This window comes from Hydrotalea sp. AMD, assembly GCF_004100315.1.
Lineage (GTDB): Bacteria > Bacteroidota > Bacteroidia > Chitinophagales > Chitinophagaceae > Hydrotalea > Hydrotalea flava.
Genome location: NZ_SCKY01000005.1, coordinates 173,015 through 230,685, shown reverse-complemented (window position 1 = coordinate 230,685; position 57,671 = coordinate 173,015). Strand labels below are relative to the sequence as shown.

Annotated in this window: 52 protein-coding genes and 1 tRNA gene (2 of these 53 running past the window's edge); 17 read left to right on the top strand and 36 right to left on the bottom strand. The window is 36.0% G+C overall.

What is annotated here, in order from left to right; translation table 11 throughout:
- The 18 genes from EO766_RS05190 to EO766_RS05105 form a co-directional block, all read right to left on the bottom strand.
- Positions 1–697, bottom strand: the 5' portion of a protein-coding gene (locus EO766_RS05190; protein WP_074420513.1) for a cbb3-type cytochrome c oxidase subunit II. It extends 332 nt beyond the left edge of the window; the window shows 697 of its 1,029 coding nt (coding positions 1–697); the start codon lies at positions 695–697; its stop codon lies beyond the left edge, outside the window.
- A 20-nt stretch (positions 698–717) separates the two neighbouring features.
- Positions 718–2,898 carry a cbb3-type cytochrome c oxidase subunit I gene (locus EO766_RS05185; protein ID WP_074420973.1) on the bottom strand — a complete coding sequence of 727 codons (2,181 nt, stop codon included), beginning with the start codon at positions 2,896–2,898 and terminating at the stop codon, positions 718–720.
- Between the two features lie 44 nt (positions 2,899–2,942).
- Entirely contained in the window at positions 2,943–3,374 is a 432-nt protein-coding gene (locus EO766_RS05180; RefSeq protein ID WP_074420116.1) for an RrF2 family transcriptional regulator, read from the bottom strand.
- Between the two features lie 109 nt (positions 3,375–3,483).
- Positions 3,484–5,046, bottom strand: a complete 1,563-nt coding sequence (locus tag EO766_RS05175) for a TSUP family transporter (protein ID WP_074420115.1) — start codon at positions 5,044–5,046, stop codon at positions 3,484–3,486.
- Positions 5,043–5,687 (bottom strand): DUF2490 domain-containing protein, encoded by a 645-nt coding sequence (locus EO766_RS05170; protein ID WP_074420114.1) that lies wholly within the window; start codon positions 5,685–5,687, stop codon positions 5,043–5,045. The genes EO766_RS05175 and EO766_RS05170 overlap by 4 nt, the downstream gene beginning before the upstream one ends.
- A gap of 77 nt (positions 5,688–5,764) precedes the next feature.
- Positions 5,765–7,435: an NADPH-dependent assimilatory sulfite reductase hemoprotein subunit gene (locus EO766_RS05165; protein WP_074420113.1), complete on the bottom strand. Its 1,671-nt coding sequence runs from the start codon at positions 7,433–7,435 to the stop codon at positions 5,765–5,767.
- Positions 7,436–7,459: 24 nt separating this feature from the next.
- Positions 7,460–9,154 carry a diflavin oxidoreductase gene (locus EO766_RS05160; protein ID WP_074420112.1) on the bottom strand — a complete coding sequence of 565 codons (1,695 nt, stop codon included), beginning with the start codon at positions 9,152–9,154 and terminating at the stop codon, positions 7,460–7,462.
- Positions 9,138–9,992, bottom strand: a complete 855-nt coding sequence (cobA, locus tag EO766_RS05155) for a uroporphyrinogen-III C-methyltransferase (RefSeq protein ID WP_074420111.1) — start codon at positions 9,990–9,992, stop codon at positions 9,138–9,140. The genes EO766_RS05160 and cobA overlap by 17 nt, the downstream gene beginning before the upstream one ends.
- A 69-nt stretch (positions 9,993–10,061) precedes the next feature.
- Entirely contained in the window at positions 10,062–10,973 is a 912-nt protein-coding gene (cysK, locus tag EO766_RS05150; RefSeq protein WP_074420110.1) for a cysteine synthase A, read from the bottom strand.
- Between the two features lie 16 nt (positions 10,974–10,989).
- Entirely contained in the window at positions 10,990–11,838 is an 849-nt protein-coding gene (locus tag EO766_RS05145; protein WP_228733122.1) for a serine O-acetyltransferase, read from the bottom strand.
- A 60-nt stretch (positions 11,839–11,898) separates the two neighbouring features.
- Complete coding sequence (locus EO766_RS05140; protein WP_074420108.1) at positions 11,899–13,140, bottom strand: sulfate adenylyltransferase subunit 1; 1,242 nt, start codon at positions 13,138–13,140, stop codon at positions 11,899–11,901.
- A gap of 20 nt (positions 13,141–13,160) precedes the next feature.
- A complete protein-coding gene (gene cysD / locus EO766_RS05135) occupies positions 13,161–14,069 on the bottom strand; it encodes a sulfate adenylyltransferase subunit CysD (RefSeq protein ID WP_074420107.1) in 909 nt (302 codons plus the stop codon).
- Positions 14,070–14,089: 20 nt separating this feature from the next.
- Positions 14,090–14,827, bottom strand: coding sequence for a phosphoadenylyl-sulfate reductase (locus EO766_RS05130; protein WP_074420106.1), 738 nt, complete (start codon positions 14,825–14,827; stop codon positions 14,090–14,092).
- Between the two features lie 276 nt (positions 14,828–15,103).
- The gene (locus EO766_RS05125) at positions 15,104–16,354 is read right to left on the bottom strand and encodes an NAD(P)/FAD-dependent oxidoreductase (protein ID WP_074420105.1); all 1,251 of its coding nucleotides are present in this window, start codon (positions 16,352–16,354) and stop codon (positions 15,104–15,106) included.
- An 18-nt stretch (positions 16,355–16,372) separates the two neighbouring features.
- Positions 16,373–17,374 (bottom strand): 4-hydroxyproline epimerase, encoded by a 1,002-nt coding sequence (locus EO766_RS05120; RefSeq protein WP_074420104.1) that lies wholly within the window; start codon positions 17,372–17,374, stop codon positions 16,373–16,375.
- Positions 17,375–17,483: 109 nt separating this feature from the next.
- Entirely contained in the window at positions 17,484–18,959 is a 1,476-nt protein-coding gene (locus tag EO766_RS05115; RefSeq protein ID WP_218330686.1) for an aldehyde dehydrogenase (NADP(+)), read from the bottom strand.
- A gap of 54 nt (positions 18,960–19,013) precedes the next feature.
- A complete protein-coding gene (locus EO766_RS05110; protein WP_228733123.1) occupies positions 19,014–19,925 on the bottom strand; it encodes a dihydrodipicolinate synthase family protein in 912 nt (303 codons plus the stop codon).
- Positions 19,926–20,280: 355 nt separating this feature from the next.
- Positions 20,281–21,861 carry a S41 family peptidase gene (locus EO766_RS05105; protein ID WP_074420103.1) on the bottom strand — a complete coding sequence of 527 codons (1,581 nt, stop codon included), beginning with the start codon at positions 21,859–21,861 and terminating at the stop codon, positions 20,281–20,283.
- A gap of 102 nt (positions 21,862–21,963) precedes the next feature.
- Between EO766_RS05105 and EO766_RS05100 the strand changes: the two genes are divergently transcribed.
- From EO766_RS05100 to EO766_RS05080, 5 genes are all read left to right on the top strand, one after another.
- Positions 21,964–22,806, top strand: a complete 843-nt coding sequence (locus tag EO766_RS05100; protein ID WP_081301292.1) for an N-acetylglucosamine kinase — start codon at positions 21,964–21,966, stop codon at positions 22,804–22,806.
- Between the two features lie 9 nt (positions 22,807–22,815).
- Positions 22,816–23,646 (top strand): N-acetylmuramic acid 6-phosphate etherase, encoded by an 831-nt coding sequence (gene murQ, locus EO766_RS05095; RefSeq protein ID WP_074420102.1) that lies wholly within the window; start codon positions 22,816–22,818, stop codon positions 23,644–23,646.
- A complete protein-coding gene (locus tag EO766_RS05090) occupies positions 23,639–24,202 on the top strand; it encodes a hypothetical protein (protein ID WP_074420101.1) in 564 nt (187 codons plus the stop codon). Before murQ ends, EO766_RS05090 begins: the two co-directional genes overlap by 8 nt.
- 86 nt (positions 24,203–24,288) lie before the next feature.
- Entirely contained in the window at positions 24,289–26,514 is a 2,226-nt protein-coding gene (locus EO766_RS05085) for a patatin-like phospholipase family protein (protein WP_074420100.1), read from the top strand.
- 52 nt (positions 26,515–26,566) lie between these two features.
- Complete coding sequence (locus EO766_RS05080; RefSeq protein ID WP_074420099.1) at positions 26,567–27,208, top strand: J domain-containing protein; 642 nt, start codon at positions 26,567–26,569, stop codon at positions 27,206–27,208.
- A gap of 18 nt (positions 27,209–27,226) precedes the next feature.
- Here the strand turns inward: EO766_RS05080 and EO766_RS05075 are convergent, their stop codons facing one another.
- The 4 genes from EO766_RS05075 to EO766_RS05060 all read right to left on the bottom strand — a co-directional run bounded on the left by EO766_RS05075 (position 27,227) and on the right by EO766_RS05060 (position 33,531).
- Positions 27,227–27,994, bottom strand: coding sequence for a DUF4197 domain-containing protein (locus EO766_RS05075; protein ID WP_074420098.1), 768 nt, complete (start codon positions 27,992–27,994; stop codon positions 27,227–27,229).
- Between the two features lie 132 nt (positions 27,995–28,126).
- Complete coding sequence (locus EO766_RS05070; RefSeq protein WP_074420097.1) at positions 28,127–29,407, bottom strand: RagB/SusD family nutrient uptake outer membrane protein; 1,281 nt, start codon at positions 29,405–29,407, stop codon at positions 28,127–28,129.
- Between the two features lie 17 nt (positions 29,408–29,424).
- The gene (locus EO766_RS05065; protein WP_074420887.1) at positions 29,425–32,505 is read right to left on the bottom strand and encodes a SusC/RagA family TonB-linked outer membrane protein; all 3,081 of its coding nucleotides are present in this window, start codon (positions 32,503–32,505) and stop codon (positions 29,425–29,427) included.
- A gap of 279 nt (positions 32,506–32,784) precedes the next feature.
- Positions 32,785–33,531, bottom strand: coding sequence for a DeoR/GlpR family DNA-binding transcription regulator (locus EO766_RS05060; RefSeq protein WP_074420541.1), 747 nt, complete (start codon positions 33,529–33,531; stop codon positions 32,785–32,787).
- 84 nt (positions 33,532–33,615) lie between these two features.
- On the opposite strand from EO766_RS05060, the gene dnaG reads away from it, so the two are divergent.
- Positions 33,616–35,544: a DNA primase gene (gene dnaG / locus EO766_RS05055; RefSeq protein WP_074420886.1), complete on the top strand. Its 1,929-nt coding sequence runs from the start codon at positions 33,616–33,618 to the stop codon at positions 35,542–35,544.
- A 1-nt stretch (position 35,545) separates the two neighbouring features.
- Here the strand turns inward: dnaG and EO766_RS05050 are convergent, their stop codons facing one another.
- The 7 genes from EO766_RS05050 to rpsO form a co-directional block, all read right to left on the bottom strand.
- Positions 35,546–36,073, bottom strand: a complete 528-nt coding sequence (locus EO766_RS05050) for a class IV adenylate cyclase (RefSeq protein WP_074420885.1) — start codon at positions 36,071–36,073, stop codon at positions 35,546–35,548.
- Positions 36,074–36,076: 3 nt separating this feature from the next.
- The gene (locus tag EO766_RS05045; RefSeq protein WP_074420884.1) at positions 36,077–36,766 is read right to left on the bottom strand and encodes a YdeI/OmpD-associated family protein; all 690 of its coding nucleotides are present in this window, start codon (positions 36,764–36,766) and stop codon (positions 36,077–36,079) included.
- A gap of 132 nt (positions 36,767–36,898) precedes the next feature.
- Positions 36,899–37,738, bottom strand: coding sequence for a M48 family metallopeptidase (locus EO766_RS05040; RefSeq protein WP_081301373.1), 840 nt, complete (start codon positions 37,736–37,738; stop codon positions 36,899–36,901).
- Between the two features lie 179 nt (positions 37,739–37,917).
- A complete protein-coding gene (gene plsY / locus EO766_RS05035; protein ID WP_074420883.1) occupies positions 37,918–38,565 on the bottom strand; it encodes a glycerol-3-phosphate 1-O-acyltransferase PlsY in 648 nt (215 codons plus the stop codon).
- Positions 38,566–38,728: 163 nt separating this feature from the next.
- Positions 38,729–39,544: a 50S ribosomal protein L11 methyltransferase gene (prmA, locus tag EO766_RS05030; RefSeq protein WP_074420882.1), complete on the bottom strand. Its 816-nt coding sequence runs from the start codon at positions 39,542–39,544 to the stop codon at positions 38,729–38,731.
- Positions 39,545–39,626: 82 nt separating this feature from the next.
- Positions 39,627–41,786: a polyribonucleotide nucleotidyltransferase gene (gene pnp, locus EO766_RS05025; protein WP_074420881.1), complete on the bottom strand. Its 2,160-nt coding sequence runs from the start codon at positions 41,784–41,786 to the stop codon at positions 39,627–39,629.
- Positions 41,787–41,945: 159 nt separating this feature from the next.
- On the bottom strand, positions 41,946–42,215 hold the full coding sequence (gene rpsO / locus EO766_RS05020) for a 30S ribosomal protein S15 (protein WP_068241899.1): 270 nt from the start codon (positions 42,213–42,215) through the stop codon (positions 41,946–41,948).
- Between the two features lie 202 nt (positions 42,216–42,417).
- Here rpsO and EO766_RS05015 point away from each other — a divergent pair, with 202 nt between their 5' ends.
- Positions 42,418–43,521 (top strand): glycosyltransferase, encoded by a 1,104-nt coding sequence (locus tag EO766_RS05015; RefSeq protein WP_228733124.1) that lies wholly within the window; start codon positions 42,418–42,420, stop codon positions 43,519–43,521.
- A complete protein-coding gene (locus tag EO766_RS05010; RefSeq protein WP_074420880.1) occupies positions 43,497–44,630 on the top strand; it encodes a glycosyltransferase in 1,134 nt (377 codons plus the stop codon). The genes EO766_RS05015 and EO766_RS05010 overlap by 25 nt, the downstream gene beginning before the upstream one ends.
- A 3-nt stretch (positions 44,631–44,633) precedes the next feature.
- Here EO766_RS05010 and EO766_RS05005 read toward each other — a convergent pair whose 3' ends face one another.
- The 6 genes from EO766_RS05005 to EO766_RS04980 all read right to left on the bottom strand — a co-directional run bounded on the left by EO766_RS05005 (position 44,634) and on the right by EO766_RS04980 (position 50,363).
- Positions 44,634–45,368, bottom strand: a complete 735-nt coding sequence (locus EO766_RS05005) for a tyrosine-protein phosphatase (RefSeq protein ID WP_074420879.1) — start codon at positions 45,366–45,368, stop codon at positions 44,634–44,636.
- A gap of 46 nt (positions 45,369–45,414) precedes the next feature.
- A complete protein-coding gene (locus EO766_RS05000; RefSeq protein WP_074420878.1) occupies positions 45,415–45,879 on the bottom strand; it encodes an acyltransferase in 465 nt (154 codons plus the stop codon).
- 161 nt (positions 45,880–46,040) lie between these two features.
- Positions 46,041–47,063: a Gfo/Idh/MocA family protein gene (locus tag EO766_RS04995; protein ID WP_074420877.1), complete on the bottom strand. Its 1,023-nt coding sequence runs from the start codon at positions 47,061–47,063 to the stop codon at positions 46,041–46,043.
- A 9-nt stretch (positions 47,064–47,072) separates the two neighbouring features.
- Entirely contained in the window at positions 47,073–47,564 is a 492-nt protein-coding gene (locus EO766_RS04990; RefSeq protein ID WP_074420876.1) for a 3-deoxy-D-glycero-D-galacto-nonulopyranosonate 9-phosphatase, read from the bottom strand.
- A 17-nt stretch (positions 47,565–47,581) separates the two neighbouring features.
- On the bottom strand, positions 47,582–48,103 hold the full coding sequence (locus tag EO766_RS04985) for a UpxY family transcription antiterminator (protein ID WP_074420875.1): 522 nt from the start codon (positions 48,101–48,103) through the stop codon (positions 47,582–47,584).
- A gap of 118 nt (positions 48,104–48,221) precedes the next feature.
- Positions 48,222–50,363 (bottom strand): carboxy terminal-processing peptidase, encoded by a 2,142-nt coding sequence (locus tag EO766_RS04980; RefSeq protein WP_074420891.1) that lies wholly within the window; start codon positions 50,361–50,363, stop codon positions 48,222–48,224.
- 169 nt (positions 50,364–50,532) lie between these two features.
- Between EO766_RS04980 and EO766_RS04975 the strand changes: the two genes are divergently transcribed.
- The 8 genes from EO766_RS04975 (at position 50,533) to EO766_RS04940 (ending at position 56,771) form a co-directional block, all read left to right on the top strand.
- Positions 50,533–50,606 (top strand) — tRNA-His (locus EO766_RS04975).
- A gap of 46 nt (positions 50,607–50,652) precedes the next feature.
- Positions 50,653–51,261, top strand: a complete 609-nt coding sequence (locus tag EO766_RS04970; RefSeq protein WP_074420874.1) for a DUF445 domain-containing protein — start codon at positions 50,653–50,655, stop codon at positions 51,259–51,261.
- A gap of 124 nt (positions 51,262–51,385) precedes the next feature.
- Complete coding sequence (locus tag EO766_RS04965; RefSeq protein WP_081301371.1) at positions 51,386–54,076, top strand: TonB-dependent receptor; 2,691 nt, start codon at positions 51,386–51,388, stop codon at positions 54,074–54,076.
- 230 nt (positions 54,077–54,306) lie between these two features.
- Positions 54,307–54,705: a hypothetical protein gene (locus tag EO766_RS04960; RefSeq protein WP_143439544.1), complete on the top strand. Its 399-nt coding sequence runs from the start codon at positions 54,307–54,309 to the stop codon at positions 54,703–54,705.
- A gap of 18 nt (positions 54,706–54,723) precedes the next feature.
- Positions 54,724–55,266, top strand: coding sequence for an inorganic diphosphatase (locus EO766_RS04955; protein WP_074420872.1), 543 nt, complete (start codon positions 54,724–54,726; stop codon positions 55,264–55,266).
- 51 nt (positions 55,267–55,317) lie between these two features.
- Complete coding sequence (locus EO766_RS04950; RefSeq protein ID WP_074420871.1) at positions 55,318–56,154, top strand: sulfite exporter TauE/SafE family protein; 837 nt, start codon at positions 55,318–55,320, stop codon at positions 56,152–56,154.
- A gap of 3 nt (positions 56,155–56,157) precedes the next feature.
- Entirely contained in the window at positions 56,158–56,544 is a 387-nt protein-coding gene (locus EO766_RS04945) for a DUF1634 domain-containing protein (protein WP_074420870.1), read from the top strand.
- A gap of 68 nt (positions 56,545–56,612) precedes the next feature.
- Positions 56,613–56,771: a hypothetical protein gene (locus tag EO766_RS04940; protein ID WP_179855922.1), complete on the top strand. Its 159-nt coding sequence runs from the start codon at positions 56,613–56,615 to the stop codon at positions 56,769–56,771.
- A gap of 45 nt (positions 56,772–56,816) precedes the next feature.
- Here EO766_RS04940 and EO766_RS04935 read toward each other — a convergent pair whose 3' ends face one another.
- Entirely contained in the window at positions 56,817–57,566 is a 750-nt protein-coding gene (locus tag EO766_RS04935; protein WP_074420869.1) for a C40 family peptidase, read from the bottom strand.
- Here EO766_RS04935 and EO766_RS04930 point away from each other — a divergent pair.
- Positions 57,566–57,671: the beginning of an RNA polymerase sigma factor gene (locus EO766_RS04930; RefSeq protein ID WP_287100786.1), read on the top strand. Its footprint extends 551 nt past the window's final position; the window shows 106 of its 657 coding nt (coding positions 1–106); the start codon lies at positions 57,566–57,568; the stop codon falls past the right edge of the window. The genes EO766_RS04935 and EO766_RS04930 overlap by 1 nt on opposite strands.

Genomic DNA, 57,671 nt, shown 5'->3' with positions numbered 1-57,671 from the left:
TTTCTCCATTCAATACGGTAGCGCCGGTACTGGTACCTGTTTTTGCTTCAGATGCAGCCACTTGTTGCTTGTATAAAAAATCGGGAGAAGGGCTTCCATCGGGTAATTTAGTCTGTTTTAATGATTCGAGATAAGCCACCAATTGTAAAGCTTTGGGCGTAGCTACCACCTTACCTTTTCGACCATATAAAAAAGCATCCGGAACATTAACCACTACATCATTTTTAGCGGGTTGTTCTTTTATTTCAAATAACCAGGAATAAGCAGGCATTACAGATTCTTTTACTACAATTCTTGGATTATACAAATGCACCAGATTCCATTCTTTGCTGGGCTGGCGTAAGCCAATATTGGTTAAATCGGGCCCGGTTCGTTCAGTACCCATTAAAGTAGCAGTATTTACCCAAATACTCTGGCGATGTATTCCTGCATAATCAGCAGCAATGCTGGGGCGTTCACCCCAAACTTTATCCATAGCAATGTTTCGTACCTGTTGTGTATGGCAGGCAACACATCCGTTTGAAATAAATACTTCTTTGCCTTTAATGGCATCTTCAGACATCGGCGTGGCATTAGGCAATGGGGCATTGTTGTATTGATTGCGCCAGGCCGGCAAAATAGCAACCAATATTGTAAGGCCAATAAAGAATAAAGCCGCAGCTGAAAATAATTTCTTATGATTATCAAACAGTTCCATAATTGTATAGAATAAATAAATTAAATAATTGCTTGTGCTCCACTTTCACTTGAATTGTTTACAACTAACTTTTCCAAGGCCACCTCCGTTACATTCAATTCAACATTTCCTGAAAACATTTTATATAAGTTGTACGCAAACAGCAGATGTGAAAACCACATTAAACTTCCGCCAATAGCCCTCCACAACCAATAAGGCGCCATCATGACTACCGAATCAATAAATGGTTTTCCTTCTATCCACATATTCCCTTTTAATGTAGCCCCAATCATTAATGGTATGGTATAAAATAATAACCCCACCAAAGCAAACCAGAAATGTGCACCAATGGTAAGCTGTGGCGCCTCTTTTCCTGTTAGTCGCGGTACAACTGCATAAATACCAGCCCAAAGAAAAAAAGAAATGATACCATACATGGTTAAATGTGAATGTGCAACAGTAAAATCGGTAAAATGCCAGATTAGGTTAGAAGAACGAAAAGCCTCGGCCGTTCCCTGCATAGAACCCGAAAAATAAAAGATGATGCCTACCAGAAAGAAAGGCAAAGTATAACTATCAGATACCTTATACCATGCTCTTTTAAATGTCATTAAAAAGTTGGTGGTACCTGCAATTACCGGAATGGCCATACCTGCACTACCCACTATAGCAACAGTTTGCAACCACCAGGGTATAGCACTGAAAACAAAATGGTGTGTGCCAATTAACGTATAAAATAAAATCTGAGTCCAAAAAGCCAATATACCAAGGCTATAAGAATAGATGGGTCTATTCAGTTGTTGTGGCAAAAAATAATACACAATACCTAAAGTAAACAGCATAAACCACATACCCACGCCCTGGTGCATATAATAACCTTGTATGATGGTTTCGCCTAATGCATCCTGCCAAAAAGGAAGATATGCAACCATTGCAATGACCAACCCAAACATAATAGCGGAAACAATGTACCAGTTAGAAATATAAATTTCTTTGGTGGTGCGCCTGGCAATAGTTTGTAAAAAATTAATGAGGGTTAACACCAATCCTATTCCGAACAATGCCATTACCGGCCAAATATATTCACGATACTCGCCACCGGCATTATTAATGCCAGCCATTAAACAGAGTGAACCTAAAATAACTGCAGCATTAATAAAATAGAGCGTATACCATCCTTTTTTAAAACTGGCTAATGGTGCATTACTCACTTTTGGAACAATATAGTATCCTAAACCCAACATACCTAAAGAAGCCCATCCCCAAAATACCGAATTGGTGTGAACAGGTCTTAAACGCCCGAAACTTAACCAACTGATATGATCTGCATCTGGTGCTACAAATTTTATTCCGATGTACTCCCCTATTGTTGTTCCAAAAATTAGCCAAAAAGCGGCACAACCAATATACCATAATACCAATTTAGATAAAGCAGGGTCAATATTAGGGCGTTTCAAAGCACGTTTCTTTGCTGCGGCAATTGGCAATTCAGTCTGATCAGGATCAGTTTGTATCAATCCACGTTTATCTAACGGCGGGGCATTGCCTGATAATTCATTATTATGAAGTGAAAAATCTAAAGCAGCTTTTCTTTGCATCAATGCTGCATCTAAATTCACATCATCTTTTTGCTGCAGATACTCCGCCAGTTTTTCAGCTTCTGTAATTTTTAAATTATTTCGATATCGCTTTAAAACATTCATCACTTTTACAATCATAATAATAATCCCCAATAAAATGGGTGTTAAAATTAGAATTGTGGTGATGACAATTCCGGCCTCTCCGGTTACAGTTTGAGCCGGGTCCTGCGCCAATAATTGTTGTGCAAAAAACAGAAACACTAAGAACAAAAACATCTTTCCTGCAGTACCCACCCCACTATTTCCATTTTGATGATTGTTACGCTTTCTTTTTTGCTTCCATAAAAAATATTGATCAATCTGCTCAGCTGTAAACCGACTGATATAAGTGGATATGTTTTGTTCAATATTTTCCTGATCAGACTGAAGTTGTTCTTTATTCATTTCCTTTACTTTTAACTGAAGTACAAAGGCTGCCAGTAATATCAGAATTAACAATGTAATAATGATGAGCATGATTCCTGTAATGGATTGAAAACTAAATGAACTGGGTATACCATCCTGTGCAAATACATGGTTCAAAGGAAAAGCAACCAACAGCAATATTGCACCAATTAGAAGAAGGCTAAATTTTTTAAACATAAAAATATATTAAGAGGTTTTTATCTTTTATTAAAGCAAAAAAATTATCTTTTTAAAACGGCCAGCTTTTTTTCCAACAATTCATTAAACTCACCCAGTCTGGCACGTTGCAATAACTCAAAAATTTCAGCGCGTATTTTCTTAAAATCGTTATGAATAGGACATGGCGATTTTTCAGAACATTGTTTTAAACCCAATCCGCATCCGTTAAAAATTTTATCGCCATCTATTGCTTTCACTACATCGGCTAGTGTATATTGCAAATTACTTTCATCTAAATAAAACCCGCCAGTTGGGCCTTTTAAAGATTGTATTAAACCCTTTCTGCTCAAGTCTTGCAATATTTTCCCTAAAAAATATTCCGGAGAGCCAATGCCTTTAGCAATATCTTTAATACTCACCTTTATGCCGTGTTTAGACTTTTGTGCAATATATAAAATTGCCCGGATAGCGTATTCACATGTTTTTGAAAACATATTCATGGTTTGTGGGCACAAAAATAATATAAAATTAGAAATAAAGGAGTTTTTTATCTTTTATTAATAAAAATTTCTTTTTTCAACAATCAGATGTTTTTAAAAAAAGCTAAACAAAAAAGAAATGTAATGCCTTCCATAGTGTGATAATACTGGTTATCATGACCATTATACCAACCGCTACATACATTTTTTTGACAGGCAACCTCCCGGCCAATTTTGCGGCTACAGGTGCTGCCAAAACACCACCAATAATTAAACCGGCTACATCAAACAATGGAATATGTTTTAATACAATAAAAAAAGTAAGTGCGCTGGCAAATACAACAAAAAATTCAGCCAAACAAACCGAACCAATTACATAACGCGGATTTTTACGTTTTGAAATTAATGTACTGGTTACCAAAGTTCCCCAACCACCGCCGGCAAAAGCATCGGTAAATCCGCCAATACCCGCCAGCCAACCGGCACGGTTTACTTTATTGCCATTACGTTGTGCAGCAAATGCCTTGCGTATTATATGATATCCCAGAAATAAAGTGTAAAATGATAATGGAATTTTGATATAAAAAGCATATTGCTGCATCATACTTGCCAATGTGGCTCCCAATACAGCACCAAACATGCCCGGCACCACTAAACTTTTAAACAATTTTTTATTAATGTTACCAAACCGATGGTGCTGATAACCTGATACCCCACTTGAAAAAACTCTGGCAGCATGCACCCTGCTGCTTACAATAGCAGGATTAACACCATTGGCTAATAAAATTGTAGTGGAAATGGTTCCATAGCCCATCCCCAAAGAACCATCAACCAATTGTGCAATAAAACCTGTCAACAACATTATCGTAAATACTGGCCAATCCATCAATTCTATAAAACTGTTCAACCCGGCACGCCAGCTAAATGCAGGGATTAAAGAAAGAATGGTATGACCAAAGATCATGCATACAAAAGCAAACAAACACCATTTTACAATTTGTTGCCATTTTTTTTCCCTGGGGGTCTGCAATTTTATATCGTTCAATTGCATATTTTTTGCAACCAATGTTTGTGTAAGCTGATTGAGGTGCTTTACCTTATCAGCAAAATTTCCAGTCAATTGATTTCTAATGTGTTGCATATTATACAGCAAGGCATCTACGTCATCCGGTATTATTACATACAATAGTTCTTTTAATCGTTTTGCAATGGTAGGCGATTTACCATTGGTTGAAATGGCAATTTTTAAATTACCTTTTTGCACCACTGAACTCAGATAAAAATCACATAGTGCAGGTTTATCAGCTACATTCACCAACAAATTCATTGCATGCGCATCTGCCCGAATGGTCGCAGCCAACTCAATATTATTTACTGCAACAAACACCAATTGTTGATTTTTTAAGAAAGAAGGTTCATATTTCTGTTGTACAATAGTAATATGCGTATTAACTGCAGCAATTGCATAAATTGCCGGTTTAATTTCGATAGCTACAATTGTAATAGGTGTAGCAGGGGCATTTTGTACAATACTTTGCAGTTTTTCCATGGCAATATTTCCACCACCTACTATCAATACAGCCATTGTTTCTAATTTGAAAAATACGGGAAACAAATTGTTCTGCTCAGTACTGTTTGCATTTGCAGGAACTACCTCTAAATACGGTTGTATAATATTGGCATTCATGGCTTTGAATGGAATTCGTGATAAATATTGAATCGAATAATATGTTGGTTATCTCTATAATCCAACGCACCGACAGATTTATATTGGCATTGGTACATATATTGCAATTGACAGCTCAATGTTTTATGATGCATATAATAAATACCTGAAAAAATTCTCAACACATCCACAACATTGGTTTTATTGGCAACCAACATACATTCAGTACCGATTTCTACAACATAAATTGGTGAAACAGGAAATGCAACTGCCATTTTATTTCGCAATCTGCTGGCATAAACAAAAGATTGTGTGCCATCTACAGCTTTTTTTTGTAACCATCTTTCTTCCAAACGAGTTCTGTTCGTGAGGGTGAAGTGATTGATTGGAATTTGAAAAGCATTTTCCTGCCATAATCTATATTCATCTAAATAAATATTTTCAAGATGTAACTGACCGGCAGATTTAAAATAGGCAGCCCCGGTTGTAATTGTCCATGTCGGTGTGATTGAATAGGCAATCCCAGATCGTATGAGCATTTGCGATAATTGCGAAAACCCGTATTTGGAGCGCAACTGCATATCGCCGGAAATTTTCCATTTTTCAGAAACGGGTACTGAAAAAAAATAACCGGCCCAAACAGCGGAAGTACTTGTATTCACAGATTGTGCTGCAACACTGCAAAAAAAACCTGAAAATGAGATAGTATATATGATTTGCCTGATCAAAGCAAAAAATTTTAGGTATTAAAAAAATAATTATTCGCAAAATCACCAAAACGTTCACCTGATTTTCGATTCAATTTAAATTGCCGAAAGCAGTTATCTAAAGTTACAAGAATGGTTGCTTCTTCTAAATTTTCACGATATAGTTTATTGAGTCTGTATCCTTCATAATCGCCACCAAGATATAAGTTGTATTTACCGTATGCAGTGCCTATCAAACCAATTTCAGCTGCATATGAACGGGCACAACCATTGGGGCAACCGGTCATTCTAATAATAATCGCTTCTTGCTCTAATTCGTATTTTTTTAACAGCAATTCAATTTTAGTTAACAAATTGGGTAAATAGCGTTGTGCTTCTGCCAGAGCTAAAGGGCAGGTAGGAAATGCTACACAAGCCATTGACCGTTGCCTGACAGGTGAAGTAGACTCATTTTGAGTGATAATACCATATTCAGTTAAGATAGATGCAACTTTTGACTGATGTTGGGGGGCAATATCGCTGATAATTACATTTTGATTACAGGTAAACCGAAAATTTGCAATACCTGCCTGTGCAATTTTTAATAAAGCAGTTTTTAATTGAACGTGGGGGGTATCTGTAATTCTGCCATTTTCAATAAAAACAGTATAATACCATTTACCAACGTGGTTTTGATGCCATCCTAACTGATCGGCTCTTTCTACAAATTGATAGGGTTTTTCGGTTTCAAATGTATATCCGCTTCTGGCTTCAATTTCCTTTTTAAACCAATCTATACCATATTTATCAACGGTATATTTTAAACGTGCAAATTTTCTGTCAGCCCTGTTACCATAATCGCGTTGTATGGCTGCCACAGCATAAACTGTTTTTAAAACATTTTCCTCGCCCTGCACAAATCCAATCACCGTTGCTAATCTCGGATAAGTATCTGAATTACCATGTGTAGATGCCAGACCGCCTCCAATGGCTATATTAAATCCTATAAGCACATTATTTTCAATAATCGCAATTAAACCAATATCATTTGCAAAAACATCCACATCATTATTCGGTGGAATTGCAATGGCAATTTTAAACTTACGGGGCAAGTATCTGTCTTGGTACAAATCATCCTTTTCTGCTTCCGGTTCATATATTATTTGATCATCCAGCCATATCTCTGCATATCCTTTGGTTTTAGGAAGCAACCTGGCGCAGATTTTATCTGCAATGGCAAATACTTGTTCATGCACAGGTGAATAAGCAGGATGTGCACTGCACAATACATTCCTGTTAATATCTCCACAAGTGGCAATGGTTGTTAAGTCAGCATGATGAAATGCCTGCAATGTTGGTTTAATATTGGCTTTAATAATACCGTGCAATTGTATGGTTTGCCTGCTGGTTATTTTTATAACACCGGTACTATACGTACCGGCGGCATGATGTATGGCCACCCATTGCTGTGGCAACATAAAACCACCCGTTAATCGCAAACGAACCATGAATGTATACAAACGTTCCAATTTTTTTTCGGCGCGTTCTTCTCTTCTGTCCCGATCATCCTGTTGATACATTCCATGAAATTTGATGAGGGCCTGATCATCTTCCCGAATGGCACCCGTATGTTCATCCTGCAAGCTTTCAGCAAGGGTACCACGTAATCCGCGACTTGCCATTTTAATTTTTTCGATATTGGAAAGTTTAATATTATCTGACATACAAACAATTTTGTTTTTTAAAAATTAGTATACTTCCTTTACAAACCTGCCTTCATTTTTTAGCTGTTGAAAAAAAGCAACTGCATTTGAATATTTTCCTGAAGTTGCAATCATGTCAATAATTGCCTGATCTAGTTTTGCACCTGTAAAATCTTTTTCTCCACTTACAAAAACATAGGCACCCTGTTCTATCCATTGCATAAAAGTGGCTGCATGATGCTGTAACTTTTCTACTAATGTTGCAGGTTGCATTACATTATGTTGGAAGCAAAGATGTAACTGATGTATATGCCCTGTTGCATACCAATCTTGAATTTCGGTTTGATATAAAAAGTCAGTAGTGAAATTGTCTTCTTCAAAAATTAACCAGTTTTTTCCTTCTGCACCTGCATTATCGCGTTGCAAAAGAAAAGAACGAAAAGGTGCAATACCTGTTCCATGCGCTATCATTATTATGGGCACATCATCCTGTGGCAATTTGAAGCGTTTGTTTTTTTGCACAAAAAAATGAATGGGTGATTGGAGGGGCATTTCAGATAAATAATGTGAGCACAAACCATTTTTTTCAGCCTCATTTATATAAAATCTTTCCAGATTTATGGTTAAATGAATGGCATTTTCATTTGCAATAGGGGAAGAAGCAATGGTATACAATCTGGGCGATTGCGCCTGCAATAATGCTATGAATGGTTCTAATTGAGATTGAGTTTTTAATGGATAAATTTTTAATAGATCCAATAAATCCATTCTGGTTCCAGGAATATCCTGCTCAGTTAATGCTGCATATTTTTTTATTATCTTTTCAGATAAGTTCAAAATATTTAATTTTTTGCTCAACAATGTATCGATAGCATAGGACTCATCTTTATATAAAAATTTTTTTTCCGGATGTACCTGAAGTAAGTGTAAAATTTCATCCACAACATGAGCAGGATTTTCAGGATAAACACCAATGGAATCTCCCGGCTGATAATCAACTGAATCTGCCGCAATTTCAATATGAAATGTTTGTTTACAAGAACCTTTATCGTTCAATACTATTTTTTTATCAATCAGTCCGCTATAAGTTTGTTTTGCTGTTTTGGATACAATTGCAACGTTTTTAGATGCTGCATTATTAGATGCTGGAAAATTGTTGGTTAGCAATTTTTCAATGAGCCCATTAAACCAGTTATTGGCATCCGCTTCATAATCCACATCACATTTAGCCAGTTCATGAATTCTTTTTGCGCCTAACCTATTCAATTGCATATCCACATCTTCACCCGTTTTACAAAACAAAGGATAGCTGCTATCACCCAAACCAAGCACTGCATATTGCAAATGATTTAAGTTAATTTGTATTTGATGCAAATATTCATAAAATGAAAGTGCAGCAGCAGGTGGCTCTCCATCGCCCTGAGTGCTAATAACTACTACCAATAGAGATTCTTTTTCAAGATCTTTAGGTGTATATTGATCCAATCCAATTAATTTAACCAAACATTTTTTTTGTTTAGCCAGCGAAGCAAACTGTGTGGCCAATTGTTTGGCATTACCGGTTTCGGTTCCATACACAATGGTTAATTTAGGCTTAACGTTTGTAGCAGGTAAAGTGGCCACTTCTGTTGTATCCTGTTGAATAATTCCGGCAATATATCCGTTTATCCATATAAGCTCTTCTTTACTGGAACTTTGAACCAGATCGATAATTGTTTTCAGTTTAGGTGCGGCTAACATAAGGTTGCATTAATTCATGATGTAAATAAGATTCGGCAGTGCCGGTAACGGATGGAAAATAAAGCTCATGTTGTGGATTACTACTTTTAACCCAATTGAATTGATGGCTTAATGATGCCACTTTCCCAATAATTACCAATGAAGGGGAAAGAAATTGCATGGAACCAAATTGCAATAAAAAATTACGAACAGGAGCACTATACACCTGCTGCATAGGGGTAGTTGCCTGTTCAATAACGGATATCCATTTATGTTCATCAATACCAGACTGCCGTAAATGTTCAATTAAAGGTTCTAAAGTTTCAGATGACATATACCAAACCAAAGTATCATCTGTTTTGGCCAAATCGTGCCAATAGGAATCAGGAATTAAATTTGTTTTATAGTAAGTCAAAAAGCGGACTGCAGTGGCATAATTACGAGCTGTTAATGGAATACCTGCATAAGCCGCAGCACCCGAAGCGGCTGTAATACCCGGAACAATTTCAAAAGGGATGGAATATTTTTTCAAAATTTCCAACTCATCTAATACATTCGAAAAGAAAGACACATCTCCTCCTTTTAATCGAACCACCAATGGTTGTGAAGTTGCATACTGCACTAGCAAAGCATTGATGGTTTCCTGCGAAGTGGATAAGCCATATCGGCATTGCTTACCTACCGGGATGATGGTTGCATGTGGATTTACATAACGTTCCAGTATGGCTTCACTTACCAACCTGTCTACCAATACCACATTGGCCTGTTGTAAAAATTGAACCGCTTTTATAGTAACTAAGTCTGGATCTCCCGGTCCTGCACCAATGATGATTACTTTTCCTTTGTATGTAGTTTTCATTAGTCTACTTTTTTAGTAGGATAAAATATCAAAAAATTATCTCTAATAAGATTAGAGATAAAAATGTTTTTAAAACAATCCTTCAACAGATAAATAACGTTCGCCTGTATCGTAATTAAAAGTAAGGATTACATTATTTTCCGGAATGTCAGATAGTTGTTGTGCAATGGCTGCTAATGATGCACCTGTAGAAATACCTGCCAATATACCTTCTTTCTTTGCCAATTTTTGCGTATAATGAAAAGCATCATCTTTACTTACTTTAATGGCACCATCTAATAATTTAACATTCAGAATAGATGGAATAAAACCTGCACCAAGCCCTTGTAAAGGATGTGGCCCCGGTGCACCACCACTGATGACAGGTGATAATTCAGGTTCAACAGCAAAAATTTTGATGGAGGGCCATTTTTCTTTCAAAACTTCTGCAACACCGGTAATATGTCCACCAGTACCTACACCCGTTATCAAATAATCAATTCCATCCGGAAAATCAGCCACAATTTCATGTGCAGTAGTTTGATGGTGAATTTTCGTATTCGCCTGATTATCGAATTGCTGGGGCATCCAGGCATTATGATTATCATATACCATTTCGTTCGCTTTTTCTATAGCCCCCTTCATGCCTTTTTCACGAGGCGTCAACACAAATTCGGCTCCGTATAATGCCATTAATTTCCGGCGCTCAACACTCATGCTTTCGGGCATTACTAAAATAACTTTGTATCCTTTTACAGCAGCAACCATAGCAAGACCAATACCTGTATTGCCGGAAGTAGGTTCCACGATAATACTATCTGGATGCAGTAATCCTTTTTTTTCTGCATCTTCAATCATAGCCAATGCAATCCGGTCTTTAATACTTCCACCCGGATTCATTCTTTCCAATTTCATCCATACCTGATGTCGGGTTCCAAAAATTTTTTTTAACTGAACATGTGGTGTATTTCCAATAGTTGCTAATATATTGTCTGCCTTCATGATATGATGTATTAATTTAAATTACAAAATTGAGTGGTTCGGGAAATGGATTATTGTCTCTTACTTTAATTTCACTTTTGTGATACACTACCGAATATGGCTCTACACTATAGGTTAACCAAACATTGCCACCTATAATACTATCATGGCCAATAATGGTATCACCACCTAAAATGGTTGCACCAGAATATATCACAACATTATCTTCAATAGTAGGATGCCTTTTGGTGGCAGCATCTTTTTTATCAACACTTAACGCACCAAGCGTAACCCCTTGATATAATTTAACATGATTACCCAGCACACTGGTTTCGCCAATTACCACACCGGTACCATGGTCAATGGAAAAAGCATGGCCAATTTGTGCACCGGGATGAATATCAATTCCGGTTTTACTATGGGCGTACTCTGTAAACATTCTTCCTAAAATCTTTAAATTCAAATGCCATAATACATGCGAAAAACGGTAAACTGCTGTAGCAAAAAAACCGGGATAGGCTACTAATACTTCTTCCAACGTTTGTGCAGCGGGATCCGATTGTAAAATGGCATGTGCATCTTCTAATAATGCATCATACACATTCGGCAATTGTTCAAAAAAGCGGTAAATAATTGCATCTGCTGGCAATTCTTCCTGAATAAATCCTTTAATCATACTTTGAAAGCGTACCCTTAAATCTGCATAATCGCGTTGTATCGCCAACAATCCACCCTCTCCATTATTTTTTGGAATGAACAATAATTGAAATAAATCAGATACAAAACTTTCGGTTGCTGCTTTATCGGGAAAAACCTGAAAACATTTGTCGTTGCGCAGATATAACTTTTCTAAAAATAATGTTTCATCCATAATTGTATACAACATCTGGTTTTCAATAAAGTTTCCTACAACATTTTTGTAATAGATTCGTCTGTATTTTCCTTTTTACTGTAACATACAGGCACCTACTGTAACATTGGTTGCTTCATCAATTAATATAGCACCTCCATTTGCGCTAAGTGTGTTATAACTATCAAAAGCCAGTGGTGATGCTGTTTTCAGAACAATTTTAGCAATTTCGTTCAGTCCAATGTATGATACATTGTTTTTTTGTTCCAATGTATTTACATCTAAAGCATACTGTATTTCGCAAACCATACATTTTACCATTGTACTGTTTATCTGAAGCCAATAACGGTTTCCTTTTTGCAATGGTTTTGCATCCATCCAGCAAATTAAAGTTGTAATTTCTTTAGAAACAGTTGGTAACTGATGTGAAGGAACAATCAAATTTCCTCTGCTTACATCAATATCGTCTTTCAAATGTAACACAATACTTTGTGGTGCAAAAGCTTCGTTCACTTTTGTACCATTGTGTTCAATATAATCGATGGTGGTGGTGAGTCCTTCCGGAAGCACCGTTACGGCATCACCCTGCTTGAGTACTCCACTAATTAATTTGCCTGCATAACCGCGATAGTCGTGCCATTCAGGGCTTTGTGGCCGTATAACATATTGAACAGGAAAGCGGGTTATGTTCAAATTTACATCCTGATGAATGGAGATATTTTCTAAAAGTGATAATAAAGACGGCCCATCATACCAGCTTAATAATTCTGATTTTTCAACAATATTATCGCCATTCAAGGCACTGATAGGTAAATAAGTAATATTGTTTAATCCTAATGACTCAGCTACTGCGGCATAATCTATTACAATGTTATTGAAGGTATCTTCTGAATAATCCACCATATCCATTTTATTAATGGCAATAATGACATGCGGAATTTTTAACAATGCAGCAATGATGGAATGACGTTTGGTTTGCTCTACTACCCCATTACGAGCATCAATGAGAATGATAATCAAATTCGCATTCGATGCCCCTGTAACCATGTTGCGGGTATACTGCACATGGCCGGGTGCATCTGCAATAATGAACTTTCTTGCAGGTGTTGAAAAATATTTATACGCCACATCAATGGTAATACCTTGCTCTCTTTCTGCTCTTAATCCATCTGTCAATAATGCCAAATCAATCTCACCCAATGCTTTGTGTTTGGTTTGTTGCTGAATGGCAGTTAAATGATCAATCATAATAGATTTACTATCATATAACAATCGACCAATTAATGTACTTTTACCATCATCCACACTACCTGCAGTAATAAATCTCAGAATATCCATAAATTATTTTTATTATATTATTAAAAATATCCATTTTTTTTCCGGTCTTCCATTGCAGCTTCAGAAACCTTATCATCAATTCTGGTTTCACCACGTTCACTGGTTTTGGTGGCAATAATTTCTGCAATAATATCATCAATATTGGTGGCAGTTGATTCAATTGCGGCAGTACATGACATATCTCCAACTGTTCTATAACGTACTTGCTTTGTTGTGATACAATCATCTTCTGCAATTTGAATAAAGGGTGAAACTGCAACCAATTGTCCTTCATACTCAATTACTTCACGCTGATGTGCAAAATAGATAGAAGGCAATGCTATCTGATGCCGCTTTATATAATTCCAGATATCTAACTCTGTCCAATTGCTAATGGGAAATACCCGAACATTTTCACCTTTATGAATTTTACCATTGTAGATATTCCATAACTCGGGACGTTGCAGTTTGGGATCCCACTGCCCAAATTCATCCCGCACAGAAAAAATTCTTTCTTTGGCACGTGCTTTTTCTTCATCGCGGCGTGCACCGCCAATACATGCATCAAACTTAAATTCTTCAATAGCATCTAAAAGTGTAAAGGTTTGCAATGCATTTCTGCTGGCAAATTTTCCTTTAGGTTCAGGTAAATTTTTAGAACGCATGGTATCTTCCACCTTTCTAACAATTAATTGCTCACCTATTTCATGCACCAATGCATCTCTAAATTGTAATACTTCCGGAAAATTATGTCCGGTATCAATATGTAATAAAGGAAAGGGAAAATTGCCCGGCCTGAATGCTCTTAAAGCCAGGTGAACTAAAGTAATGGAATCCTTCCCCCCACTAAATAATAATACCGGTTTCTCGAACTGACCGGCAACTTCCCTAAAAATATGAATAGCTTCCGATTCTAATTGGTCTAAATGATCTAAATGATATTTTTCCATAACAACTACTTTAAAATTTTCTAACGATGAACAGTATTGTCAGCATGTACGTGCAAACCACATTCTTTTTTTGTGGCATCCTCCCACCACCATCTTCCGGCTCTAAAATCTTCATCAGGTTGTACAGCTCTGGTACAAGGTGCACAACCAATACTTACAAAGCCCCTGTCATGCAAAGGATTATACGGAACATCGTGTTGCTGAATGAAAGTTTTGACTGTTTCAGTTGACCAATGTAAAATGGGATGAAATTTAATCATTGCATTACTGCTGTCCCATTCCAAGATGGGTAAATCTTTTCTATCGGGCGAATGTTCGGCACGCAAACCGGTAATCCATACTGCATTACCCAGCAATGCCTTTTGTAAGGGTTCCACTTTGCGGATGAAACAACATTGTTTTCGGTTTTCGACCGAAGCATAAAAAGCATTGGGACCCTTTTGGGTTACAAAGTTTTGCAATGTGTTTGCCTCAGGATAATAAGCGGTTATTTGCGCATTGTACTTTTCTTTTGTTCTTTCCCAAACGGAATAGGTTTCAGGAAATAGCCTTCCTGTATCTAAGGTAAATATTTTAATATCCAGTTGATGTTTTAGAATCCAATAAGTAATGGCCTGATCTTCTATACTAAAACTGGTTGAAAAAACAACTTTACCCGGAAATTGAGCTGCCAAAAATTGCAGTGCTTCCAATTCTGATAATCCCTGAAGTTGCGTTTGAAAATGTTGAAGGTTGGGTGATATTTTTACTGATTCCATGATTTGCAATTGTTTGATTGAATTGAAATAAAATGCGGCTGCGGCTTCTGCTTCAACAACAACAATTGCACATATTGAAAGGGTATTTATTCATGAATTGAAATTATTAGTCTACTAATTTAGTAGGCAAATATAGTCTACCATTTTTATAGATTATTAAATTGAAGATTAAAAATTTATTAACCAGGCTCTCAGTGAGTTGAAACTCAATAAAAACAAATGTTATGCAATAATAAAATATTTGAAACATTGTAGTAAAAACTTAAAAATGCAGTATTAATCGAACCGATTTACCCGGAATGCATCCAGCGCAATGGATGATTTTTGTTCATTGATGATTTCAGTTACCAATTTACCGGTTCCGGCACCCAAACTGAGCCCCAACATAGAATGACCGGTTGCAACCACCAAATTTTTCCATTGTTTGGGCCTGCCTATATAAGGCAACCCATCGGCAGAACAAGGCCTGAAACCATACCAAATCTGCTCAACGGGTGGCACAGGAATCTTAAAATAAGGATAAAAGCGTTGTACTGCCTGTAACAAACCGGCAACACGTTTTATTTTAGGTGGTGTTGAGGTTGTGGTAATTTCCATGGTACCACCAAAACGAATTTTATTGCTGTCCATTGGTGTTAATGCCGCCCTGCCTTCTAATAGAATTGCGGGATAATTAATATGGTAAGGCGAATTTTCAAGCGTTACAGAATATCCCCTACCCGGCATCAATGGAATTGAAAAACGCAATTGTGCCGCCAATTCACGGCTCCAGGAACCGGTTGCCAAAACATATGCATCGGCTTCATATGTTGCTTTTGCAGTTACAATTGATTTTATTTGTTGATGTTCCGTATGAAAACCCTTTACTGCTTCATTTATCAACAATGCTACTCCGCTATTTTTTAAATATTGCAGTAATTGCGCCATAAGTTTATTGGGATACAAATGTGCATCGCACTTAAAATAAATAGCGCCGAGTGCATTGATTTTTGTTTGTGGCTCTTTGGCCTGTAATGCACTATAATCCAACAATTCCGTATCTATTAAGCCCAATTGATGTGCTTTCTCAACGGTATGTTTTGCGTGGTCAGCTCCTTTTTCGGTTTGAAAAATTTCTAACAGACCTTTGTGTTCATAAGAGAAATGAAAATTGGGTTGTGCTGCTAAGGTTTCGTAGATATGCTGGCTGAATAAAGCAATATCACGCAATGGAACGGCAGCTTTTTCAACCTTCTCCGGTGTAGCACTTCGCATAAATTGCCAACCCCATTCAATGAGCGATTTACTGAAACGGGGTTGTACATAAAACGGACTGGTATCATTCAACATCCAACGCAGGCCTTGTTTTACCACACCAGGTGTTGCCAATGGAATAAAATGACTGGGGCAAACATAACCTGCATTGCCATAAGAGCAATTGTTCAACATATCAGTTTGGTCAATTACCGTTACTTCATGTCCCGTTTGGTGCAGAAAATAAGCACTACTTAACCCAATAATTCCACCGCCAATTACAATTACTTTCATGGTTGCTTTTATTTAAAATTACAAAACCTGAAAACCCAATGCATAAGGATCATCATCTGTATCAATTTGAATGGTATTATAGCCGTATACTTTTGCCCAGCCTTCAATACCCGGCCTGATAGCAGGTTTGCCCCCTATCATCAGCTCTTCTTCAATAGTACCCTTGAATATGGAGCCGATTATACTTTCATGCACAAAAATATCACCCTTTTTTAATAACCCTTTGGTGTACCATTGTGCCATTCTTGCAGAAGTACCGGTACCACAAGGGCTGCGGTCAATGGCCTTTTCGCCATATACAACTGCATTACGGGCTGTTGAATCATGATTCAATACTGCACCTGTAAATAACACATGGCCGCAGCCTTTAATGGTTTCATTTCCCGGATGTACAAAATGGTGTTGCGCATTCACCGCTTTTTTGATGGAACGGGCAAAATAAATTAATTGATCAGCAGTATAATTTTCTAACCCTTTGAAGTTTTGCTGCACATCAATAATTGCATAGAAATTTCCTCCGTAGGCAACATCTACCAATAAACTTCCCAACCCATCACATTCAATTGCTATATCTTCAGCGGCCAGAAATGAGGGTACGTTAGTCAATTTAACATGGGTAACTTTTGGGTTTTCTTCTGTATATTCAATTGGCACAATTCCTGCCGGCGTTTCCAAACGCAAATGCCCAGGATGTTTGGGAACAATTAATCCCTCCTGAATGGCAATGGTAACAGTGCCAATGGTACCATGGCCGCACATGGGCAAACAGCCACTGGTTTCAATAAACAGCACAGCCATATCATTTTCGGGATGATGGGGTGGATATAAAATACTGCCGCTCATCATATCATGTCCACGGGGCTCAAACATCAAACCCTTTCTAATCCAATCAAATTCCTGCAAAAAATGCTGTCGTTTTTCGCTCATATTTTTTCCCTGCAAAACAGGGCCACCTCCGGCTACTAACCGTACCGGATTGCCGCAAGTATGCGCATCAATACAAAAAAATGTTTTTTTCATATATAGAAGGAGCTGCTGTTATTAATATTAAATACCGAAAAGGAAAATTTTTGCAAATTCCATGTATCCAAATCAATAAAAAAATAACACCATGAATATAAGCACACAGTTAAGAAACTATAGCCTCTTTGGTAAGCTGATTATTGACCATGCGCCAAATTTTGTATGGATTACTGTTCTTTAATTCAGCCGGTAATAATGATTCCGGCGCATTTTGAAAAGCCACTGGCCTTACCCATCGTTTTACAGCATGAATACCAACAGCAGTGAAACGACTGTCGGTACAGGCAGGATATGGCCCCCCATGTACCATTGCCGGACATACTTCAACACCGGTTGGTACACCATTGAAAACAATTCTTCCAGCAATTTCAGTGGCAATCAGTGCAATTTCAGGAAAATCCACAAAATCATTTTCGGTACCCATGATGGAAGTAGTGAGTTGTCCGCTTACTGTTTTCCAAACACCCAATAATTCCTGTATATCTGAACATTGCACTACCAATGAATATGGCCCAAACACTTCTTCTTTTAATAATGGATTGTTTAAAAAAACGGTAGCATCAACCACTGCAACGGTAGGCAAAGCATCCATTGGGTGCAATGCAGTTTTGCTCTGCTGTAACAGCATTACCCCTTTTTGTAATAATGCATTTTTCATTTTGGTAAAATAAGCCTGATGAATACCCTCGTGCAACATGGCTGCAGGTATAGAGGCTTCAATTTGACGACTTAATTCCTGTAAAAAAATAGTAAGCTGTTCATTTTTAATACAAAGTATTAAACCTGGATTGGTACAAAACTGTCCCATTCCCAAAACAATAGAAGCTGCATATTCTTTTGCAATAGCAGCAGTTTTTTCTTTCATGGCATCAGGCAATAACAGTACCGGATTAATGCTACCCATTTCTGCAAAAACTGGAATGGGCTTTTCGCGCTCAACGGCATAATTATACAAAGCCCGGCCTCCACTTAGTGAACCGGTGAAACCAACACCTGCCGTTAGCGGATGTTGCACCAATGCCTTTCCGGCTTCAAATGAACTATCCGTTACATGTTGTACGGTATACAAGGGCATATTGTTTTTTTGTATGGCCGTTTGTATGGCCTGAAATACCATTTGTGAAGTGGCCGGGTGTGCAGGATGTGCTTTTACAATTACCGGGCAACCCGCTGCCAGTGCACTGGCCGTATCGCCACCGGCTGTGGAATAGGCAAATGGAAAATTACTGGCACCAAAAACAACAATGGGGCCAATAGAAAACAACATTCTGCGCAAATCTGGCTTTGGCGGAGTTCTGTTTGGTAGGGCTGTATCAATTACCGCTTCCACCCAACTTCCTTCCATCAACATATCTGCAAACAGATTCAATTGACCAGTGGTTCGGGCACGTTCGCCACGTAAACGCTCAATAGATAAATTGGTTTCTGTTGCGGCCTGTTGCAATAAAGCATCACCAAGTGCATCTATTTCTGTTGCAACAGATCGAAGAAAAACAGCTTTCTGCTCTGGTACGTATTGTTTCAAAGCCTGCATAGCTGCAGCAGCATTTTCTAACACTTCATGAATGGAATTGGTTAACATAGTTCTGTAATTTGAATGGATTAGAATTGGCCATTTTTTGCCAACGCCTGCATTTTAAAATTTGGGCAATCCCGGATGCGTGGCAATGGCATGATGAATTAATTGCAGCAGTTGCTCATATTCTGCACCTTCAGGTACCAAACGTGGTGCCCGAACATAGGTACTACCTAAACCAGTTACCATTTGCGCCAGTTTAATATATTGCACTAATTTAGGATGAATGTCTAATTCCAGCAAAGGTAAAAACCAGCGATGTAGTGCAACCGCTTCATCATATCGTTTTGCTTTCACTAATTGATATAATGCAACCGTTTCTTTCGGAAATGCGTTCACCAATCCGGCAACCCATCCATCGGCACCCATCATAAAACATTCTGCAGCAATGGTATCTACACCGCACAATATGGAGAACCGGTTACCGAAATGATTTTTCAGCCTTGATACGTTTGTAACGTTTCGGGTAGATTCTTTAATAGCCACAATATTGGCTATTGGTTCCAGCGCTTCCAATATTTCGATGGTAATTTCTGTACCATAGTCAACCGGATTATTGTATAGCATTATTGGCAATGAAGTAGCCTCTGCAACGGTCTTTAAAAAATAAATTGTTTCCCTTTCATCGCTTTTATAACGCATAGGGGGCAACAACATAAAACCACTAACAAAATTTTTTGTACCAAGCTCAACTTGTTGAATCGCTTCATTTATAGTTGCCGCTGCAATGTTCAATAATACCGGAACGGTTCGGTTGCTTACAGCCGCTGCAGTTTGCAATAAAATTTGCTTTTCATCCAAAGTTAGCACTGCCGCCTCACCTAATGACCCGCCAACAATTAAACCATTTACGCCGGCAGCTAATTGCACATGAATGTTTTTGGAAAACAACGCCACATCAATCGTATCATTAGCGGTAAAAGGAGTAGTTAGTGCAGGAAAAATTCCTTTCCATTCTGTTACTGCCATCATTTTTTTTATAAAGCTAAGGAACTAAAGGAATTGAAAACACAGTTCAGAACAATTATTTTAAAAAGGAAAATACCCGTTGAAAAAACGATAAATCATTCCGATTGCCGGTTGCAACAATACATGCCGCCAAATGCGATAGTTCTGCTACCGGCGTCCAGTCATCTAAGCCTTCATACCAAACTTTATCTGATAATTTTTAAACCGCGTTTTGTTATTTTTCTTAAGTTAAAAGGGTCTATAATCAATTTATTTTTTCTTAAAATATAAATTTTTTTCACTCAGTAAATACTTTTTTTTCAATCAGGCAAAGCAATCTAATCAAATTTATTCTCTCAAAAACGAATTCGTTAAAAAACTATTGCATTTGTTGTACTGCTTTTTCAAAGGTTTCATCATTTGCATTCATAATTTCATAATAACCGGCAGAGCCAAAAAGCTGACGTGCCATTAAAGCCCTGATGCGTAAAGCCAGTTCTTTTTTTGCAATGTCGGATTGAGGCATCTTCAGTGTATCTGATTTAAGATAGGTTTCCAGTTCACTCCACTGGGCATTGTTCAATTGAAAAGCCTGTTCAAATGCACGAATAGTTTTAAAATTATCAAAATAACTTCTATTCCTTAGATAAAACTTATATACAAACCAGTTGATGGTGTTTTTTGAAAAAATTTTATTCAGCGAAGAACGTAACAAAGTAGTATCATACGGAACAAAAATATCAGGGGTAATTCCACCGCCGCCATAAACCAAATGCCCATTGGGTGTTTTGTAGGCGGGTCCTTTTAATTTAGAAGAATCTAATTTTAGCAATTCGCCATCATGAAAGCGGTTAATAAGTTCATCTTCATAAGCTTCTTTGCCTTTATTATAAGGCTTCTGAATATTTCTTCCCAGCGGGGTGTAATAACGTGCTACAGTTAACCGAAGTGCCCCTCCGTTACTTAGTTGAAATTGCTGTTGCACCAATCCTTTACCAAAAGTTCTGCGTCCAATAATGGTAGCGCGGTTCCAGTCTTGCAAAGCACCAGATAATACCTCACTGGCCGAAGCTGTGGTTTCATTCACCAAAACCACCAATGGATTTTTTTCAAAAATACCGTCTCTTTTACAGCGGTAATCTATTCTGGGAGAATGGGCACCTTCGGTATATACGATTAATTTTTCATCATCCAAAAACTGATCGGCAATAGCAGTAGCTTCCGTTAATATTCCGCCTCCATTACCACGTAAATCAAGAATTAATTTTTTCATTCCCTGCTTTTGCAAACTTTCTAATTTTTGCATAAACTCTTCAAAAGTACGCTCGCCGAAACGGTTAATTTTAAGATATCCAATTTCAGGTGTAACCATGTAAGCCACTTCAACTGAAGGTACCAGTATGCTTCCGCGTTTTACCGTAATATTTTTCAATTGACCGTTGCGCAACAATGTAATTTTTACTAATGAACCAGCTGGACCACGCAATTTATTTTTGATGCTATCTGGATTCATATTTCCTACTAACCCAATAGAATCGTTGGCTTTTAATAATGCATCTCCTACTGCAATACCTGCCTGAGCAGCCGGTCCATTCGGAACAACGTTTACCACATTAATGGTATCATTGAAAATTTGAAATTCAACGCCAATTCCCTGAAAATTGCCCATCAATTCTTCATTTACTTCTTTCACATCTTTAGGAGGAATATAAATGGAATGAGGATCCAAATTGGCCAGCGATTGTTCAATCACCACTTGTTTAAAACTATCCGGACGAATGGCATCAACGTATTTGTTATTAATTAAATCTATTACTTCCTGTACAGAAGAAGGGTTACCATTGTGCAAAAAACTTCCGGATGAGGTGGTAACATTTAGCTGATAACCGAGTACCATACCTATTACTAAAATAATGGATAATAACAATGGCAACCAAATACTTAATTTTTTTCCTGACATAATATGATGCTTCTTTGTATCTTAATTCAAGATTGCGAATATCCGTATTAATGTTGAAATGACTGATTCATTGTTCAACACTACCGTAAAAAACAATTTGTTATGGCTATTAAATTGATTGCAGACAATGGCGCTACCAAATGCGAATGGTGCCTGATTCAACCTCGCAAAAAAACAGTTTTTACAACACAGGGGCTAAGTCCGTATTTTCTGTCCAAAGGCACCATGATTAAAATTATACAAACAGAAGTTTTACCCCATCTAAAACAAGCACAGGCAATTGATGAAATTTATTTTTATGGCACAGGTTTAAGCAATATAAATCATGTTAAAATGATGCGGGCAGTATTAAAAACCCTGTTTAAACAGGCTGCTATTGAAATAAATACCGACATTCTGGCTGCCGCCAGAGCATTGTGTGGCCATGAAAAAGGAATTGCCTGCATTTTGGGTACCGGCTCAAACTCCTGTTATTTTAATGGCAAAAAAATTATCAAGAACAGTCCGGGTATAGGATATATTTTAGGTGATGAAGGCAGTGGCGCTTATTTGGGCAAAAAGGTAATTCAATATTATTTATACCAAACATTTGATGCCGACCTAATGGATCGTTTTAACCAAAAATATGCCTTAACACCAAAAGAAATTTTAGAAAATGTATACCAACAACCTTTGGCCAATCGTTATTTAGCCGGGTTTGCTTTATTTCTTGCAGAAAACCGCGGCCATTATATGATTGAAAATATTATAGAGGATGGATTGAATGATTTTTTTTATCAGCATTTATTAAAATACAAAGAAATTTGGGAATATCCTATTAATTTTATTGGCAGTGTTGCATTTGGATTTAGCGATATTTTGCAGGAACTTTGCCAGGTTTATGAAATACAAATTGGCAAAATACTGCAAAAGCCAATGCAGGGGCTGATTGAATACCACCGATAATTAAGTTTTATGCGTGAATTAATGAGAATTACAGAACAACCTTCTCCGTACAGACATTTAGAGAAAATGTCTATAAAAGAACTATTGCAAAAAATCAATCAGGAAGACAAAACCGTTCCGCTTGCTGTTGAAAAAGCCATTCCGCAAATAGAAAATCTGGTAGCTGCCATTACAGATGTAATGCTGGCCGGTGGCCGTTTATTTTACTTAGGTGCCGGCACCAGTGGCCGCCTCGGTATTTTAGATGCCAGCGAATGTCCCCCAACCTATGGTGTTCCTTACGGGCTGGTAGTAGGCATTATTGCCGGGGGTGATAAAGCCATTACCCACGCCGTAGAAAATGCAGAAGATAGCTTAGAACAGGGCTGGAAAGATTTAGAAAGCTACAGAGTAACAAAAAATGATTTTGTAATTGGCTTAGCTGCCAGTGGTACAACCCCTTATGTAGTGGGTACTTTAGAAGCCTGTAAAAAAAGAAATATACCCACCGGAAGTATTTCCTGTAACCCTCACTCTACTATCAGTTCAATAGCTGATTATCCGGTTGAAATAATTGTAGGCCCCGAATTTGTTACCGGCAGTACCCGCATGAAAAGCGGCACTGCCCAAAAACTGGTATTGAATATGATTTCAACCAGTGTAATGATTCAATTAGGACGAGTTGAAGACAATAAAATGGTAAATATGCAGCTCACCAACGCCAAGCTGGTAGACAGAGGTGCAAAAATGGTAATGGAACATTTGCACAACCATAACTACGAACAGGCAAAATCTTTATTATTGCAGTATGGCAGCGTAAAAAAAGCAATTGAGGCCGCCAGAACAAATCACCATGCATAATATTGAACCTTTTTATAACTGGCGGCATATTTATATTTCTGAAGAAGACAAACACTCTCCTTTCTATGGAAAAACATATAGTGAATTTGAATATTCACAAACCATCTATAACTATTATATTCATCCGCAATGGGACGATTTTGGAAGTAAAACACTGTACCTTAAAATACTTTTTGCAGATTACGACTATCATTATGCCATAATTGAAATGATTGGCGAATGGAATGATGCCATTGAAAACGATATTATGGAACTGAAGCGGGAAGTATTAGACCCATTATTTTCGGAACACATTACCAAATACATTTTAATTACTGAAAATGTATTGAATTTCCATAGCAGCGACAGGGAGTATTATCAGGAATGGTTTGATGAGGTTACCGAAGAAAACGGCTGGATTGTAGCTTTAAATATGCCTGAAGCCACACAACAGGATTTTAGAAAGAAAAAATTAAATTATTACATTGAACTGTTAGATATACCTGAATGGCGCGTTTTTAAACCACAACATTTATTTAGGAAAATTGATGATATGTTTCAAAAACGTTTGGAATAACAAAATACCACACTTCAATTCAAAGGATTCTAATACCCATTTTGTTACTCGCATGGTTTCCTGTAAATTCACATTTCATTCATGGTATGAAAGTCCTTACATTTTTTTTCCTGCTTTTTATACTTTCCACCAAATTGTTGGCGCAACATCCTGCAGTAGGATTAACCTTAAGTGGGGGTGGCGCAAAAGGATTAGCCCATATTGGCGTATTAAAAGCAATCGATTCTGCTCAACTACCTATAAAATATGTTACAGGCACCAGTATGGGTGCTGTAATTGGTTCTTTATATGCATTGGGATACTCGGCAGATACCATTGAACAAATAGCCAGGCAAACCAACTGGGATCAATTACTCTCCAACAATATTTCGCTCCGATCCTTCAGCATGCAGGAAAAAGTAGATTACGGCAAATATGCCATTGAACTGCCCTGGGTAAACAATAGCTTCCGACTACCCAGTGGCGTAATTGAATCAGAAGAGTTATGGCTAAAATTAAATGAATTGTACTTTCCTGCTTATAAAATAAAAAACTTTAAAAAATTTTCAAAGTCGTTTGAATGCATCGCCACAAACATTTCTACCGGCGATGGCGTGGTATTAGACAGTAACGAAATTGTATATGCCATTCGTTCCAGCATGGCCATACCTTCTGTTTTTACTGCCGTAAATTATCAGGGGAAAAAATTAGTAGATGGTGGCGTGGTAAGAAACTTTCCGGTAATTGATGCACAAAAAATGGGAGCAGATTTTTTAATTGGCAGTAATGTAGCCAGTGGCTTATTACCGAAAGATAAAATTAATAATATTATTCAGGTACTGTTACAAATAGCATTTTTCAGAAATGATGAAGATGCCATTAAAGAGAAAGCCCTTTGCAATATTTATATTCCGCATGATTTAGAAGATTACAACATGGGCAGTTTTGGCTCGGCTGATGAAATTATTGATTCAGGTAATAAAACCGGTGAAAAATATTATCCCATTTTTAAACATCTTGCCGATTCGCTGCAAGCTTTGTATGGCAATCTGCATTTTCAAAAACAGGCATTGCCAAACCTACGTGCAGTAAAAATTACTGCATGTAGTATAAATGGCCTGCATCAAACAGATGCCAATTTCTTTTTAAAAAGAATGCAGTTTACTCTGAACCAATGGTATACTGCAGTTGATTTGTCGGAACATATTCGCAAAGCCTTTGGCACGAGATATTACAATAAAATTTTATATTCATTGCTACCCATTACAGATAGTACTGCACAAATAGTATTTGATGTTGAAGAAAATCCCTTAACATTTGCCAAACTTGGCGTAAATTACAATCAGTTTACAGGCATTAGTTTAATTGCCAATATTACCAGTCGCGATTTTTTTACGCCCTATTCTAAAAGTCAGGTAACAGTAAATATTGGGGAGAATATGAGATTGCGCGGTGAGCATATTCAATATTTTGGCAAACACAAATTATTTTCATTGACTGCCACTACACAAATTGAATCATTAAACATTAACAGTTACAATAATTTTACCAAACAGGGATTATTTAAACAAGGCTATTTTTTGGCTGATGTTAATTTACGCTACTCGCCAACGCGTGAACTTTCGCTAGGTGCGGGCACCCGATTTGAAAATTTAAATTATCATCCACAATTGCCCGCAGCCTTTGAAGCCCGGGGAGGCATCAGTTATTTGAACCCTTATTTGTTTATCAAAGCCAATTCTTTAACCAACCCCATTTACCCGAAAAATGGCAGTAAAACAGATATAGAATTTGGAGAAGTCATCAATCAAAATCCTAATATAGAATATTATTTAAATGGCAATGAAATTTCTAATCCCGATTCACTTGGCATTCATTACAAAAGTTATTACAGAGCGTTTGTAAATGCCGAAAAATATATTCCACTCACCAAACGAAAAACTTTATTTACCCAATTTCAGGGCGGATTGAATTGGAGAAATACCGGTGATGTAATTAATGCCTTTAATGTGGGCGGCTTAACAAATGTGTATAAAAACCAAATTACATTTGCAGGATTGGCAGAAGGATCCGTTGTTACCAATAGCATTGCAGCCATGCAGGTTGGATTGCGTTATCAGATATTTAACAATGGTTATATCATCACAAAAGCCAATGGTGCTTTTTATGATTTTGTAGATGGAAATTTTATGCCTGAAAAAGCCAAATTTTTATCGGGCTATTCTATTTCATTTGGCTATAATTTTGTATTAGGACCATTAGAAATCAGTGCTATGTATTCTGATCAGAGTAAAATGTTGCTTCCTTACATTAATCTGGGTATTCCATTTTAATACCCAACAACCAGCTGAACAGATTGTTATACTTATAGCCAACAAACAATGAATGAATTGGATGGAAGATTATTATCAAATATTACGGGTTGCACCCAATGCCAGTGATGGCGCCATCAGAAAAGCGTATCGAAAATTAGCCATGCAGTATCATCCTGATAAAACCGGCAATTCAGAAATGTTGGATGATTATTTTAAAAAAATAAATGAGGCCTATACTGTTCTTTCCAATCCCGAACAACGCAGGGCCTTTCATTTAAAATATTATGCAGCACATTTACCTGCCTATACCATTACAAATGGTGCTTCAATATTGGCTGAATGTATACAACTACAGAAAAAAGTACTACAACAAGCCGATAACGTTAATGAAGATGCCGTATTATTGATGGTTACTGAAATTATTTTATCAGCCAATAATCTGTTGATTTTAAAAGAAGAATCAAATACAATTTTAATTGAAAAAATACGAAGCCAACTCATTGCTTTATTACATGCATTGAACTACAAGAACAGCCTGCAATTATATGAAACCATTGAAATCAGACTATCCTTTGATGGTACTACACAAAAAACTGCAATAGAAAAACTATTGCAGGAAAAGAAACAACGTTATTATTGGGATAAATATAAATTTTTTGTAGCCCTTTTAGCCGCTATTTTAATCTGTATAGGCATTTATAAGATTGCATAAAAGCCGGTATAGACTCCATTATTGCGCAAATACTTTTTTCAACAAATCGGTTGTTCGGGCAACAGGATCTTTTCTGATTTTTTGCTCTTCCTGTGCAACCTGATAAAACAAACCATCCAGCGCTTTTTCGGTAACATATCCTGTTAAATCAGGATTTATTTTTTTTACAAACGGAACTTTATTATAGGTTGAGAAAACGCTATTCCAGTATTTGGTAGCATCTACTTTCACCAATGATTGTTCAACAATTGGTTTAAAAGAAGTGGTTAATGATGCAGTTGTTTTTTCTCTTAAATAATGGGTAGCTGCAGAATCTCCTCCTTTTAAAAGTTGCATACCATCCTGAATGATCATGCCTTTAATGGCATTTACAAAAATAGGAGCAGCACTCTTTGCAGCATCTTCAGCAGCGCGGTTCATGGTTAAAATAGCATTATCTACTTCGTTACCCAAACCCATGTTACGCAATGTATTTTCAACTTTTTGAGCCTCAGGTGGCATTAAAATTTTAATAGCATTGTTTTTAAAATAACCATCCAGTGACGAAAGTTGTGTAACACTTTTATTCGCACCCACTTCCAACGCCTGTTTTAAGCCATCAATAATATCATCTTTAGAAAGCCCGGTACCTGAACCATTGCCCTTTACCAAATTACCCAGCGCCGCAACGCCATTCGCAACACTTGAATCTTTGGCATTATTTTTCAATAAGCCTTTTAAAAGTTGGGCATGGGAAGTAAATATTGAAAAACAAAAAAAACTAAGAAACACTAAAATCAATTTCATTATAAAAAATTTTACCAAATATAAATATGATTAATAACTTGATTTACTACTAACTTTTATAACAACAAATTTAAACAGCGAAACAAAAACTTATTTGAATCGCTGTTAAAAATAGTTAAAAATTGAACTATACTAAAAGGGAGGATCATTAGGCGTATTTGGATTATCATTTCTTTCGACAAATGGAAAAGGTAAATAGTTTCTTTTACGTTCAGAAACGTTTCTGTTAAATCTTCTTTCATCAATTAATTTTAAACCAGACATATAAAGTTCAATACATCTGTTCTTATAAATTTTGTTTAATAAATCATTTTGATCTGTATAACTAGTTGGTGGAAGGTTAGCACCAATCCCGAATGGATCTGAAGAAGGTGATTTAGTTACAACAATATTTAGTTGAATTAAAGCATTTGGCAAGTCATTTAGTCTGGCATAAGCTTCTGCCTTAATTAAAGTCATTTCTCCTGGCAAATAAACAGGTATACTACCTGTGGAAGTATTAAAAAAGCCTTTTATTCTATAAATTGGTGCAATGGCATTTGTAGATAAATAAAATGGTAAACGAGCATCACTCGGATCTGGCTGAATACCTGCTGGTAGGCCAAGATTACTATCTGTTGGCTGATATACATTATTTGTCGAGGCCGCAATTGAAAAAATTGGATTTAATGTAATAGTATTATAATTGAAAATAGATTTAGTACTTAAATTAACTAAGTTAGCTGCTGAAAGTGCATCAGAATAATTACCAACAAATAAAGAATATCTTGCCTTTAATGCGTATAAAGTATTCAGTAAATCTATACCTGCCGGTATATTATTCAAAAAAGAAGTATTTGGAGATGTTGTATTTATTACATTAATAGCATTATTTATAACACCAAGTGCTTTATTAAATCCATCATTACTACTTATAAAATTTACTTTAGAGCCAATGGTATCAGGGATATTGTTCCAAAAAGTTGCTAAATTTCCCATAGCTAAAGCTTTAAATATTGATGCATAAGCCAATAACCCACTTGCATAGCCCGGGTCTTTTACAACAGATAAATTATTCATGATATTATTTGCATCAGCTATAATTTTATTAGAAACAGACCACATACTTGTAGCAATTCCATTGGTGTTTAAAACAAAATTACCTCCTGCATAAAATTGCTGCTCATCTGTATTGCCTGCATTTACAACAAATAATTCATTTGCCAATAGGCCACTTGTTGAGATGTAATTGTATACATTACCTCCTCTGCCCGCAGTATACCAATTTTGCAATCCTACAGCAACGGCAGTAAGTGATTGAGGAGAATTAAAAGCCTGTTGGACAGATGGACCGGAAGGATCTGTAAATTTTTTTGAACATGAAGTAATTAAAATTACAAATAAAAATAGAAATACATTTATATTATTTTTCATAAAATAAAATTTAAAAATTAAAATTTAGTATTAATTCCTATACTGAATGTTTTAGGAATTGGCACGGTACCAAAATCAATACCACGTAGAATAGTACTTTGCCCGCCGGCATTTACTTCCGGATCGTACCCTTTATAGTTATCCCATGAAATTAAATTTCGTCCACTTAAATTTACAGTTAAATCTTTAAAATATTTTATATTACCAATTCGATAAGCAATTGAAATTTCTCTAAGTTTTACAAAACTACCATTATCAATTCTCCATTCTTGTATTGGATACACGCCGGCAACATAACCTCGAGGTATTTGCCCTAAATCTTCTTGCTGAGCTATAACACCATTATCTACCCCCTGTCGTGTTCTAAAATCAGCATTAAATACATCAACTCCTTGTACGGCATCTATTTGTATGTGTAATAAAAACTTTCGATAGGTAAAATCATTTGTAATTGTTCCTGTATATTTTGGATTGGGATTACCTATTACTTTCTGTAATACAGAACCGGAGGGGAGGCCAGACTGGTTTCTGCCCGGAGTATAATTCAGTACCGAATTTTGTGTTCCTGCTTCAGTTAGTGGTATTCCGGAAGTATTTTTAATTAATCCGCCATTGTTATCTCTGGCAAAGAATGTTCCATAAAAAACACCTATTGGTTGTCCGGCAATAATTGCAACCGGAGCACCTCCATTGGTATTATACAAAATAAGTTGCTGGCCGATATTGGTAGCTTCATTTTTATTGTGATTATAAATTATTGTAGATTCCCAAGTAAAATTTTTCTTTTGAACAGGAACAAGATTTAAGACAAGTTCGTAACCCTGATTTTTAAGTGAACCTATATTATCCCATAAACTCGAATAACCATTTGTAGGTGCAATTAAACGATTTATAATTAAATCGGTCACTTTCTTATTATAGTAGTTAAAAGTTACATTTATACGATTATTAAAGAATGCCATATCAGTTCCTATCTCAATCTCATTTTGCCTTTCCGGTTTAATATCTGGGTTTGTATATGCACTGCCGGTTTGGAAAGAAGCACGCCCTAAAAATGGAGAAGCAAATAGTGTATTAAACCTTCCATAAGCAGGTATTCCTGTCAAATTTCCTGATTCACCATAAGCTGACCTGATTTTAAACAGATTCCACCAATTTGATAATCTAAGTTTTCCCCAAAAATCAGTACCGGAAATAACATAGCTTCCACTAAGTTTTGTATATACCTGATTTCTTTGCGATGTGGCAAAAACTGATGAACCGTCTACTCTTATTGCCCCGGTAACAAAAAATTGATTCCTGTATTTAAAATTCTGTTGGATAAATTCTCCGGAAATTGAAACCTCACTTCGTTGATCAGATCCTGGTAACAAAGTACTTGCTCCACCTACCGATTGTACACTTGGTGGTAAGCCTCTCCCCTGCAATAATGTATAATAATTTTTAATATACTGTTGAGAATAACCAAGTTGAGTTACTGAAGAAAGATTTTTATTGATATTAAACCGATAAGTTAAATTAGCATCATGATTAATTTGAAAATAAGTATTTGTGGCTGTACTTGCATATCCATTTAATGTGGGATCTAATGTTGGCCCTCCGCCATAAAATGCAGTACTTACATTATAAGCATAAGGGGGTAAATAAGTAATTCCATTTTGAGCATAATTATCAATTCCCATGTGGTAATCAAAAGATAAATTTTTAATTGGATTTATTTTTAACCCAATACCACTTATTATTCTGCTAACAGTTTGCTTTTGTTTAAAATCTTCAATTACCGAAACTGGATTTACCCTTCCTCTTTCACCAACAGCCTGAATATTCCCTAATGCATCTCTCTTCTGAATATCATAATAATTACCAATAATAGTTACTGCATTAGTTGGCGAAAAAAAAGTATTACCATCTGGCTTTTCATTATCAAAATCGTAAATATAATTTGTAGTTAAATTAAAAGACATCCATTTTGTCATTATTTGCTCTAAATTCAATCGAAAACTATATCTGCTAAAATTTGTGTTTCTTATAATACCTTCATTATATAAATACCCAGCCGATGCATAATATTTGGTTTTATCCTTACCCCCGGAAACAGAAATATTATTTTCATTCCTTAACCCTGTTTGAAAAATATAATCTTGATAATTATAACGTTGAACAGCAGTAGTGTTTGTTATAGATGGCGTTAAAATAGTTTGGGTTTGCAACATAGGATCCCCGCCAAATTTAACAGGCGCAATATTTACCGGTATTTGTTTTCGAAGCTGATTAATTCCAACATTTGTTGAAAAATTAACAACAGGCGCTCCGATACTTCCTCTTTTTGTAAAAATTTGAATTACCCCTGCATTTGCACGTGATCCATAAACGGCAGTTGCAGCAGCACCATTTAATACCTCAATATGATCAATGTCTTCAGGATTTATATCAGCTAATCTATTGGTACCTATAGTACCTACAAAATTTTGCCCTGAATAACTTGGATCTGTATTTGTAACTCTGTTTGTTGAATTATCAACTATTACGCCATCTATTATGTAAAGCGGCTCAGATGAACCAGAAATCGTACTAATTCCCCGCAATCTCACAGATATCCCTCCTGCAGGGTCACCTGAATTTTGTGTAATCTGTGCCCCTGCTGTTTTTCCCTGCAAAGCAGCTAAAACATTGCCACTTGTAGCATTAGCTAACTGATCTGATTTTACAGTTGCAATATAACTTCCTAATTGACGCTTGGTAGTACCTTCAGAAGTACCTGTTACCACTACTTCATCTAATTGTGTTGCTAGACTTTGTAATATAATTACAACAGATTTTGTATTTACTTTAATGTGCTGATTTAAAAACCCTATATGTGTTACCATTAAAGTCTGGCCAATTTTTGCCTTTATAGAAAAAGCACCATTCTCGTCAGACTGTGAAACTATGTTTGTTCCTTGAACTTTGATTGTAACACCTTCTAACGGTAATTTACTTTCTGCATCTAAAATTTTTCCTGAAATAATAGATGTTTGCGCAGTTAGTTCTTGAATACTTCCTAAAATGAAAGTAAGAAACAAAATAAAGAATAAGCAGTTTTTAATTCTTCTTCTCATAAATAGAGTTTTGGTTAATTAAATATTTCCAGAAAGTAGCCGTAATCTATTTATAAAAAACATGAACAAATGCAGAATAACGCAATAAAACGCAATAATAAAATTATTTTTCTTCTACATAAATGTAAAGATGCCTTTTAATAATAGCATCACATAATTACATAAAAAATTCTAAGAAAAAAAATAAAAATCGGCAAAATTTTACATTTTTATTTAAAAAACGCAAAATATTGCAACATTAAAACAGCATAATACACCTTAAAATGCCTGAGATGGTACTTATAAAATTTGAAGACCGGCAGTTTTATAGGGCTCTAAGCGAGAATGTGTAGGCTCTAATTCAGTAATAAGGGTATGAATGGCATCTAATTTACAAACCTGCAAGCGTTGTACCGTGTTTACTTTTTCTGAAATAGCTAATGAAACCGTTTTTAACGCACTGCTAATCATGGCTCTTTTTACTTCAATTACTTCCCATTCTAAATCAGTAATGCCTTTTTCCGCGTCAATGCTATTAGTACCTAAAAAACAGATATCGGCGGTTATTTCGCTTAAACGAGTTACAACTTCGGCACCAACAGCAATTTGTGCGTTTTTAGACAGTAAATTTCCCAAAAAAATAACCTGACTGTTGGGATGATTTAATAACTCCAATGCTACCGGAAGGCTTACTGTAATGAATGTTACACTCAATTCTTTTGGTAAAACTTTTACCATTTCTACAATGGTAGTACCACCTGACAGGAGTACAAACATACCATCTCTTAATAAAGCAATGGCCTTTTGAGCAATCATACGCTTTTCTGTTTGCTGGTATACCACATTGCTCTGTAAAGTAAAATGGAAGGCTTTCGATAATGCACCACCATGTACTTTGGTTATTTTACCCTGCTCATCCAACTCCTGTAAATCGCGCCGAATGGTATCTTCACTTACATTCATTTGCACGCTTAAATCAGACGATAATACTTTGTTATGGATATTAATTTGTTGCAGAATATATGCCTGCCTTTCCTTTTTTAACATATTAATATTTTTGTAAGGCCACTAAACTACAAATAAATTTTTTAAACCACCTGCTAATTGCAGATATTCGTATTTGCAAATTGTATGATTACCCCACAAACCATAGAACAAATTAAAAACCGTATCGATATACTCGATGTAATTGGCGATTATGTAAAACTAAAAAAACGCGGTGCCAATTATTTGGGTTTGTGCCCTTTCCATAATGAAAAAACTCCTTCCTTCACCGTATCGCCGGTTAAAGAACTGTACAAATGTTTTGGATGTGGTAAAAGTGGTAATACCATTACTTTTTTAATGGAACATAACAAATTAAGTTATGTTGAGGCTTTAAAATGGCTGGCAGAAAGATACCATGTACCCATTGAAGAAACCGAGGTAAGTGCCGAACAGGTTCAACAGCAGCAAACTGCAGATAGCCTGTATATCCTCAACAGCCATGCCCAGAAATTTTTTTCAAATGCATTGTTTCATACAGAAGAAGGCCGGCAAATTGCACTGAGTTATTTGTATGAAAGAGATTTTTCCGATGCGATTATCGAAAAGTTTCAGTTGGGATATAACCCTTCCACCAATCATCCACTATCCAACTATTTAATCAGTTATCAGTTCAATCCCGAACTTTTGTTGAAGTCAGGATTGGTTGTTCGAAGAAATGAATCTGACTGGGTAGATAATTACCGGAACAGAATCATTTTTCCCATCCACAACAATACCGGAAAAATTATTGGCTTTGGGGCCAGAATTATTGGCAAAAACGATAAAGCACCCAAATACATCAATACACCTGAAAACGAAATTTACGTTAAAAGCAAAGTACTGTATGGTATTTACTTTGCCCGTCAGGCTATTGATAAGGCTGATGAATGTTTATTGGTGGAAGGATATACAGATGTGATTAGTCTGCATCAGGCAGGTATTGAGAATGTTGTGGCCAGTGGTGGCACTTCCCTCACTATCGATCAATTGCGCAACATTAAAAAATACACCAACAACTTAACCATTATTTATGATGGTGATACTGCCGGTGTTAAAGCAGCATTAAGAGGATTGGATATGGCGCTGGAAGAAGGCCTGAATGTAAAACTGGTACTGATTCCGGATAATGAAGACCCCGATAGTTATGTTCGCCAATTGGGATCCGTTGCCTTTAATGAATTTGTTGCTGCCAATAAAAAAGATTTTATTCTTTTTCAATTAGAGTTATTGCTGAAAGAGGCGGGGAATGATGTGGCAAAAAAAAATGCAGTGGTGAATCAAATTGCGGAAAGCCTCAGTAAAATTAATAAAGTTGAAGATTTTTCTAAACAGCATCATTATATAAAGCAAAGTGCTGCATTACTAAATGTAGATGAGGCAGGTTTATATAACCTGATTAATACCTACAAAAGAAATGAAATATCAAAAGCAGAAAAGAAAAATAGTTTTGCTGATGCTTCAACCACGTCTACACTGCCATCACAACCCAATACTGCAACCGAAGAAATTTCGTTGCTGCAACAGGATGAATTACAGGAACGTAATTTACTGCGTGCCTTATTGGAGCATGGTTTAAAGCAATGGGATGAAACCATGACGATGGCTGATTTTGTTTTTCAGGAAATTGAAAATTTTGAAATTGAAAATGATTTAATTAACCAAACCATTCAAGAGTACAGGCAGTTATATGAACAGGATAAACAACCCGATGCAAAAACATTTTTGTACCATGAAAACAATGCCATCAGGCAGTTGGTAATTACCACCACCGTTTCGCCATTTGAACTGAGCCAGAAATGGGATGAAAAAATTGAAGGCCTGAATATTACCAACCGGGATGTAGCACATCAGGATATTTTATTAAGCGTTGATTATTTTAAACTTAGGAAAATAAAAAAAATGTTTGTGCAAAACCAGAAAGATATGGAAAATGCAAGTATGGAGGAGCAAATACGTTTAATAGAAGTGCACAAGCATTTAAAAGCAATTGAACGGGAACTTACACAGAAAATAGGTACCGTTATTTTAAAATAATTTATTGCAGATCCATCTCCATCAGCATATCGCTGTAACTATATTGCAATAATTCTTCTTCATGTATATTCAGCGCATCCATATAAGCAGTACATTGTGCCTGCAATTCCTGTTCTGTTTTTTCGGGATGTAATAAATTACTGGCTTCTATTTCTACAAAAAAACCTAAGCCAACCACTTCATCGATATGAAATTTTACATTTTCAATGAAGAAAATTTTTCTTTTTTTATCAACCACAATTTTTTTACCAATTGCACGGGTTAACATATCTAACAGTATATTACTGTCTTTTACCTGTACCAATTGAAAATAAGATGGTTTGGGGCCTGACTGATTGGAGCGTTCATAATAAATAAGATTATTTTCAATATTTCCCTGACGCAATTTCAGTCTGCCGTTTTCAACCTTAAAATAAGTATCTTTCTGAAAGTCAATACCTTTAAAATCAGCACCTGCACCAATTAAAAATGCTTCCACTTTTTCGGGGTGAAAGCATTTTGCTTTAATTTCTATATTAATAAATGCCATAATTTATTTTTCGAGCGGATTTTTCTTACCCGCCATTAATTTTTCAATAACAGCTTCCAGCCTGCGCTGCCTGGTATCTTGTTTTTTTGCCCCTTCAATCCAGCTTACATATTCTTTTTGATGAGAAACCGGCAATGCAGCAAAAATTTCTTTTGCTTTTTTATGTTTCGTAAAAATTTTTTCTAATTCAACAGGCGGCACAATTAAATTCTTATCAAAATCAATTCTCTTTTTGGTTTCTTTTTTTGGTTCATTTTCAACCACACCGCTAACAGAAACAACGGTTTCTTCAACCACAACGGCAGAGGCAAGTTTTTTAAACCGCATCGCACTCCATACATGGTCAATTTCTACCTGATCAATTGTTTCATACCCTTTATCGGTTAAACAGGCCCAACTGCAATCTCTGTTTAAATCACTTACAATTTTGCTGGTTTGCTTTGGAAATGCTATCCAAAGTTTGCTTTCCATGTGTAAAGCTGCAAATACTTCTTTTAAAATAGTATTTAACTGGCAAATATTAATGGCAAAAATGAGTGCAAAATCAACCTTTTTCGACTTTAATAAAGGTGTAACATTTTTAGCGTAAGATAGCTTAACGAATTGTTTTTCAATGGAAGAAGGCAGTCCTTGTATAAGAATTGCCCTTTCATTATTTAATTCTAACTTTTCAAATAAACTCTGATTTGACATGCCTAAAACAAATTTCAGGTGATGTAATTGGGAGATGAACAGGATTGCAAAATTAATGAAAATAATCTGTTTTTGCCGATATTTTTAAGAATGAATCTTAAACAGGACAAATATTTACCGATTATTACCGACCTAATTACCTGATACCGGATGATAATAGGTTAATGCTTCGGGCATTAAAGCCTCTAATTTTTGAATTCTGTCTGCATCTGCCGGGTGATCGCTCAGGAAAACGGGTGGTTTGGCGCCTCCTAAAGCCTCCATTCTTTTCCAAAATGGTATCGCTTCCCGAGGGTCATATCCTGCCATTGCAGCGAATATGAGGCCATAATGATCGGCCTCATATTCCTGTTTTCGTGAGTTGGGTAATAAAACACCTACCTGAGCGGTAGGGGCATATACCTGATTAAATAAATTAACTGCTCTTGTATTGGTTGCCAAAGCCACATTTCCGGCTACTTCAATACCTTGTGCTAAAAGTTGCTGGCTCATTCTTTCACGACCGTGCCCTGCAACCGCATGGGTAATTTCGTGCCCTAAAACAATGGCTAATGCGGTTTCATTTTGCGTAACCGGTAAAATTCCGGTATATACTACCACTTTTCCACCGGGCATACACCAGGCATTAATTTCTTTACTATCTACCAAATTAAATTCCCAATGATAATTTTTCAGTGCGTTGGGTTGTCCATGTTCCGTATAATATTTCTGAATGGCTTCGGCAATTCTATGCCCTACCCTTTGTACCATTTCTGCATCTTTAGTAGTTGCAGGCACTACTTTATTAACCGACAAAAAAGATTGATATTGTGTAATAGCCATTGCCTGCACATCACTTTCAGGCACCAAACTTAACTGACTTCTTCCGGTAATAGAATTTCGGCTACAACCACTTATTGCCAGCATAAGTATACCAGAAAATGCAAAGAAATAATACTTTTTTAAAGCATAAAATAGATGCGCTGCTTTCATATAAATTTTTATTTAAAATAAAATCACATAATATTTTTAAATTATTTATATTTTTAGTTACGGTATTACGGCTCATACACTAATCAAACTAATGCCGAAGCGCATATATTCGCAGAATTGACAGAAAAATGATGTGCAATATAATTACACATAAAGTGAGGTATAGCAGTGCAATAGAATTATTCATTCCTTTTTTTTCGCCTGTCTCTGTGTTTCAGAATAGGAACTTTACTCTCAGTACCCTTTATCATACGCGAAATATTTTTTTGGTGCGTTAAAATGATCATCAGGGCTACAATTACAGCAAATATGCGGTACAAGGTTTCTTTTTCATTAAAAATAAAAAGTATTAAAACCATAAAAGCAACACCTGCCAGTATGGAACTTAAAGAAACAAAACGAGTTAAATACAATACAATTAAAAACACGCCTATACAACTTACTGCAACAATGGGTTGAATGGCCAATGCCATACCAAACAAAGTAGCTACACCCTTCCCTCCTTTAAATCCGGCCCAAATGGGGAAAATATGGCCAAGTACTGCAGCCAATCCTAATCCAATCATTAAATTGGTACGATGCAATTCATTGGTTAAATATTCAGGGTAAAGTATATAGAGCGAAGTAGCAACAACGCCTTTCAACATATCCATTATCATCACAAAAGTGCCCCATTTACTGCCCAGCACTCTGTAGGTGTTGGTAGCACCGGCGTTACCGCTGCCATAATCCCGAATATCGATTCCAAAAAAACGTTTACTTACCCAAACTGATGTAGGAACAGAACCAATTAAATAGGCTGCTATGATGAGTATGATCTCTTTCATTTGTACAAATGTCTTCTATTACAAGTTAACCACAGGTGTTATAAATAATTAAATTAAGAATTTATATATACTACACTGTAATTTATTGAAATTGGGATGCCAAATATAAACTTCCTTCCTTAAAAAATCAGAATTATTTCATATCGAAAATTAGTTAGAAAAATTATGCTTCAAATAAAAAAGTAATCCATCCATCTTTTTCCAATAATGCTTTTTGCTGCCAGGTTGATTTTTGATGAATGATGCTTTCTATTTCTGCTGCATCTGATACCAATAAACCACTTAATAAAATTAAGCCTTTTGATGGTAAATTTTTGATAAAATGATCAAGGTTATCTAAAATAATATTTCTGTTAACATTGGCTAAAATAATGTCAAATTGTTTTTCTGTGGCTGCTGAATTAGCTTGCTGAATGGTGCAATACTTTGTTTTGTTCATTTCAAAATTTTCAGCTGCATTTTGTATGCTCCATTCATCACAATCCACTGCATTTATAGAATTTGCCCCCAATTTTTCGGCCAAAATGGCTAAAATACCGGTTCCTGTTCCAAAATCGAATACTGTTTTTTGGTTAAAATCAATTTGCCGCATCAAGTTAAGTACCAAATAAGTAGTGGGATGATGACCTGTTCCAAAACTCATTTTAGGCGTAATAATAATCTCATGCTCCACATGTTGAATTGCAGGATGAAAGTCGGCTCTTATTCCTAAAAAATTATCCATCACAATGGGTGAAAAATTGGCTTCCCAGTTGGCATTCCAGTTTTGTTCAGGCACTTGTTCAATGGTAAAATGTACGGCATATTGATGTAATAAAGCTGTTAAAACTGGTTCATCAAAATCACTGTCAACAATATATGCCAATAAGTATCCGGCATTTTCTTCAAAACCATCAAAGCCTAAGGCTTCCAGTTGTGCAATAAAGATTTCTGTTAGGTCAGCATCAAGTAATTGTATCTTCACTTTTGTGTAAACCATTGTGTATATATTAGTTTTTATTTCAAAAAAAAGCTGCCTACTATAACAGTAAACAGCTTTGTGCTAATAACAATTTAAAAAGTTATTGATTATTCAATGCATCGTCGGCCTGTTTGTTATTAGCATCAGGTTTGGGCATTAACACTTTACGGCTTAGTTTAAACTTACCGGTTTTGTTATCAATACCAATCAATTTAACTTTTAGTTTGTCTCCTTCTTTTAAAACGCCATCTAAATTTTCCAGACGTTTCCAGCTAATTTCACTAATGTGCAATAAGCCTTCTTTTTTGGGAAGAAACTCAACAAAAGCGCCAAACTCTTTAATTCCTTTTACCACTGCATCATAAACTTCACCTACTTCAGGTACCATCACAATGGCTTTAATTTTGGCTACAGCTTTCTCCAATCCTTCTTTATTTGCAGAGAATATACTTACCTCGCCGGTATTACCAACTTCCTCAATATTAATGGTAGTGCCGGTTTCGCGTTGTAATTCCTGAATAACCTTACCACCAGGGCCAATAATGGCGCCAATAAATTCTTTGTCAACAATTATTTTTTCCATTCTTGGTGTATGCGGTTTTACTTCAGGACGAGCAGCAGGAATAGCAGCATACATTGCATCCAGAATATGTAACCTTGCAGTTTTAGCCTGATTCAATGCTTCACGCATTAACTCCATACTTAAGCCGTCAATTTTTATATCCATTTGTACACCGCAAATACCCTCACGAGTGCCTGTTACTTTAAAATCCATATCGCCCAAATGGTCTTCATCTCCTAGAATATCGGTAAGAATGGCATATTTGTTATCGCTTGAACGGGTAATTAAACCCATTGCAATACCACTCACATGTTTTGGGATAGGTACACCTGCATCCATCAGTGCCAAAGAACCCGCACAAACTGTAGCCATAGATGAGGAGCCATTTGATTCTAAAATATCGCTCACAATACGAGTGGTATAAGGATACTCATTACCTGGCATCATTTGTTTTAATGAGCGCATGGCTAAATTTCCATGCCCCACTTCTCTTCTACCCGGACCACGCATAGGTTTTATCTCGCCGGTTGAGAATGGAGGGAAATTGTAATGCAAAATAAATTTAGAGTAGTCTGATTTAGCTGCACTTTCAATTAACAACTGGTCTAATGGCGTACCCAGTGTTACAGTAGTGAGTGATTGTGTTTCGCCGCGGGTAAAAAGCGCTGAGCCATGCGGTGAAGGTAAAACATCAACCTCCATGGCAAGCGGGCGAATTTCTGTAAGCTGGCGGCCATCTAATCTTTTTCTCTCATCCAGCATCATATTCCGCACCAACTCCCATTGCAAATCATCAAAATATTTTTTTGCTAATGATTTGATGTTGTCATCCGCAGTTTCACCTAAATGTTCTATTAATGCTTTCTTCAGGTTGGTAAAAGCTTCTGAACGTTGATCTTTACTGCTGGCACTTCTGGCTATTTCTAATATTTTCTCAGCACAGAAATCATGTACTTGTTTTTGAAGATTTTCATCCTGTAAAGGTTTAGGATAATCTCTTTTAGCAGTAATTCCCTTTTTATCTCTTAATTGTTTTTGTGCTTCAATTTGAACACGAATGGCATTATGCGCCAATTCCAACACTTTTACCAAATCTTCTTCCTGACACTCTTTTGCTTCACCTTCCACCATCATCAGGTTTTTTTCTGTAGCTGCTACAATAAAATCCATATCAGCCTGCTCAATTTCTGTTCTTGCAGGGTTAATGATATAATTACCATTTACTCTGCCCACCCTTACTTCAGAGATAATTTCTTTAATTGGAATATCAGAAACAGCCAAAGCTGCAGATGCTGCCAAACAAGCTAAAGCATCGGGCAATACTTCTTTATCTGAAGATATAAGGGTGATTAACACCTGCACATCGCATAAATAATCTTCGGGAAATAAGGGTCTTAATGCACGGTCAACCAACCGTGATATTAAAATTTCGTAATCACTCAATCTGCCTTCCCTTTTGAAAAAAGAACCGGGAATACGACCGGCTGAACCAAATTTCTCCTGATAGTCAACACTTAACGGAAAAAAAGACTGCCCTTCTTTTGGTTCTTTATTGGCAACAACTGTTGCTAACAGGATACAATTACCCTGACGAACGGTAACCGCACCATCTGCCTGACGTGCAAGTTTACCCGTTTCTATAACCACTTCGGCACCACCGGGCAAATTAAAGCTTACTTGAATAGGTTGTGATAACATAATACGTTGATTTGTATTGAAATTTAGCCGGCCTGTTAATATATGGCATGCAATTAAATTGCAATAGATGATAAATAGTAAATACAGGTAACTGCTTTAAAAAAAGCTATTCCCAACCGAATAATTTACAGTCAGGAATAGCTTTAAAAACATGTCATTTTATTTTCTAAGCCCTAATTTTTCAATTAAAGCCCTGTAACCAGTCAAATTGGTTTTTTGCAAATAAGCCAATAAACGTTTTCTTTTACCAACCAGTTGCATTAAACCGCGCTGGGTAGAGTGGTCTTTTTTATTTACCTGCAAATGAGCACTGATTTGAGCAATACGCTCAGTAAGCAAAGCTATTTGACCTTCAATAGAACCGGTATTGGTTTCTTTTCCGGCAAATTGGGTTAAAATAGTAACTTTTTTTTCTTTTGTGATTGGCATCTCAATTTCTTTTTTGCGTCTTGATTATTTTTTCTGAAATATTGTGGCGGCAAAGGTAATAATTATTTTCTAAAATATTAGCAGCCTGTTTTATTTTATTATGTGCTTTGCAGAAATATATTTGAACATAGGATATTTAAAGAAAACAAAACCCAAAAACAGACGGAATGATATATTTGCTGCCTAACCTTAACCTGACAAATTGACCAGGATCTATTTTACAGTTACCAATTCATTAGTGTATGATCAGCGTATGCAACGAATATGTACCTCGCTTGCTAACAATGGTTATGCAGTTACTTTAATTGGCCGTAAATTAAAAAGTGATCCATTGCCGGGAAAAACAGCTTACCGCAACATCCTGCTAACCTGTTTTTTTTCAAAAACGATTTTATTTTATGCTGAGTACAATATTCGGCTGTTTTTTTATTTACTTACCCAAAAAATGGATATAATCTGCGCTATTGATGCAGATACCCTATTGCCCTGCCTATTTTATTCCCAACTTAAAAAAGTAAAAAGAGTGTATGATGCACATGAATATTTTTCAGAACAAAAAGAAATTGTAATCAGAAAGCGGGTACAATGGGTATGGCAATGCATTGAAAAATGGTGCATTCCGCAATTTAAAAATGGCTATACTGTGAATGAGTTGTTGCAAGTAGCTTTTCAAAATAAGTTTGGCGTTAACTATACCATCATCAGAAATCTGCCTGTACAACCTGCTGATTATCCATCCAACAATACACCATTGGCAAATACAAAAGTAATTCTTTACCAAGGAGCAGTGAACCATGGCAGGTGTTTTGAAACCTTAATTCCTGCCATGAAGCAGGTGAATGCACAGTTATGGATTATTGGCACCGGAAATTTTTTTGATACAGCCAAACAATTGATTGAAGCACATCAGTTACCCCAAAAAGTGATACTAACCGGTGCACTATTACCGGAAAAGCTCAAGAAAATTACACCCGGTGCGTATTTGGGCTTAACCCTGTTTGAAGCAAATGGCCTCAATCAAAAACATTCGCTCGCCAACAGGTTTTTTGATTACATCATGGCAGGCATTCCACAAATTTGTGTGAACTTTCCGGCTTATGCTGCCATTCAACAAAAATACCCCGTAACATATATGGTAGATGATACCCATGAAGATACTCTGGCAGCAGCAATGAACAAGTTATTGAATGATACTGTTTTGTATAATCAGTTACAACAACAATGCTATATAGCAAGAAAGGAACTGAATTGGCAAAAAGAAGAAATTAAATTATTATTATTTTGGAAAAACATTTGCATATCATAGATTTTACAGTACCCTACCCTGTTACACATGGCGGATTGTTTGACCTTTTTTACAAATTACCTGCTTTGCAACAACAGGACGTTCAAATACATTTGCATTGTTTTTTATATAACAATATGCAGCAGGATATTCTGAAGCAATTTTGCAACACTGTTCATTATTATCCTCGCTTAACCGGGCATCAGGCACTATCCATGCAATTACCACATATTGTTAGCAGCAGGGTAAATGAAGACTTGTTGCAAGCATTACTGCAAAATGATTACCCAATTTTAATGGAGGGCGTTCACTCTACTTATTTACTGAAGGATAAACGCTTTAATGCAAGAAAAAAATTTGTTCGCATTCATAACATCGAGCATTTGTATTATCGGGATTTAGCCAATACCAGTCATTCCTACTTAAAAAAAATGTATTATTTAAGAGAGAGCCGACTTTTAAAAAAATATGAAGCATCTATTGTAAATGAAGCCAATGCCTTTTGGGGTGTTACTCATCAGGATGTAAATTTTTTCAGAGAACAGTTTCATTGTACTACTATCGATTATCTACCGGTGTATTTACCCGATACATGGGTTGTTAAAACACTTTCAGCCATGGGTAGTTATTGCCTTTATCAAGGCGATCTCAGTGTTTCTATTAATGAACAGGCGGTATTGTGGTTATTAAAAAATGTTTTCAGTAAAATCAAAATTCCGTTTGTAATAGCCGGCAAAAATCCATCTCAATTACTCCAATCAAAAATTTATCAATATACCCATTGCTGTCTGGTAAGTAATCCTACTGAAAAAGAAATGCAGGATATGATTGCAAAAGCACATATTCATGTAATTTATGCTGAAAGTGATGCTGGCATTAAACTCAAATTGCTCAATGCACTTTTTAACGGAAGGCATTGCGTAGCCAATGCTGTGAGCATAAAAGGAAGTGAACTGGAAACACTTTGCCATATTGCATCGGATGCAGACAGCTTTTGCCAGGTTATTTCAAATTTATTCAACGCTCCTTTTAGAGCAGATTGTACCGTTATGCGAAAAGCAGTATTGGAAAAAATGTTTAACAATACAAAAAATGCACAACAGCAAGTGCAATGGATTTGGGGCGAATAAAAATTAGATGGTGTTGTTTTTAAAATGAGGATACACCTTTAGCATCTTATAATAGGCTGTAGTACATAAATAATGTAACGCAGCCATGTGTTGTGCATGATGCAAATCAGTACCCAATAAATCTATTAATTGAGCTGTTAACAATTTTTCTGCTGCTTGCTTTACATGCTTACCATAGTATCCGGTTAGTGAAAGTGCATTTAACTGTAGCCAGCAACCCTTTTCTTTCCATTGTTCATATTTATTCATTTGTTTATGATAATAATTGTATCGCTCAGGATGCGCCAAAACAGGTTGATAACCATCCAGAATTAATTGAAATACACATTGTTCCAGATAAGGGGATGGTGCTAAATAACTCATTTCAATTAAAATAATTTTTTTTTCACCGAAACAAAGAAATGGTTTCTTTTTTTCAACTGCTTCTACAAAATTTTCATCGGCCATGTATTCTGCTGCAGCTTCCACCTGCATAGCAATATTGTTTTCATTCAATACACGCTTCACTTTCTCCAATGCGGGTAAAATGGTAGTTGGTTTATTAGGATATATATTTCCTAAAATATGAGGAGTACAAATTATTTTTTTATATCCCAACTGCTGCATTTGCTGCAGTAGTTCAATAGAATCGTTGATACTTTTTGCACCATCATCTACCCCCGGTAAAATATGATTGTGCAAATCAGTTTGCAGAAAAGAAAAATCGCCCAAAACCTTTTTTTTGAATATTGAAAACATAACAGCGTTGTAAAAAGAGAATAATAGCTTGATTGACCTTTCAAATTTAAGTGATGTCTTTTAATTTCTTAGCAGGATTGCCTACATACACACCCGGGCGGGTGATAGATTTTGTTACCACTGCACCTGCACCGATTACTACACCGTCACAAATAGATACCGGTAATATAGTGGCATTGCTGCCAATAACTACATGATTACCAATATTCGTTTTTTTCCATAAATTTTTATTGCCTTCAGCTGGCCGGTCATTTACAAAAACATCATTAATAAACATGACGCCATGCCCTATAAAACAATGATGACCTATTGTTACCATTTCGCAGATAAAACTATGTGATTGAATTTTTGTGCTGTGTTCTACTATTACATTTTGCTGAATTTCCACAAATGGCCCTATAAAACAATCATTCCCAATAAAACAATTGTACAAATTACAAGGCTCTACAATTTGAACATTTTTTCCAAACTGAACATTGTGAATGGCAACTTTTTTAGAAATAAATGGCATATATCTGTAAGTTTCTACTTGCTTTATAATTTTAAAGTTACTGTAATGAAAATTAATGATAAGATACAGCTATAGCCTATTTTTTTTATAAAGTTAATGCACCATCCTATTTTTAGCAATCACCCCTTGAATAGTATAGCGATGCATTAAAAAAATTTGTTTTAAAAAGAATTATGCTGAATGCATTTGTGAATACTTTCTATTAATGCAACTGTTTGCATGGCTTCCTCATTTTGTATAATGGATGCTTTATTGTGCAGTAATATTTCTATAAAATGGGCATACACTTTATCATGATTACGTATTGAACCCTGATAACTTCCATAGTCATTCGCTTCGGCAGATGTTTCAGTGCAGGCAATATCTCCATGCTTCAAGGTTTGGAATGCAATATTGTCTAAATATTTTCCACCAATTTTAATAATACCGTTTTCTGCATTCAGTAATATGGAACCCTCGGCATTTTGCTGAAAAGCATTAATACTGTAATGAATACTGCCCAGTGCACCATTGGCAAACTGCAACTGCGCAACACCGGTATCTTCAAATTCAATGATGTTTTGATGTGCCAGATTGGCTGCTGATGCGGCTACAACTTTCACATCACTACCCATAAACCACAATAAAATATCAATAAAATGACTAAACTGTGTAAACAAAATTCCACCATCTAATTGTTTTGTTCCGCGCCATTTACTTTGCATATAATACGCCTCGTCCCGATACCATAAACAATTTAAATGAACAGAATAAATTTTACCCAATAGTGCCTGTTCAATGGCATGTTTAACTGCTAACACAGGTGGATTAAAGCGATTTTGCTTTACCACCATTAACAATTTTCCTGCCTGCGAAGCTGCATCAATCATTGCACGGCAATCCATAGCAGAAAGTGCCATCGGTTTTTCTACCAGTACATGAAACCCTGCATGTAAGCCCTGTATTGCCTGAGGAGCATGTAAAGCATTCGGCGTGCAGATTACCAATACTGCTGCATTTTTACATGCTGTAAGCAAATCATTCAAACAACCAAATGCCTTACAATGATATTGTTCTGCGAGTTGTTTGGCTTTGCTTTCATCCACATCACAAACGCCTTCCAATTTACCAAACTGATGCATCAGAGCAGCATGCCGAACACCAATATTTCCGCATCCAACCAAAATAAACTTTACAGATGTCATGATAAAAAATTAAGCGTCGATTAAACCCTGCTTAAACAACATTTCTATGAATTCTCTTACAGCACCTTCACCTCCTTTTTTCTCGAGATGAATAATGCCTTTTATATTTTTAACCTGCTCGACTGCATTAGCGGGGCATGCTGCTACTCCTACTGCTTTCAAAAGTTCAATACAATTAATATCATCACCAACATAAGCAGTTTCTTTCATGGAAATACCTTCTTTTTCACATATTTCTAAAGCTGCATCTAATTTATTGCCGAAACCTCTACCCTGATAAACATAATCAATCTTTAATTTTTCGGCCCTGCGTTCTACAATTTTAGTTGCTTCGGTAGTAATAATGCCTGTTTTAACACCCGCCTTGGTTAATAAATTAAAACCCATCCCATCGTGGGTATTGAATTTTTTAAATTCATCGCCACTTTCAGTATAATACATGCCTGCATCGGTCATTACTCCATCTACATCTGACAAAAACAACTTAATTTTTTTATACATAAAATATTTTTAATACATCATTGTATGGGCAACAGGTATTCAATTGAAAATTCAACCACCAAAACCTGTCCAAGTGTATCTAACTGAACATATACTTTTTTCTTGCCGGTTCGTAATACTTCACCTTCATTATCCATAAAAATACCGCCTTTAATTTTTACCCTTGTTTTTTCTTTTAATGCCTGCATTCCGGTTACCTGAATAGTTGTTCCGGGCATCAATAAATATTGTTTGATGATTTCTATTTCCTCATCTCTTATTATGGCAGGTTTGCCCAAATAATGAATAAAATTGATGATGCCATCTGTATCTAAAACAGCAATACGTTCCATTTCATTAATCCTGACAAACACGTAAGAGCGGAATAATGGCACTTCTATAATTTTTTTTCTATCCGACCATTGCCGTTCTACTTTCTGTACCGGGCACCAACTTTCAATTCCTTTCTGTAATAAAATATTATCTGATTTTTTTTCCCACCGGGGTTTAGTATACACTGCATACCATTTTCTTTCTCTGGATAACATAGTGCTTTGCATTCAATTACAAATGTAAGATTAGTTCTTTTTTCAAACACTGCTATCCAACAATCCCTTGAATGTTTTAAAAAGAAAGGGGTTGCTGTTGAATAGCAACCCCCAAATATTTTTTTGTGTTTTAATGTTGCTTCATGGCTGTTTGTGCCTTTCCGGCATCAATCATATCTGCAATTACTTTTGCTGACTGGTAGATGTACATATCTTTTGTACGATCTTTTAACCACTCCTGGTATCTTTTTCCTTTGGCTGTATCGGAATTGTTGTAATACATATCCTTATCAGATGGAAGTACCTGCAAATCCATTGGCGTTTTTAATTTCAATAAATTATTGTCTTGTTCTGCAGTTGCAATAATTTGTTGCTGATCCTTTTTAAATACAACATAATTCAACTGAACCGGCGCATCTGTTTTTTGTGCCAGCCATTTTGTATTGTTGTTGATCAAACTAAAGGTTTTATCGGCCTGAATAGCTTGATTTTCTTTTTGGATAAGTGCATTGCGGTCATAATTCTCCTGCCAGGTTTGAAAAGCAGCTTTTGCAATTTCATCCCAAGGCAATGCAGATGGATTATCTTTTTCACGCATTTTCATATAATCATACAAATCAGGGATGATTACATCGGGTGTAACACCTTTTAATTGTGTTGAGCCACCATTAATTCTGTAAAATTTCTGAAAAGTTAATTTCACTGCACCATTTTCAGTTCTGCCCGAAAAATTATCCAATGGTTTACCCAACGGAACATTTTTTTGAACGGTACCTTTTCCGTAAGAGCGGCTTCCAATAATAATACCTCTTTTGTAATCCTGAATGGCTGCGGCAAAAATTTCGCTGGCAGAAGCACTTCCTTCATTAATCATAACAGCCAATGGGCCATCGTATAAAACGGAATTATCTCTGTCAGTTAATACTGTTGAGCTGCCATCCTTATCCCGTACCTGAACAACAGGGCCCTGACCAATAAACAGACCCACCATTTGCACCACTTCATACAAAGAACCACCGCCATTAAACCTTAAATCCATCACAATACCATCAACATGCTGGTCTTTTAATTTCTTTATTTCTTTGGCCACATCTTCCGAGCTACGAGCACCATTTGCACGTTCAAAATCTGCATAAAACTCCGGCAAATAAATATATCCTATTTTTTTTCCATTTTGATTGATAACTAAACTTCTGGCAAATGATTCATCTAATACAACCTCACTTCTGATTAATGAAACCACTTTAATACTCCCGTCCGGATGTTTCACAGTTAATCTTACTTCAGTTCCTTTATCCCCTCTAATTAATTTAACAGCATCTGTAACATCATAACCTGCAATATCAACCGGTTCTGCATTGCCCTGGCCAACCTTTAATATAATATCATTGGCCATCAACTGACCGCTTTTCCAGGCTGCACCGCCATTTTGAATATTTACGATTTTAATATTTCCATCTGATTCTGTGAGCTGCGCACCAATACCAAAAAACCGGTTGCTCATCATTTCATCAAACTCTCTTTTTTCTATTGGAGGGAAATAATCAGTATGCGGATCCATCAGGCTGCAGATGGTGTTCAGAAATAAATTAAACCGTTCATCATCGTTAAATTTAACTTTAATGCGCTCAAAAATTTTATTTTCAGTTCGCAACACACTTTGCCTGGCCTCGGCCTCCAACTGGTGGTCGGTTTTATTTTTAATAGAATCAACCACAGCTTTCTGGCGCTGGTTTTGCAAATCATAAAACCGGTTAAGCGTAATATATTTCAATTTTTTATACCATCTTTCTTTTTTATCAGCTTCATTTCGGGGATAATCTAACTGATCTACATTGGTAATAATAGAATCCTGATTAGTAAAAGTGAATGGATGTGATAAAATTGACTTGTATAATTCTACAGTTTCAGCCACACGGGTATTATAAATGGCAGACACAGCTGGTACAAATGCAATGGGTGCACCATGAATTTCGTCATCAATGGTCGTGGAATATTTTTTTAATGCTTCAATATCTTTTTGAAGAAAAATGCTTTTATCATCATCAGCCCACATATCGGTTAAATATTTATTAAATACTTTTACGGAGAATGAATCATTGATTTTTTGCGGACTGTAATGTTCGGTTTCTAATAGTTGCCCAATTGTTACTAATAATTTTTGCTTTTGATTAATAGTGAGGTCATTTTTTGCGCTTAATGTAGTAAATGCTACAAAAGAAGCACCGAATAAAACCAATAATGCTACTAATACTCCTTTAGGACTCTTCATAAATTTTATAAAATTTTGCATATTAATCTTCAAAAATAGGTGAATTACAACTGTGGTAAAAGTAACGTTTCCCTATTAACAAAGGTTTTGGAATCTAAAACTTTCCATGAAATAAAAAATGTGTTTTGTGAAATGCTGAATTATCTTATTTTTGCAGCCCAATAAAACGGAGAGCGTAGCTCAGTTGGTTAGAGCGACAGTTTGTGGCACTGTAGGTCGTGGGTTCGAGACCCATCGTTCTCCCAGCCCTCCTTCCATGAAGGAGGGTTTTTATTTTGAAAACAATACTATGCATACCTGGTATTACCTGCTTCCTATCATTACCGCACTAACCGGTTGGTGTATTAATAGTATTTTATTAACATATTTATTTAGACCTTACCAACTCAAAAAGGTACTTTTCTTTTCCATACAAGGCATTTTGCCTTCAAAAAAAGAAAAAATATCCGTTTTATTAGCCCAGCATATTATTGAACAATTACCCATAGAAAGCATTATAAAAAAAAGTACATCGAAAGAAAGTATTGAAAACATGATGCCTTTGGCTGAAAGTGCCATTGATGAATTTTTAAGAAAAAAATTAGTGGAAAAAATGCCCATGCTGTCAATGTTTGTCAGCGACCGATTAATTAACGAATTGAAAAAAATTTTTATTGATGAGCTAAACACCCTGCTGCCTGCCATGATAACGAAGTACATGCAACAGTTTAATAATAAAGAACAATTAACACAACTATTGCAGGAATATTTCAAAAAGATGGACAACCAAACAATAGAAATGGTGATTCGTAAAAATACACCTGTTGTTGCAGTTTTTCAGTGGTGGGGAATGATAAGTGGTTTTTTGATCGGCTGTATCCAACTTTTGCTGCTTTATAGCATTTCATCGGTACATTAAGGCTTTTCATCGGTAACTGTGTTGAACTTATTCCATTCAAAATTGTCTTATTACCGTTTATATATACTTAGCACATTTTATATAAAAACGTAATTGAAATTTGCAATTGAAATTTACAAACACCATGAGGAAAATTACCTTAACACTTAGCTTCACTATTATTGTTGTAATTGCATACAGCCAGTTTCCGGCAGGCAGGCCCGGTGGCGAAGGAATGGGCGGCCAAAATATAAATATTGGCCATTTTTATGGAAAACTTGTAGACGCCAAGACCAATAAGCCCATTGTAGATGCAACCGTACAATTGATTGGAAACAAATTTGATACAGTTACTAAAAAAATGAAGGAAGTAATTTTGGCAACTGTATTAGCCAAACCAAATGGCGATTTTAGCTTAGAAAATTTACCAGTTTTTGGAACTTTTAAATTATCAGCAACTGCAATTGGTTATAAAGCCTTATCACAAAATTTATCATTTGGTATTAAATTTCCAGCAGGAGGTGCTACTCAGGATCCCAATTTTATGCAACAAATGCTGGGTATGGTAGATAAAGATTTGGGTAATCTTAAAATGGAATCTGAATCAAACGATTTGGGCAATGTAACCGTTTCCGCTCCTATTAAACAACAGTTTGAACTGGGTATTGACCGCAAAATTTTTAATGTAGATAAAAACTTAGAAAGCACCGGGCAAACCGCAACAGAGGTAATGAAAAATATACCTTCTATAAATGTAGATATTGATGGAAATGTTACTCTAAGAAATGCTACACCAACCATTTTTATAGACGACAGGCCCACTACACTTACTTTAGATCAAATACCTGCTGACATTATTGATAAAATTGAAATTATTACCAACCCTTCTGCTAAATATGATGCTTCCGGTGGCAATGCCGGTATTATAAATATTATTTTGAAAAAGAATAAAAAAATCGGATATAATGGCGGATTTAGAACAGGTGCAGACTCTTATGGTAAATTTAACGGAGGTGGTGATTTCAATGTTCGTCAGGGTAAAATTAATGCCTTCGTAAATTTTAGTTATAACCAGAGAAAATTCAAATCAAACGGCACCACTGATCAGAATAATTTCTTCAATCCTCCCAGTAATGTATACTCCACTCAGGATGCTGTAAACAATGGTGAATTTAAGTTTATTCGCGGTGGATTTGATTATTTAGCCGATAACAGAAATACCATTACCATTGCAGGTAACTATGTAAAAGGCCAATTCAATTCGAATACTACTCTAAATTCAGACTCTACAATTAGTTCTATTTATGCCGCCAATAACCAAGGCATCAGTAATGCAGACCGTAGTTTTGAAAACAAAGGTGCACAATTAGGCTATAAACACAATTTTGCCAAAAATGGAGAAAACCTTACTGCTGATTTAAATTACAATGCGAGTACCAATTATAGTAATTCGAATAATAATATCTATACTTATTTCCCAAATACATCTACACAAAAACAACCACCATTGCTGCAGCAAACCCTAACAGATGGTTCTCAGAAATATTATACTATACAATCAGATTATGAGAATCCAATTTCAGACAGCAAAAAGTTTGAAGCAGGCGTAAGAGCAGCTATCAGAGACTTTGGAAACAATAGCACCCAGTTAAAGTACAACAACAATACCGGCAATTATGATAAATTACCCGGTATCAGCAACAATTATAAATTCAATGACCAAGTGTATGCCGCATATGTTAATTACAAAGGCAAAATCAACAAATTAGGCTATCAAATTGGTTTGAGAGCAGAAAGCTCCAGTTACACCGGAACTTTATTAAACGTAAATGGCGCAGATTCTTCTAATTTTTCTGTTAAATATCCGGTTAGCTTATTCCCCAGTGCTTTCTTAACCTACAAATTAACAGATAAGCAGGATGTACAAATTAATTATTCCAGAAGAGTAAACAGGCCCAACTTCTTTCAGTTAATTCCATTCCCTAATTACAGTAATTATCCTGTTTCTGTAAGTGTGGGTAACCCGGTATTAAACCCTGAATTCACCAATTCAATGGAGTTATCTTATAACAATGCTTACAAACCAAAAGCCAATTTTCTGGCAACAGCTTATTTTAAATACACCACCAATTTAATTACGCAATACATATACAGAGGCAAAGACCAGTTAAACCCCAATACTTCCGACAGTATTTATTATTCAACCTACATTAATGCTAATAGCGGTATATCTTATGGTTTGGAATTAACCAACAATATGCCTGTAACCAAGTGGTGGGATTTGTTGCTGAATCTAAATTTATTCAATTCAAAAATTAATGCCAATAATATCAATGCCAATAATGGCAATGGCGAAGTGGCATTAGCTACCAATTCTATATTGAGCTATTTTGCTAAAATAAACAATAATTTTAAATTAGGAAAAGGTTACTCTCTTCAAATCAGTGGCAACTATCAGTCAAAAACTGTTTTGCCCCAAAGTAATAATGGTGGAGGCGGTGGGCCATTTAACCAGGTTCAAACAACAGCGCAAGGCTATTTATTACCACGCTGGAGCATGGATGCTGCCATTAGAAAAGACTGGACATGGAAAAAAGGGCAAAGCGGCTCTTTAACACTGGGTATGAATGATATATTTAGAACAAACTATCAGGAATCATTTTCAGAACAAACCGGTTTATTTAATCAGGATAACAGACGCATCAGCAACCCGCAAATTTTGCGTTTAACATTCAGTTATCGCTTCGGGAAATTTGATGCCAGCCTGTTTAAAAGAAAAAATTTGAAATCAACCCCCGATACCGGCAGCATGGATATGATGGGTGGCGGCAACTAAATAATTCCACTACCAATCGAAATGTATACAAGGGGCTGCTTTATTGCAGCCTCTTTTATGTGCACTATCAATTCAGTAGAAAAAAACATGATTAATTTTTGAAAACCGGATATCTCCTATTCAATTCTCAAGTTTCAATAGGTAAAAAATTCTGCTTCTTTGCTCAGAAACGGAATGCCCTACTAATTTTGTATGCAAATCAAACCATACCTTTGCAGCATTCAATCAATATGAAATATTTATTATTCATTTTTACATTGGTATTGATATCCTGCCAATCCAATAAAAATTACCCCGCAGCAGAAAATGCTTTTGATGCAGGCCGGGAATTTATTGATGCTTATTTAAAAGGTGATTTTAAAAAGGCTAATTTTTACATGTTGCAGGATGCTGAAAATAATGCTATCCTAAGAAAAGTTGAAATAACATACAAAAATAAGCCTGCTGAAATCAGGAACCAATATCAAACTGCTTCAATTAATATAAATAGCATAGAAGATGTTGCGCCCACAGAAACCATTATTAATTATGCCAACTCGTACGATAATGTTGCGCATAAAGTAAAAGTAATTTTGAAAGACGGGAAATGGCAGGTTGATTTAAAATATACACTTGACGGTAATTTATAAAAAAGATAACCATTGAATATGATGACAGTACTTCACCCATGGCATGGCGTTCATTATGGAGAAAATGCACCCAGAGTTGTAACTGCAGTGATTGAAATTCCTCAAGGCAGCAGATGTAAATATGAAATAGATAAGCCCAGCGGTTTATTGAAATTAGACCGGGTAATTTATTCTTCATTTTATTACCCTGTCAATTACGGATTTATACCACAAACTTATGGCGACGACAAAGACCCATTAGATATTCTGGTCATTACCTCGCTACCTGTTACCCCATTAACATTGATGGAAGCTAAAGTGATTGGTGTAATGCAAATGATTGATAGTGGTGATGCGGATGATAAAATCATTGCCGTTGCTGCCAACGATCCAAGTGTAAACCATTATAACAACATTGAGGAATTGCCCCGGCATTTTTTTGATGAGCTCCGCCACTTTTTTGAAGAATATAAAAAATTAGAAAATAAAACAGTAGTAGTAGAGGAATTTGGCGATAAAACCAAAGCACTAAAAGTAATTGAAGAAGCGATAGAAGGTTATAAGATTAAATTCGGTAAATAACCCATTTTTTCACTTTCTTAATTCTATCGCTTAATCATACATGTGCATTCAATGACTATTTTAACCTTTACCTTACTTATTTTTTTAGGATCATTATTGGCAGGCTTTCTGGGCTCACTTACTGGTTTGGGTGGTGGATTTGTCATCATCCCCATGTTAACACTTTTATTTGGTGTAGATATACGGTATGCCATTGGCGCATCGTTAGTAGCAGTTATTGCAACATCATCAGGTGCAGCTGCTGCGTATGTTAAAGAAGGCATTACCAATATCAGACTGGGCATGTTTCTTGAAATTGCCACTACTACCGGAGCCGTTTTAGGCGCTTATGTTGCAGTGTATACACCTACTAATACAATCGCCATTATATTTGGATGTATCCTTATGTTTTCAGCATATGTTTCTTTACAAAAGAAAAGTGAAGCCATACAACAAACTGATAAAAGTAAATTAGCCAGAACTTTTAAATTAAATGGCACCTACCCTACACCTGAAGGCGAAATTGCATATACTGTAACCAATGTAGTTGGCGGTTTTTTTACAATGATTGGTGCAGGCTTACTATCAGGGTTGTTAGGCGTTGGTTCTGGCGCATTAAAAGTATTGGCGATGGATAATATTATGCGTATTCCTTTTAAAGTATCTACCACCACCAGTAATTTTATGATTGGTGTAACCGCTGCTGCCAGTGCCGGCATTTATTTATACCGAGGCTATATTGACCCGGGTCTTTGTTTTCCCGTTACATTGGGTGTATTAGGTGGTGCATGGATTGGTTCAAAATTTTTAACAAACGCCAAAACCAGCCGATTAAGAAATATTTTTGCCTTTGTAATTATTGCCATTGCGCTGGAAATGTTATACAACGGCTTTACAAAAAAATTTTAAACCATGCGTAAGATTCTACAAGATGATGATTTGGAATTTGCAATGGGTAATCTTTTAAGATTGGGCGTAATTATTTCATCCATCATTGTTGTAATTGGAGGTATCATTTACTTATACAAACATGGTATGCAAATTCCTGAGTATGCAACTTTCACAGGTGATAAAAGCATGTTTAATGCAGTTACAAAAATATTTAAGGGTCTAAAAGAATGGAAAGGGCAGGCTATTATACAATTAGGCATTATGGTATTGATTTTTACACCGATTGCACGAATTATTTTTTCTTTTATCGGTTTTTTAATTGAAAAAGATTTGCTATACATGTTACTCACTCTTATGGTACTTGCAATTATCACCTTTAGTTTATTAGCTGGTACCAATATTGTATGAAAAAAAGTAAAAGAATCTTTTTGATTTATAAATTCCTGAAACCTTATTTTTGCTAAAAATTCATCAAAATGGAAAATAAAACTTCAACCGGAAAATACTGGATATTATTTTTACTCTCTTTGGTGTTGATTATTTTTATGCTAATTTCTCCGGATGTACGTCCCTATTTCTGGTTGGCTTTACCATTGGTTTGCACATTTTTTGTAAAAGCGTTAGATGTTATATAAAATTTACCTCAACACCATTTCATTTTAAAGCGCCCAATACTTTCCCTATTCCCTGAAAGTTTTAATCAAGCGCAATCGGTGGGTACGCTTTGAATGCAGCGTTGATATAATTCCCATCGCATCAATTGCATCAATTTTTACATAACCCGATGCATGAATGATAGTGTGTGTATTGAATAAAATACCAACATGGGTAATATGCCCTTCTTCATTATCAAAAAATGCGAGATCGCCACAATTGGCTTCCTCCAAAAAACCAATACTTTTACCCAATGCTGCTTGTTGATAGGCATCTCTCGGTAAAACTATATTGAAAAGCTTAAACACCTGTTGGGTAAATCCGCTACAATCAATTCCAAAAACAGATTTTCCACCCCACAAATACGGTGTTCCCAAAAAAGCACGGGTAATTCGTTGAATATTTTGTTCCGTAAAATCAAAATGAGCGGGTGGTTTTGCCTCTTTAAATGAAATATCAAACGGAGGTAAGGATATACTTGTATCATTCCAGGTTGTACCCATACTCACTCTCGTTAACTGATTGTTGATGATTACCTCATTAATGGGTTGATGATGCCATCCGTATGTTTCGGGTAAAAATGCTGTTTCAACCAACTGTATTTGCTGGCACCAACCTTCATAACCATCATAATGGCATTTCACTTTTATAAAATCCTGTAATCGTTCTAATACCGTAACAGATTCTAAAAATAACAACTCAGTTACCATCTCACTTTTATGCGTAGGTTCTATTCTTACAGGTGCAACGGCTACTATACAAACTGCAAAACTCATTGAATCAATTTTTAGCAATTTATGGATTAAAGATAAATGCGCATCTAAATAAAAATGCTTATTTTAAAATTGTGAAGTTGAATAAATACCAACATATTAACGATG

Bases quoted from the DNA above. Each gene is read 5' to 3' on its own strand.
- EO766_RS05185 (WP_074420973.1), bottom strand. From the start codon at position 2,898: ATGTTTAAAAAATTTAGCCTTCTTCTAATTGGTGCAATATTGCTGTTG.
- EO766_RS05180 (WP_074420116.1), bottom strand. From the start codon at position 3,374: ATGTTTTCAAAAACATGTGAATACGCTATCCGGGCAATTTTATATATT.
- EO766_RS05175 (WP_074420115.1), bottom strand. From the start codon at position 5,046: ATGAATGCCAATATTATACAACCGTATTTAGAGGTAGTTCCTGCAAAT.
- EO766_RS05165 (WP_074420113.1), bottom strand. From the start codon at position 7,435: ATGTCAGATAATATTAAACTTTCCAATATCGAAAAAATTAAAATGGCA.
- EO766_RS05160 (WP_074420112.1), bottom strand. From the start codon at position 9,154: ATGTTAGCCGCACCTAAACTGAAAACAATTATCGATCTGGTTCAAAGT.
- cobA (WP_074420111.1), bottom strand. From the start codon at position 9,992: ATGAAAACTACATACAAAGGAAAAGTAATCATCATTGGTGCAGGACCG.
- cysK (WP_074420110.1), bottom strand. From the start codon at position 10,973: ATGAAGGCAGACAATATATTAGCAACTATTGGAAATACACCACATGTT.
- EO766_RS05145 (WP_228733122.1), bottom strand. From the start codon at position 11,838: ATGTTGTATACAATTATGGATGAAACATTATTTTTAGAAAAGTTATAT.
- EO766_RS05140 (WP_074420108.1), bottom strand. From the start codon at position 13,140: ATGGATATTCTGAGATTTATTACTGCAGGTAGTGTGGATGATGGTAAA.
- cysD (WP_074420107.1), bottom strand. From the start codon at position 14,069: ATGGAAAAATATCATTTAGATCATTTAGACCAATTAGAATCGGAAGCT.
- EO766_RS05130 (WP_074420106.1), bottom strand. From the start codon at position 14,827: ATGGAATCAGTAAAAATATCACCCAACCTTCAACATTTTCAAACGCAA.
- EO766_RS05125 (WP_074420105.1), bottom strand. From the start codon at position 16,354: ATGAAAGTAATTGTAATTGGCGGTGGAATTATTGGGTTAAGTAGTGCT.
- EO766_RS05120 (WP_074420104.1), bottom strand. From the start codon at position 17,374: ATGAAAAAAACATTTTTTTGTATTGATGCGCATACTTGCGGCAATCCG.
- EO766_RS05115 (WP_218330686.1), bottom strand. From the start codon at position 18,959: ATGTTAACCAATTCCATTCATGAAGTGTTAGAAAATGCTGCTGCAGCT.
- EO766_RS05110 (WP_228733123.1), bottom strand. From the start codon at position 19,925: ATGATGGCAGTAACAGAATGGAAAGGAATTTTTCCTGCACTAACTACT.
- EO766_RS05105 (WP_074420103.1), bottom strand. From the start codon at position 21,861: ATGTCAGGAAAAAAATTAAGTATTTGGTTGCCATTGTTATTATCCATT.
- EO766_RS05100 (WP_081301292.1), top strand. From the start codon at position 21,964: ATGGCTATTAAATTGATTGCAGACAATGGCGCTACCAAATGCGAATGG.
- murQ (WP_074420102.1), top strand. From the start codon at position 22,816: ATGCGTGAATTAATGAGAATTACAGAACAACCTTCTCCGTACAGACAT.
- EO766_RS05090 (WP_074420101.1), top strand. From the start codon at position 23,639: ATGCATAATATTGAACCTTTTTATAACTGGCGGCATATTTATATTTCT.
- EO766_RS05085 (WP_074420100.1), top strand. From the start codon at position 24,289: ATGAAAGTCCTTACATTTTTTTTCCTGCTTTTTATACTTTCCACCAAA.
- EO766_RS05080 (WP_074420099.1), top strand. From the start codon at position 26,567: ATGAATTGGATGGAAGATTATTATCAAATATTACGGGTTGCACCCAAT.
- EO766_RS05075 (WP_074420098.1), bottom strand. From the start codon at position 27,994: ATGAAATTGATTTTAGTGTTTCTTAGTTTTTTTTGTTTTTCAATATTT.
- EO766_RS05070 (WP_074420097.1), bottom strand. From the start codon at position 29,407: ATGAAAAATAATATAAATGTATTTCTATTTTTATTTGTAATTTTAATT.
- EO766_RS05065 (WP_074420887.1), bottom strand. From the start codon at position 32,505: ATGAGAAGAAGAATTAAAAACTGCTTATTCTTTATTTTGTTTCTTACT.
- EO766_RS05060 (WP_074420541.1), bottom strand. From the start codon at position 33,531: ATGTTAAAAAAGGAAAGGCAGGCATATATTCTGCAACAAATTAATATC.
- dnaG (WP_074420886.1), top strand. From the start codon at position 33,616: ATGATTACCCCACAAACCATAGAACAAATTAAAAACCGTATCGATATA.
- EO766_RS05050 (WP_074420885.1), bottom strand. From the start codon at position 36,073: ATGGCATTTATTAATATAGAAATTAAAGCAAAATGCTTTCACCCCGAA.
- EO766_RS05045 (WP_074420884.1), bottom strand. From the start codon at position 36,766: ATGTCAAATCAGAGTTTATTTGAAAAGTTAGAATTAAATAATGAAAGG.
- EO766_RS05040 (WP_081301373.1), bottom strand. From the start codon at position 37,738: ATGAAAGCAGCGCATCTATTTTATGCTTTAAAAAAGTATTATTTCTTT.
- plsY (WP_074420883.1), bottom strand. From the start codon at position 38,565: ATGAAAGAGATCATACTCATCATAGCAGCCTATTTAATTGGTTCTGTT.
- prmA (WP_074420882.1), bottom strand. From the start codon at position 39,544: ATGGTTTACACAAAAGTGAAGATACAATTACTTGATGCTGACCTAACA.
- pnp (WP_074420881.1), bottom strand. From the start codon at position 41,786: ATGTTATCACAACCTATTCAAGTAAGCTTTAATTTGCCCGGTGGTGCC.
- rpsO (WP_068241899.1), bottom strand. From the start codon at position 42,215: ATGCCAATCACAAAAGAAAAAAAAGTTACTATTTTAACCCAATTTGCC.
- EO766_RS05005 (WP_074420879.1), bottom strand. From the start codon at position 45,368: ATGTTTTCAATATTCAAAAAAAAGGTTTTGGGCGATTTTTCTTTTCTG.
- EO766_RS05000 (WP_074420878.1), bottom strand. From the start codon at position 45,879: ATGCCATTTATTTCTAAAAAAGTTGCCATTCACAATGTTCAGTTTGGA.
- EO766_RS04995 (WP_074420877.1), bottom strand. From the start codon at position 47,063: ATGACATCTGTAAAGTTTATTTTGGTTGGATGCGGAAATATTGGTGTT.
- EO766_RS04990 (WP_074420876.1), bottom strand. From the start codon at position 47,564: ATGTATAAAAAAATTAAGTTGTTTTTGTCAGATGTAGATGGAGTAATG.
- EO766_RS04985 (WP_074420875.1), bottom strand. From the start codon at position 48,103: ATGCAAAGCACTATGTTATCCAGAGAAAGAAAATGGTATGCAGTGTAT.
- EO766_RS04980 (WP_074420891.1), bottom strand. From the start codon at position 50,363: ATGAAGAGTCCTAAAGGAGTATTAGTAGCATTATTGGTTTTATTCGGT.
- EO766_RS04970 (WP_074420874.1), top strand. From the start codon at position 50,653: ATGCATACCTGGTATTACCTGCTTCCTATCATTACCGCACTAACCGGT.
- EO766_RS04965 (WP_081301371.1), top strand. From the start codon at position 51,386: ATGAGGAAAATTACCTTAACACTTAGCTTCACTATTATTGTTGTAATT.
- EO766_RS04960 (WP_143439544.1), top strand. From the start codon at position 54,307: ATGAAATATTTATTATTCATTTTTACATTGGTATTGATATCCTGCCAA.
- EO766_RS04955 (WP_074420872.1), top strand. From the start codon at position 54,724: ATGATGACAGTACTTCACCCATGGCATGGCGTTCATTATGGAGAAAAT.
- EO766_RS04950 (WP_074420871.1), top strand. From the start codon at position 55,318: ATGACTATTTTAACCTTTACCTTACTTATTTTTTTAGGATCATTATTG.
- EO766_RS04945 (WP_074420870.1), top strand. From the start codon at position 56,158: ATGCGTAAGATTCTACAAGATGATGATTTGGAATTTGCAATGGGTAAT.
- EO766_RS04940 (WP_179855922.1), top strand. From the start codon at position 56,613: ATGGAAAATAAAACTTCAACCGGAAAATACTGGATATTATTTTTACTC.
- EO766_RS04935 (WP_074420869.1), bottom strand. From the start codon at position 57,566: ATGAGTTTTGCAGTTTGTATAGTAGCCGTTGCACCTGTAAGAATAGAA.